A 56,635-nucleotide genomic window follows, 5' to 3' on the forward strand; every position below is an offset into this window, starting at 1 on the left:
CGAGGCGGAACGCGCCGTGCGCGCCGACCGGGCGGAGTTCACCGCACAGGCTCTCACGGTGCTCGACCACGCCGCCGAGCTGCGCGTCGCGGGCCGGCTCGACACTGCCCTCGCCGCGGCCCGAGCAGCCTCCCGCCGGGCGGTCGCGGCCGAGGACCGAGCCGCCGCGCACAGCGCGTGGTCGGCCGCCGCCACACCGCTGTCGATCGGAGCCGCCGTGCTCGGCGCCCTGCTGATCGGCATCACCCTCTACGGCCCCGACGGCGGCACGGCGGGCGCGATGACACCCATGGCCCTGGTGATCCTGGTTCTGCTGCCCCTGTCGGCCTTCGAAGCGGTCGGCCCACTGGCGGCAGCGGCGCAAGCACTGACGACCGCCCGTGCGGCGCTGCATCGCCTGGACGGGTTCGAATCCGGCTGCACGTCGGCGGACCCCTGGGCGCGAGTGACTACTCGGCCCCCGCACAGCAGGGACGCGGAGGAGGTCGCTCGGACCGGGGAAGACCGAGCGGCCGACCCGGTCTCTTCCGCCGGCCGGGCCGGTCACGCCGCGCCCGGTGGAACTACCTCGCACTCCGGCAGCGGTGTGGCGCCGCGGCAGGCTTCGGACCAATGCGTGGACGGTGAAGGCGTCCCGCGTCGGTCCGATGACATCCCCGGCCCGGCCGACCCGGCCCGGCCATTCGACGCGCGTGTGCCGGAAATACCTCGGGGTCGGCGGATCGCGGTGGTCGGTCCCAGCGGCGCGGGCAAGACGACTCTGCTGATGAAGTGGGCCGGGTTGTTCGACGCGCCTCGCCCCGGCGTCACCTTCTTCGCCGAGGACGCGCACTTGTTCGGCACTTCCGTGCTGGAGAATCTGCGGGTCGCGCGCGGCGATCTGACCGCGGAGGAGGCGGAGAAGGCGCTGCGGACAGTCGGTCTCGGCGACTGGCTGGACGGGCTGCCGGAGGGAGTGCACACCGGCCTGGCCGGGGGAGCGGCCGCCGTGTCGGGCGGCCAGCGTCGCCGGATCCTGCTCGCACGCGCTCTCGTATCACCGGCGCGGGTGTTGCTGCTCGACGAGCCGACCGAGCACCTGGAGGCCGAGGCCGGGGCGCGGCTGCTGCGCGAGCTGCTGGACGTCGGCAGCGGCCTCGTCGCACCCGATCGTGTCGTGCTCGTCGTCACGCATCAACTGCCAGAAAACCATCAGGCCGACGCGGTGCTCCGGATCGCCGCATCAGGGGAGGTCACAACGGATTTCGCGGTTGACCGACCACCGCGCCGCCCCGCCGATTCCGCCCACCGAGAAATTCCGTTGCCGAGTTACTGATGCATCGCTAGATTCGTTCGTACACGAGGAAGGAGGTGGTTCGAAGAATGGTTATTCATAGGACACGTGAGGTGGCTGTCCGCTAGCGCCACCGCTGCAGGTGGATTTCGCCCGCGCGAGCGCTGAGCGAATTCCAGGCAGTCACCCGGCCCCCGAGTCCCGGTCTGTCCGACCGGACCCGTGCGACGCAAGAAGCACCGGTACGGCTCGGGGGCTGTTCCGTTCCGCCCCTCCGAAGATTCAGGCCGTACTAGTGGGGTGGTGCTCGGGGTGGTCACAGGTCTTGCGTTGGGGGTGAGGGTGAGTTTTGGGCGTACCCGGTGAGTTACCCATGTGCTCGCGAGATCAGGTGTTGCGTCAGCAGCCGATGAGGGCGGTGCGGCTTTTTTTCGCCGTACCCGGTGAGTTACCCATGTGCTTGCGAGCGGACGGGGCAGGTCTCGCCGGGTTAGGCGATGAAGGGCACTCGGCTCAGCCGATGTAGCGCTGCAGGCGGGCGGAGAGGCGGGGTTCGAGGGGTCCGTCGGCTACCACGCGCTCCTCGACGTAGGCCAGGTCGCCGCCTTCGACGATGCCGTAGAGGCGCTTGGCGCCGCCGACGACGACGCCGGACTGGCTGCGGATCACCACGTCGGTGGCCAGTTCCCAGGACGACTGGGTCAGCGCCTGCCCGTAGAACAGCTCCACGATGCCGCCGCTGTGCGCCAGCAGCAATTCGATGACCTCGTCGTTGCCGTCGATGCCGACCCGCCAGAAGCCGCTCTCCCGCAGGTCGGGGCCGCCGTAGCCGCCCTCGGCATCGATAATCCAGGACCGGGACTCCCAGGCCAGATAGTCGCCGCCGTCGTGCGAGACGACGATCTGCTGGCCGAACCGGTAGTCGCCGCGCTCGGGATCGTTGCCCTCGCCTTCGCCGCGCCACACGCCCACCAGGGGGAGCAGCGCGAGCATCGAGGCGCTCAGATCCGGGCCGAGCCGCAGGTTGGCGGTGTCCTCGGGCAGCGGAAGATCCGGCAGGACCGGGATGTTGCGGGCACCGGTCGATTTCGCCCGTTCGGCAGCGTCGGCTACGGCCTGGTCACCGCTACGGCGACCGGCGGCGTCGGCCGGAGCGTTACCGTTCAGTTGTTCACTCGCTCGCTCGGCCGGGTTGAAACCTTCGCTCGCGAGTTCGCTCATGACTCGGTGAACAGCCGGTAGAAGACGTAGAGGCCGAACCAGCCGATCAGCACGGCCACGGCCACCAGCAGAATCTCGAAGAAGAGGACCACGTTTGGAGTCTAACGACCCGCTTGCGACGGCACGCAAACGGCCCCGGTGCTTCCGCGGAGCGGAGAGCGACCGGGGCCGTTGGCCTGAGTGCGGTGGCTTACTTGGCGACCGCGACGTCCACCGAGTGGATGCCCGCCCCTTCGGGGCGCACCTCGGCGGAGCCGTTGCCCGCCGAGGACAGCGCCCGGACGGTCCACGAGCCGGGAGCCGCGAAGAACCGGAAGTCACCGGTGCCCGACGCGACGACCTCGGCGGTGAAATCACCATTGCCGTCGAGCAGGCGCACGAAAGCCCCGCCCACCGGCTGGCCGTCGGTGCTCAGGACACGGCCGGTGATGACCGTCTCCTTCTCCACGTCGACTCCGGCCGGGATGGCCTGACCCTGAGTAGGTGCTGCACACATGTCGATTACTCTCCCAACTCGATCGGAGCGCCGACGAGGGAGCCGTACTCGGTCCAGCTCCCGTCGTAGTTCTTGACGTTCTGGTGGCCGAGCAGCTCCTGCAGCACAAACCAGGTGTGCGAGGAGCGCTCGCCGATCCGGCAGTACGCGATGGTCTCCTTCTCGCCGTCCAGGCCGGCTTCCTTGTAGATCTCGGTCAGCTCGGCGTCGGACCTGAAGGTGCCGTCCTCGTTCGCGGCCTTGCTCCACGGCACGTTGATGGCGCCGGGGATGTGGCCCGGACGCTGGCTCTGCTCCTGCGGCAGGTGGGCAGGCGCCAGGATCTTGCCGGTGAACTCGTCGGGCGAACGCACGTCGACCAGGTTCTTCGTGCCGATGGCCGCGATGACCTCGTCGCGGAAGGCGCGGATGGACAGGTCCGGCGCCGAGGCCTTGTACTGGGTGGCGGGGCGGTTCACCGGCTCGGTGGACAGCGGACGGCCGTCCAGCTCCCACTTCTTACGGCCACCGTCGAGCAGCTTGACGTTGTTGTGACCGTACAGCTTGAAGTACCAGTAGGCGTACGCGGCGAACCAGTTGTTGTTGCCGCCGTACAGGATGACCTCGTCGTCGTTCGAGATGCCGCGAGCCGAGAGCAGATCGGAGAACTGCTCCTGGTTCACGAAGTCGCGACGAACCTGATCCTGCAGGTCCTTCTTCCAGTCGAGCCGGACGGCACCTTCGATGTGGCCACCGTCGTAGGCGGAGGTGTCCTCGTCGACCTCGACGAAGACGACGCCGGGGGCGTTGAGGTTCTCTTCGGCCCAGTCAACGGAGACCAGGACATCGGAGCGAGCCATTGTTTTCCTTTCAGAGATGACGTGCAGGGTCAGTTCGATGCCGGTGACGGGCTCCGGCGGAGGCGGGCTGCAAGCGGATAGATCCGGCAACCCAGGCAGATCCCGAACGCCGCGTTCAGGAACGCCGCGAACAGGGCGAAGCCGGCGAATACCGCGCCGACGACTGTGGAGCCGAGCGCGAAGCCCAGCAGACCGACGGCCGCGAAGACGAAACCGAGCAGCTGCGCGAATCGCAGCGGAGCCGTCGGCTCGGTCTCACTGGCCGGCGCGAGGCGCGGCGCGACGAAGGCCGCGTAGATCCGCCCGTACGGGTGGCGGCGCGGACCGAGGGCGGCACCGAGCGCGAAGACTACCGCCTGCAAGGCGATCAGAACCGCCGCGGCGACCGTCGAGAGCGCGGCGGCGACCAAGACCAGGACGAGCACGCCGGTGGTCACCCAGGCGACGAAGCGCGGTCCGCGCACATCGACCTGGTCGGTGGACGAGGGGAGGGTTCCGGAAATATTGCGGATTTCGGTGGACATTGTGCGTACTCCTGCGCTGAATAAGTCTGATGACTGAAAATTTGCCAGTTCGCCGGGGGATCGTGAGATCACTCGCGCGGCGGACAGAGGTCGGCGTCAGGAAATCCGGGGAAGCCGACCGATCAGCGGCACAGGCAGCAACAACCACCGAGCCGACACAGATCCACTGTGCGGCGTCGGGTGAGCATCAGCTCGTGGTTGGAAAGCACGCCAAGCAGTTTACCCAATTCGGCGGGGGAATTGGACCCGGGGTGGATCACATCCGTCCAGGGGACTTGTCGTCGCAGCTCAGGCCGCCGCGGTGAGCGGCTCGAGCGCGGAGTGTAGATCCGAGTCCTTCGGCACGCCGGAGATCCGGAACCGTTCCCTGCCCGCGGTGTCGAAGACGAACGTGGTGGGCAGGGAGAGCACGTTCAACTCCCGTGCGAGCGCCGGCTCGGCATCGATGTCCACCTCGATGTCCTGCGGCGGCTGCGGTGATTCCGCGAGCTGCCCTGTGACATTGGCAACCACTCGGCGAACCGCGGCGCACGGCCCACACCACTCGGCGGAGAAATGCAGCACCGCGGGACCGGCGCCGGTCACGCCGACGGCCGCCAGCAGTTCGGCGCGGGCCGACTCGGACACGTCGATGCCAGCGCCCGCGCGGACTTTGCCGTCGTGCCTGCGCAGCAGGACGCCCACCGCCAAAGCGGCGAGCAGTACGACTGCGAGGATGGTGATCTGGATCATGGTCGCTGCAATCGGTCGAGGTCGATCGTGACGTTCACGCCCTTGCCCTCCACGACGATCTGACCGCCCTGGGCGGAGACCTTGGTGGGCCGGACACCGAACGGCAACTCCTTGGTGTCGATGGTACGGGTGAACCGGGCGAGCACCGCGGGGCGATCGGCCTCGGTGATCACCGCCACAGGCATGGTCTCGGTGCCCGGGCCCCCGCGATAGAAGCCGGTCGCCACGATCTTCACCTGATCGCCGTCGAGCAGCAGATCGGCTTGCACACTGACCTTCTCACCGCCGTACTGCGCGCCCGGGGTCTCCGGCAGGGTGCCGGTGAGCACCAGCGCGCCCGTGGTGGTCATACCGGAACCGCCCGATCCGCCGGTGCCGTCGGACTTGTCCGCGGGCCGCGAATGCACCTGCAGATCGGGAATGGTGAACAACCGGCCCAGTTCGGTGGGCTCTACGCGCAACCTGCTGTCCACCCGCTCCACGGGGACGGCGCGCAGGCTGCCGTCGACCAGCTCGCCGACCGGCAACCGGACCCCGGTCAGCGTCGCCTCCAGCGCGGTCTCGCCGGGAATGTCCGCGCGCTTGGCACGCCCCCTGATCTCCACGTGGTCGTAGCGGCTGTCCCACGCCTGGCCGAAGAACGGGAAACCGTGAATCGTCACCTCGGGATCGGCGGTGAGATCGGCGCCTTCGCGCAGCGCACGGGACACCCGGTACTCCGAATAGGCAGCGGTGCTGAAGTCGGCGACGACGGCGAACCCCGCCAGACACAGCAGGCCGATGATCAGCTTGCGCATGTTCCCCCGTCTCTCCGGGTCTCGGGCCGCGGCGGTCGGGAGCCGCGCGGCGCACGTCCGGGTGCCGCGCCGGGCGCCCGGCTGGTGGCGGGCCTGCCCGATACATAACCCATGTAGGCACCATATCGGTTGGCTCGAGCCGGGCTCCCGGGTGTCCGCGGGTGCGGCCGCGGACCCGGAATGCGTGGTCATGCCTTGTTACGCGCTAATCTTGCATCCGATTACCTGTGATTAGCGACGCGGCCGCGGCGGTGCTGCCGTATCCGCGTGGCTACGAGATGGGAGGAGGGCCTGTGGAGCTGCTCCTGCTTACCTCCGACCCCAACCCCGAGTCGGTGTTGCCCTCGCTGGCGTTGCTGGCGCACAACGTGCGTCCCGCGCCCACCGAGGTGGCTTCACTGCTCGAGGCAGGCACCGCGGATGTCGCCCTGGTGGACGCCCGGACCGATCTGGCCGCCGCCCGCGGCCTGTGCCGCCTGCTGGGCAGCACAGGGTCCTCCGTGCCGGTCGTCGCGGTGCTCACCGAGGGGGGCCTGGTCGCGGTGAACGCCGACTGGGGACTCGACGACATCCTGCTGCCCGGCACCGGCCCCGCCGAGCTCGACGCCAGGTTGCGGCTGCTGGTCGGGCGCAACGGCGGCGTGGCCAGCCCGGAGAACACCGGCAAGATCACCCTCGGTGAGCTGGTGATCGACGAGGGCACCTACACGGCGCGGCTGCGCGGCCGTCCGCTCGACCTCACCTACAAGGAGTTCGAGCTGCTGAAGTACCTCGCGCAGCACGCGGGCCGGGTGTTCACCCGCGCGCAGCTGCTGCAGGAGGTGTGGGGCTACGACTTCTTCGGTGGCACCCGCACCGTCGACGTGCACGTACGGCGGTTGCGCGCCAAGCTCGGCAGCGAGTACGAGTCGCTGATCGGCACCGTGCGCAATGTCGGTTACAAGGCCGTGCGCCCGTCACGCACGGCCGCCAAGGGTGAGCCGGTGAACTTTCCGGAAGACGACAACGAGGGCACCGACGACTCCCCGCTCACGCCGGTCAACGGCTCCGCACAGTGATTTCCCGCCAGTGACGGCCGGAATTCCGATAATGCGGGCATCGTTCTCGGCCGCGGCCGAAATGCCGCACGCCCCCGCGGTGTTGCCAGGAGTGGGCCCTGTGGGGTCCGCCGGCTCGATGAACGGAGGCCGATGAGCGGCGCGACGACACAGTGGACCGACCGACCCGACGCGGACACGGCGCAGGCGATCACCGATCTGCTGGCGCGGGCCACCGCGGCCGACGGGGTCGCCCCGGTCTCCGAACAAGCGGTGCTCTCGCTGACCGCGGCCGACGGCGCCGGAGCACGCCATCTGCTCGCGCGGCGCGACGGCGCGATCGCCGGTTACGCGAATCTGGTTCCGGCCCATGGCGAACACCCCGCGATGGCCGAGGTGGCGGTCGACCCGTCCCACCGCGGCCACGGCGTCGGGACCGATCTGGTCACCGCCGCCCTGGCCGCGGGCGGGCCTGGCGCGCGGGTCTGGGCGCACGGTGACCGGCCTGCGGCCAAAGCCGTCGCTGCGCGGCTCGGGCTGCGGACCGCGCGCGAACTGTGGCAGATGCGCAGGTCGCTGGAAACGCCTGAGCTACCGGAATTGGCGGTACCGGAGGACATCACGGTGCGCACCTATGCCGGTCCCGCCGACGACGCGGAATTGTTACGGGTGAACGGCGCGGCCTTCGCCTGGCATCCAGAACAGGGTGGCTGGACCGAACGTGACATCGAGGTCCGCCGCGCCGAGTCGTGGTTCGACCCGGCGGGCCTGTTCCTGGCGTTCGACACCGCCCACCCCGACCGGCTGCTCGGATTTCACTGGACCAAAGTGCATTACGCGGAGGATCCGCCGCTGGGTGAGGTCTACGTGGTCGGCATCGACCCTGTCGCGCAGGGGCGTGGCCTCGGTCGTCTGCTCACCCTGGCCGGTCTGCGCCACCTCCGGGATCGCGGATCGACCGAGGTGTTGCTCTACACCGAGGCCGACAACGCAGCGGCGGTGCGCACTTATACCCGTCTCGGCTTCGCCCCCGCACACGTCGACGTCGCCTACGCCACGGCCGAGGTTGAATAGCAAGCGGCAGACCGGGTGTCACCGAGTAAAACTAGGGCAAACGTCACATTTACCAGGTGCAATCGCGCCGGGCTGTTCACTCTCCGTTCACTCAGGTCGGTCCAACTGTCAACCACGTGACCTTAGGTTGTGTGAGGGCAGCACACTGCTGCCTGGTGCGCAAGTTCCCCGCGAACAGCACCACAACACCCGTCCGGGCCGGTGAGGGACCGGACGAGTAGGACGCGATTCCGGAGGAATAAGTGAATTTCAAGCGCAGTAGCGCCCTGGTCGGTGTGCTGGCCGTCGGCGCGATGACGCTCGCCGCCTGTGGCAGCGACGACAACACCTCTTCCGACACGGGCAACGTCGCCAAGGTCGACGTGGCGTGCGGCGGCAAGGAGGCCCTCAAGGCCAGTGGCTCCTCGGCGCAGAAGAACGCGATGGAGCGCTTCATCGCCGCGTACGAGAAGAACTGCGACGGCGCCACCCTGAACTACACCTCCAGCGGCTCGGGCGCCGGTGTGAGCGAATTCATCGGCGCCCAGACCGATTTCGGCGGCTCCGACTCGCCGCTGAGCTCGAAGAAGGACGAGCCGAAGAAGGCCGCCGACCGCTGCGCCTCGCCGGCGTGGAACCTGCCCACCGTGTTCGGTCCGGTCGCGATCACCTACAACATCGACGGCGTGACCGACCTCGCGCTGGACGGCCCGACCGCCGCCAAGATCTTCAACGGCGCCGTGACCACGTGGGACGCTCCCGAGATCAAGGCGCTGAACCCGAACGCCAAGCTGCCGTCCGAGCCGATCGCGGTGATCTTCCGCAGCGACGAGTCGGGCACCACGGACAACTTCCAGCTCTACCTGGACGCCGCCTCCGACGGCGCCTGGGGCAAGGGCGCGGGCAAGGCATTCAACGGTGGCGTCGGCGCGGGCTCGAAGGGCAACGAGGGCACCTCGGCCGCGGTGAAGAGCACCAAGAACGCGATCACCTACAACGAGTGGTCCTTCGCGAAGGCGCAGAACCTGTCGATCGCGCGCATCATCACCTCGGCGAGCAAGGACCCGGTGACGCTGAGCGTCGAGTCGGCGGGTAAGGCGATCGAGTCGGCGAAGATCTCCGGCCAGGGCAACGACCTGGTGATCGACACCTCCTCCTTCTACAAGCCTGCGGCGGCGGGGGCATACCCGATCGTCATGCCGACCTACGAGATCGTGTGCTCGAAGTACGCCGACGCCGCCACGGCCACAGCGGTGAAGGCCTTCCTCACCTCGGCGGTCACCAACGGCCAGCAGGGCTTGGACGAGGCCGGGTACGTCCCGATCCCGGAGCAGTTCAAGACCAAGCTGACCACCGCCATCAACGCCATCTCCTGATAGCAGCCCCCACATGACCGTGCACGACGAAGTTGCCGCCGCTGATCAGTCGGATTCGACCGACCAGCGAGCAGGCGGAGATACTGCGCTCATGCCGAGCAAGCCGAGCAACGAACCGGCCGCCAAGAGCGGCCGCCCGCACAGCCCGCGAGCGGAGATCATCTTCCGTTCGCTGGCGACGGCGGCGGGAGCGATCATCGTCGCGGCCATCGCGCTGATCGCACTGTTCCTGCTGATCCGAGCGGTGCCGTCGGTGCTGGCGAACGAGGCGAACTTCTTCACCAGTACCGACTTCAACACCTCGGACGCCAACAACCTCATGTTCGGCATCCGGGATCTGTTCATGGTGACGGTGCTGAGTTCGATCTTCGCTCTGGTGCTCGCCGTTCCGATCGGCATCGGCATCGCGCTGTTTCTGACGCACTACGCGCCGAAGACGCTGGCGCGGCCGTTCTCGGTGATCGTCGATCTACTCGCCGCGGTGCCCTCGATCGTGTTCGGTCTGTGGGGAATCCTGGTGCTGGCTCCGCAATTGGAGCCGATCCAGAACTTCCTGAACGACAACCTCGGATGGCTGTTCCTGTTCTCGGACGGCAACATCCCGCTGGCCAGCGGCGGCACGATCTTCACCGCGGGCGTCGTGCTCGCGGTGATGATCCTGCCGATCATCACGTCGGTCAGCCGTGAGGTGTTCAACCTCACTCCTCGCGCGCACATCGAGGCGGCGCAGGCGCTCGGCGCGACGAAATGGGAAGTCGTGCGGATGACGGTGCTGCCGTACGGCCGCAGCGGCATGATCGCCGGCGCCATGCTCGGTCTCGGACGCGCGCTCGGCGAGACGATCGCCGTGCTCATCGTGCTGAAGACGGCCGCCCAGCCGGGACAGTGGTCGGTGTTCGACGGCGGCTACACCTTCGCCTCCAAAATCGCCTCGGCCGCGGCGGAGTTCAGTGACCCGCTGCCGACCGGCGCGTACATCGCGGCAGGCTTCGTGCTGTTCGCGCTGACCTTCGTCGTGAATGCGCTGGCTCGACTCGCCGCAGGCGGAAGGGTGAACGGGTGATGACCTCCTCGACTCTGGACCGGCCGATCAAGCCGCCCACCTTCCGAGATGTGAGCCTGTCGCGCAAGGTGCGCAACAACGTCGCGACCGGCTTGGTCTGGCTGGCGTTCGGCATCGCGCTCGTGCCGCTGGCCTGGGTGCTGCTCATGGTGATCACCAAGGGCTTCAGCGCCGTGGTCCGGGCGGCCTGGTGGCAGAACTCGCTCAAGGGCGTGCTGCCCAATCAGGTCGCGGGCGGCGTCTACCACGCCATCTACGGCACCATCGTGCAGTCGCTGGTCGCGACGGTGATCGCCGTGCCGCTGGGCATCATGGCCGCGGTGTATCTGGTCGAGTACGGCCGCGGCGTGCTGGCCAAGACCACGACCTTCATGGTCGACATCCTGGCGGGCGTGCCGTCGATCGTCGCGGCGCTGTTCATCTTCGCGCTGTGGATCGCGACGCTCGGCTTCCCGCAGAGTTCGTTCGCGGTGTCGCTGGCCTTGGTGTTGCTCATGTTGCCGGTGGTCGTCCGCAGCACCGAGGAAATGCTCAAACTGGTGCCCGACGAACTGCGTGAGGCGTCCTACGCGCTCGGCATCCCGAAGTGGAAGACCATCCTGCGGATCGTCGTGCCGACCGCGCTGCCCGGCATGATCAGCGGCATCCTGCTGGCCATCGCCAGGGTGATGGGTGAGACCGCTCCCGTGCTGGTGCTGGTCGGCTACAGCAAGTCGATCAACATGGACATCTTCGACGGCAATATGGCGTCGCTGCCGCTGCTGATCTACCAGGAGCTGGCCAACCCCGAAGCTGCCGGACGCGAGCGGGTCTGGGGCGCGGCTTTGACCCTCATCATCATCATCGCCTTCCTGTACCTGGCGGCTGCGGTCCTCAACCGCCTGCTCACCCGGAACCGATAGAAGCGGAACGGATTACCGAAAATGGCCAAGCGGATCGACGTCAAAGATCTGAACATCTACTACGGCAAGTTCCATGCCGTGTCCGATGTCTCGCTGACCGTGCTGCCGCGCAGCGTGACCGCCTTCATCGGTCCCTCGGGCTGTGGCAAGTCCACCGTGCTGCGTTCGCTCAACCGCATGCACGAGGTAACCCCGAACGCCAGGGTCGAGGGCGCGGTGCTGCTGGACGGCGAGGACATCTACGGCACCCAGGTCGACCCGGTGGGCGTGCGCCGCACCATCGGCATGGTGTTCCAGCGGCCGAACCCGTTCCCCACCATGTCCATCAAGGACAACGTGGTCGCGGGTCTGAAGCTGCAGGGCGTGCGCAACAGAAAGGAACTCGACGAGGTCGCCGAGCGCTCGCTGCGCGGCGCCAACCTGTGGAACGAGGTGAAGGACCGCCTGGACAAGCCGGGCGGCGGCCTTTCCGGCGGTCAGCAGCAGCGTCTGTGCATCGCGCGTGCCATCGCCGTGTCGCCCGACGTGCTGCTGATGGACGAGCCTTGTTCGGCGCTGGACCCGATCTCCACCCTGGCGATCGAGGACCTGATCACCGAACTGAAGAAGGAATTCACCATCGTCATCGTCACCCACAACATGCAGCAGGCCGCGCGGGTGAGTGATCAGACCGGTTTCTTCAACCTGGAGGCCCAGGGCAAGCCGGGCAAGCTGATCGAGATCGACGACACCGAGAAGATCTTCTCCAACCCGTCGCAGAAGGCGACGGAGGACTACATCTCCGGCCGCTTCGGCTGACCCCGGCGCCAACCGCTTTTCCACAAGCGGCTGAGCGAAACGAAGGCCCTGGGTAGCGATTCGCTGCCCAGGGCCTTCGCCGCGCTTCGGGATATGGCTCCGCTAATCGTTGACGTGCGGAGTTTCGAAAAGCGGAGTCGGCGTTGCTTGCACCCGACGCGTGTGCTCCGAGTCCGACTGCCTGCTCGCCCCCGGTGCGCCGAGCAGACCGGTGCTCGCCGGAGCGGTCGACGGGGAACTGGATGCGGGCGCGGGAGAACTGCTCGGATTTCCGGAGTCGGTACCGGTGTAGCTCGCCTGCCGGACGGACGCCGGTTGGTCCGCCTTGGATTCCGCGGACTGCGGCGAGTTCGGTTTGTCGGCTTTGCTGTTATCGGTGCTCGCCGGATTGTCCGTCTTCGATTTGTCGGTTTTGCTGTCGTCGGTGCTCGCTGGATTGCCCGCCGCCGAATTATCCGCCTTCGGATCGGTGGCTTTCGCGTTCGGATCGGTGGCAGCGGGCTGCCCCGTCGTGGGATCGGTACCCGCCGGGTCGGACTTCGGCGTTTTCGACTCGGTCGGGTCGCCGGTAGCCGGTGCGTCCGTGGATGTGCCGTCGGCCGCCCGGTCGACGCTGGTGATCACCGTGTCAGCCGCGTTGGCGAACTTCTCGGCCGCCGAACCGGCGGAGTCGATCAGACCCTTGCTCGCCTCGCCACCCGCCTTGATGATGTCGTCGAGATCGTCGTCGAGCTTGCTGACGGATTCGATCAGCGTGGGCACATTTCCGGTGATCCCGCCCACCGCGGTGATCAAACTCGTCACATCCGACGGCTTCCACGAATTCGGGTCGCTGGCCGCGCCGGTGGAAGCGGGTGACTGCGTCTTGTTCTTGTCCGCACCGTCACCGCTGTCGTCGGTCTTATCGTCTTTCTGCTTTCCGGATTGATCGGTGCCGTCCTGCTTCCCCGACTGATCGGCTCCGTCCTGTTTTCCGGACTGATCGGCTCCGTCTTGACTCGCGGGTTGCTGGTTTGCGATCGGGCTGGCTTGCGGCGTGCCCGCAGGTGTGGTGGACGGGGAACCCTGATCGTTCTGCTCGGATTGATCCGCGGGCTGGTCGGTGGTGTCGGACGGTTGGCTGTACACCGCCAGGATCGGATCGCCCTCCGGCGTCTGGCCGCTGTCGAGCGGGTCGCCGTCGCCGAGTTGCTCACTGCGGGCACGGACGTCTCCGCCGGCCTGTTCGATCTTGGCGGCGATGTCCGATTGGGTGCCGATCAGTTCGTTCAGGGCGGTGGTGATGGCGGTCTGATGCGTGTACTGCGCTTCGCCGTCCTCGTCCGAGCCACCCGGCCCCGGAGTGACCTGCCAGTCCTCCGAGACGGTGAATCCGGCCGCTACGGCCTGGTCGACCTTGTCCAGCAACGCCTGGCGGAAACCTACCAGGCTGGTCCCGCTGTCGATCAACGTCTGCGCGAGTTCCTCGGTATCGAGCGCGACCTTGTTCGCCGCGTCGCGATCGCCGGCTATCCGGTCGTAAGCCGCGTAATAGGCGTCGCCGCTCCAATGTGCACCGGCGGCTCGGATCTGCGACACCGTCTCATCGATCAGCGTGACGAATTCACCATTGCGGGTGCGTATTTCCGTCCCGGCTTCGCTCAATTTCCACGGCTGCCATTCCGACCGCACCTGGCTCAGGGTCGGCGTCGCGTTCGTGGTCCTCACAGGTGTGCGCCCATCGCGTCGAGTCCGTCGCGAAACTCTTGATCGGACACCTCGTAATTCGTGGCGCCGCCCTTCGCGATGTTCGAGACTCGTTTGCAGCGCATGGCCATTCGCTGCCAAGCGTCTTCGACGTTCGTACCTGCCGTCGAGCACACTTCGCTCAGCGCCGAACCCGGCAGGACGCCACCGAGCGCGTCTGTGGTGGCGCGCACCGTCAAAGCGCCGATATCGCCGCCGATTTTGTCCATCGACGCCGCTAATGCGCGCAGTTCTGCTGGATCGACGTTCATAACGCCCCCCTTCATACCGGATCCCCTCCGGCGTAACGCTATACCAGAGCAATCCCGCCCCGTGCGGCCCAATCTATCATTTGCCGCCCGCGAAACGTCAAGCCCAGCAACCCTTTCGGCTACGCCTCGGCATCCGGGTCAGGAGGGAGCACGCCGGTCACCAGGAAGATGACCCGGCGGCCGATCTCGACGGCGTGGTCGGCGAAGCGCTCGTAGTAGCGGCCGAGCAGCGTGACGTCGACCGCGGCGGCCACGCCGTACTTCCAATCCCGGTCCATGAGCAGCGTGAAGAGGTGGCGGTGCAGATCGTCCATCGCCTCGTCGTCCTCGTTCAGCTGTGCGGCACGGTCGGGGTCGCGGGTCTCGAGCACCTCCCGTGCGCCGGCGCCCATGTTCACCGCGATGCGACCCATTTCGGCGAAGTAACCGTTGACGGCCTCGGGTAGCGCGTGGTTCGGATGGCGCCTGCGGGCGACCTTGGCCACGTGCAGTGCGAGCGCTCCCATCCGGTTCACGTCGCCGACGATCTGGATGGTGCTCACCACCTGCCGCAAATCGCCGGCCACCGGCGCCTGCAGCGCGAGCAAAGCGAAGGCCTTCTCCTCGGCGTCCTGGATCAGCTCGGCGATCCGGTCGGACTCACTGATCACCTGCTCCGCCAGGGCGAGGTCCGCTTGGAGCAGCGACTGGGTAGCCCGCTCCATGGCCGAGCCGGCGAGGCCGGCCATCTCACCCAGCAGGTGGGCGAGTTCGGCCATTTGCTCGTTGTAGATGACACGCATGAAAGCTGACACTAGTTCGCCGCGCTGACCAAGTCACGAACGCCGAGTGAATGACCGGTGTGCATCATTAGCGCGGCGGTTGCCGCTGGCCGTGTCCGCAGCCGGTCCTCCGCCCGGGTCGCTCCACACGACGGCAACAGCACAGCGAAATGTGATTTGAATCGCACCGTCCGCCGCGGCGCTTCCGGAGGCGCGGCCCCGCGTTACTTGCAGATCTCGTCGGCCGCGTTGACGTGTTCCAGGTCCGAGGGCAGTACGGTCGGCGTGGTGTCCGTCGAGGTGCTCGTCGCGATGTTGGTGATCTGGTCACCGACCGGCGTCGGCGCCTTCACGGTGACGCCGCTCGTCGAGTCGGCTCCGATGACCACCTCGACGATGCCACCGAGATCGTCGGCGGCCTCGATGGTCGCGCCGGGGATCGCCGTGGCCACGGTCGCGGCCTCGGCTTCCAGGCCCGCGGCGTAGCGGACCTTCGTCGTCGTGGAGGTGCCGTTGGCGTAATTGGCGGTGTTGTAGATCGTGAAGCCCTGGTAGTCGAGCTTGGCGGCGGCCGTGCGCGCCAGCCCCTCGATTCCGGAGCCGTTGGACACCAGCAGCGAGACGGTGGAGGGATCCACCGCCGTGTACTTCGTCGGTGTCGGGGCGGCCTGGGTGGGAGCGGGTGCGTCGTGATGGACGGTCGGCTTCTCGCCCGGCAGCGGCTGATCGTCGCGGATCGCCTTGAAGATCGCCTTGATGTCGGATTCCCGGGGGATCTCGTTGCCGTAGGAGGTGGTGCCCGCGGTCGGGACGGTGATGAAGGTAACCGCGCCGGCATCGATCTTCTGCAGTGAACGTCCCAGCATCAGTAGGTCGTTCGGTTCGACCTTGTTGACCCAGGTGTGCTCGCGGAACGCGCGGATGAAGTCGTTCAGCTTGCCCGGATTGAACAGCACCTTGCTGGACAGCGCGCCGCGCAGCAGCGAAGCGAGGAAGCGTTGCTGTCGGTTGATGCGGTCGTAGTCGCTGCGCTCCTCACCGTAGACATGCCTGGCGCGCACGTACTTCAGCGCGGTTTCGCCGTCGACGCGCTGCTTGCCCGGGTGCTCGAGGATGGTGCCGAGCACATCGTCGACGAGCGGCTTGGCCGCGCAGACCTCGACGCCATCGATGGTGTCGACCATGGACTCGAAACCGGCGAAGTCGATGCCGATGAAGTGATTGATCGACGCGCCGGTGAGCCGCTGGATTGTGGAGACGAGGCACATCGGGCCGCCGAGGTTGTAGACGGCGTTGAGCTTGTCGCCGATGGCAGACGGGAACTTCTCGTCGGTGTAGCCGTTCTTCTCGTTGTCCCACCCGTAGCACTGCGGCCTGGTCACGTCCAGGTCGCGCGGGAAGGAGACTACGACGACCCGACTCCGGTCCTTCGGGATGTGGACGAGCATGGTGGTGTCGGCGCGGGCGCCCTCGGCGTCGTCCAGCGTGCCCGCGCCGAGCTTGCCGTTCGCGCCTGCGCGGGTGTCGGTGCCGACGAGCAGGTAATTCTCGTCGCCGAGCTGGGCATTGGAATCGACGATGTCCTCGGAGTTCTCGTCGAGGGCCGAGACCTGGGTGAAACTGTCGCTGGTCGAGCGCAGGTAGCTCCAGCCGCCGCCGGTGGTCAGCAGAACAAGGACGGCGCACACGGTCATCCCGGCCCGTCCGGTGGCTCGCAGCCGCTTGTTGCGGCGCTCCCGGGAGGCTTGCAGTCGGGTCTGCGCGGGCGTGCCGACGGTCTTCGGCTTGGCGTCTTTGCCTTCTTTGGTCGGCCAGCCCACCCCCTTGCGCTTGGCGCGCGTCTGCTCTTCGAGCGGAGGAAGGACGTCGGTGACCTCTTCGGCCTGCTCCGGCTCGGGACGCGCGACAGGCGCGGCGGCTACCGGGCGCTCGGCGGTGCGGCGGCTCGCGGGGCGGGCGGCCGGTGTGGCGCCTGTGATGTCCTGGACCACCGGCGAGCTGCCCGTCTGGCGGGTCGGCGGGGCCTCGGGTGCGCGCCGGGGACCTGCCGCGGCGCCACGGCCGTTCGCGGGCTCCGGGGCGCGGTTCGCGGCCGGGTCGGCGGGGCGCCGGGGAGCTTCCTGCCGCGGCTCGGCGCGGTTGCCCCGTTGTGGTGGTGGGCCTGCCTGCGGAGGTAGCGGCTCGGGGCGGCGCGTCCGGTTCGGCGGGGTGCCCGCACCTGGTGGCGCGGGCTCGGCACGGCGTCCTCGGTTCGGCGCGGCGGCCGGGTCAGGCGGGGCGGGTTCGGCGCGGCGTCCTCGGTTCGGCGCGGCGGCCGGGTCCGGTGGCGGGGGTTCGGCGCGGCGGCTTCGCCGACCGCTGCGTTCGTTGTCGACCCGCTGGACGAGATCCTGGACCGTCAGGGGGGCGGAACCCTGGTCGGGAGTGGCGTCGGTATGGCGAGAACGGCGAGACGTGCGTGTGGCGTCTTCTTCCGGGTAATCCTCCGCGGGATACCGCTCCCACGGGGCGCGACCTCCGGGCCGTGGCGAACGCCCGTGCCGATCGTCACCCACCAACGAACCTCGCTTTTCGTCTTGCTTTCCGCCTCGGTCGAACCGGACCGGCGGCACCGATCCCGCAATGATAACGATTCCGCCACAGCGGGCCACCCCACGGCGAAATCGAACAGGTCACAGCAGTGTTTGGCGCTCTCGTTCGCTATGCGGTTGCCCGATCACCCGCCGCTGTGCATCACATCGGCGGCCTGCGGTACCGCGGGATCGTCCGGGTCGTCGAGCCACCCGTGCGGCAGCGCCACCTTGCCCGGTGAGCCCTGACGGCCGCGCGGGCCCTCCGCGTCCTTCGGGAAGGGCGCGGTCGGATCGAGCTGTTCGACAAGGTCTTCCAGCTGAGCGAGGCTACCCACCGTGGCGAACGAGCGTCGCAGGTCCGCGCCCACCGGGAAGCCCATCAGATACCAGGCCATGTGCTTGCGCAGATCACGCATGGCCTTGTCCTCGCCGAGATGCTCCGCCAGCAGCGCGCCGTGCCGGTACAGCACCGCGCCGACCCGGCCCAGATCGGGAGCGGCGGGCAGCGGCTCGCCGCGCAGCGCCGCCTGCAGCTCGGCGAACAGCCACGGCCTGCCCAGGCAGCCGCGACCGACGACGACGCCGTCGCAGCCGGTCTCGTCCATCATGCGGACCGCGTCGTCGGCGGAGAAGATGTCGCCGTTGCCCAGGACCGGGATCGAGGTGACGGTCTCCTTCAGCCGGGCGATCGCGGTCCAGTCGGCCTGGCCGGAGTAACGCTGCGCGGCCGTGCGCGCGTGCAACGCGACGGCACGCGCGCCTTCGGCTTCCGCGATGCGTCCCGCGTCCAGATAGGTGAGATGGTCGTCATCGATGCCGATGCGGAACTTCACGGTGACCGGGACTCCCGCCGGCTCCGCCGCGCTGACCATGGCGCGCACGATGCGCCGGAACAGGGTCCGCTTGTACGGCAGGGCGGCGCCGCCGCCGAGGCGGGTGACCTTGGGTACGGGGCAGCCGAGGTTCAGATCGATGTGGTCGGCCCAGCCCTCGCCGACGATGATGCGCACCGCTTCGCCGAGGGTGGCCGGGTCCACGCCGTAGAGCTGCATCGAGCGCGGATGCTCGTCGGCGTCGAAGGCCATCATGTGCAGCGTCTTCTCGTTGCGTTCGACCACCGCGCGCGCGGTGATCATCTCGCAGACGTAGATCGAGGTCGGGCTGCCGAATTCCCGGCACAACTTGCGGAACGCCAGGTTCGTGATGCCCGCCATCGGCGCGAGCACGACCGGCGGATCGACCGGATACGGCCCGATCCGCAGCTCGGCCGTCGCCTCGGTAGTCATCGTCACGCCGACCAGTGTCTCATTTCCGCACGTGAGTCGGCCGGAGCGGGTCGTTTGCCCAGCAGGCATGTCGCCATGGGGTCGCTACACCGGTCCGTTCATACCGCGCCGCCGCCCAGTGACCCGGACGGCGGCGGTGTGCTCTCGCCGCAGCGGTCAGCCTACGGAGCTGCCCGCCATCTGGCGGTCGCGCTTGGCGGCTTCGCGAGCGAGCATCCGGTCGCGCTGATCCTCGAACTTGATGACGTCCTTGGCCAGCTTGTCCAGGAACAGGCCGAGTCGCTCACGGACCGCTTCGCCACGGGCGGTGAAGTCGGTGCGCTCGAAGACGTTCCACTTCTTCAGCACCGGCTGGACGACCTCTTCCAGGTGCTGGCGCAGGTCGTAGATGCCGTGCTTGGCCATCAGCACGCCGTTGCGGCGGAAGTTGGGCATGCCCGCGCCGGGCATCTGGAAGTTCTCCAGGATCAGGGTGATCGCCTCGATGGCCTGATCGGGAGCCAGGTCGAGGGCGGCGCCGCACATGTTGCGGTAGAAGATCATGTGCAGGTTCTCGTCGGCGGCGACGCGCTGCAGCATGCGGTCGGCGATCGGGTCGTCACAGACCTTGCCGGTGTTGCGGTGGCTGACCCGGGTGGCGAGTTCCTGGAAGGTGACGTACGCGACGGAATGCAGGAACCCGGCATCGGCTTCGGCAGGGGAGGCGAAGCCGTTGGTCATGTGGACCATGCGGGCCTCTTCGAGGGCGACCGGGTCGACGCCGCGGGTGACGACCAGGTAGTCGCGCATGACGATGCCGTGGCGGTTCTCCTCGGCGGTCCAGCGGCCCACCCAGGTGCCCCATGCGCCGTCCTGGGAGAAGTTCTCGGCGATTTCCCGGTGGTAGGAGGGCAGATTGTCCTCGGTGAGCAGGTTCGTGATCATGGCCGCCTTCGCGACCTCATTGAGCCGAGACTGCTCCGGGTCCCAATCCACCCCGCCGAGTGCCGCGAAATTGCGGCCGTCGTCCCACGGGACGTAGTCGTGCGGATGCCATTCCTTTGCCATGGAGAGGTGCCGGTTGACGTTTTCTTCGGCAACCGGCTCCAACTCCGTCAGAAGCTCGAGTTGAGTCAGATCCCTTGCCATGTATGAACCCTTCAGTGTGTGCTTCCGGTCGTGCAGGTCATCCCAAGGTAGACCGATACCGATGCGGCCATACCTTACGGCACCGTAGGTGTGATGCGAAACGCATCCGTTAGACGATCGATGCCCTGGTGATCCACCTCATACGACACCTTCGCCGTTCGGTGATCTACCCGAGTGTATGGGTTCTACCCGTGGCGAGGGGACTATCGACGCGGGGCGCGAAGCGTTAGCAGACGTGCTCGGCTACACAATCCCCGGTCGCGGGCTGTCATGCGGCGATCGACCTGCGCTCGAGCGTGTCGGACCGCCGAGCTCGAGCCACGCTGATGAGTTTCGTCCGGCGACTCGCCGATGTGACCGGGCGACGGTGGTTCGGGCGGCCGCTCGGACCGGGCCACGGGGGAGATCGCGACGGCGATATGGGGTCCGTTTGCGGGGGCGCACCGCCGAGCACGCCGACGACAACCTCCGATCCGACGACGCCCGGCGCGACCTCTCGTGCCACTCGGCCCAGTTTCTCGATACCAGTCATAACGCCGGCACCGTCCCGGACGGTCGTGCAGATGCGGCGTGAGCAATTGGTGTTCCAGCGGCGGCCGCCACCCGATTAGTTGTCCCACGACGCGAATCATTCGTGTGCATCAACTGCGCGCGACGAACCTCCGAAGCCCGCCGTGCAAGCGTCGACTTCCCGCCCCGCCTGATTCGACCGACCGCGTAGACCCGAGCCGCGCGTGCTCGCGAAGAGCCGCGATGTCCTCGATCGGCACCTGCTGACCTCGCGAGCGTTTTGTTCCCTTCCTCACAATCCGACCGGTGTCCATGTGGTGCTCCGCCCCATTCGGGCCTATGTCTCTGTTGTAGCCAGTCGGCCCGGAATCTGTCGGTCCCAGCACGCCCACATCGCGGCAGGCTTCTATATCCACCTTCGCTCAGCCTGATCGCAATGAAACGGAGCGCCGACAGCTTGTCCGGCGGCGTTCACGCCGGTATGGCCACGCTCGGGAACTCGGGAGAAACAGATCGGGCGCCCGGAGTGACCCGGGCGCCCGACGCGTGTGCCCCCAGTAGGGCTCGAACCTACGACCTGCGGATTAAAAGTCCGTAGCTCTACCAACTGAGCTATAGGGGCGCGCGGAGGAACAGTGTAGTGCGCGTGGGGGCCGATGCCCCAATCGGGGGAGTTCGTGTCGGGGGGCGGGATGGATGGGTGCTGTCGGCGTGGCGGCCCGGGTGCGTCGCGTGGCGGCGTGGGGGAAGGTAACACGGTGCGCGCAGGGGGCGATGCAGGCGGTAAACATTTGGTACCCAGCTTTGTTCATCTAAGCCCGATCTGGATATCATTCAATCATGTTGGCTGGCAATGAGTTTGGATTTGCAGGGGGTGAACGGCCCGAGCTGGGGGAGGCCCGTGGGATGGGTTGGCGGGCGAGGTGTGGGCGGCGGCCGGCTGTCCGGCCTGCCGATCGGCTCGGGTGAACGATGCTGGGCCGCTGGTGAATTCATACCCCCGCCGGACGAGCCGGATGGGTTGCCGAAGATTTGCCGTAACAGAAAGCGGAATCGGATGGCTACTCGACTCGTCAGTTTGCCGCGTGTCGGATCGGGATTCCGGGTACGGTGACGCCTTGGTGAATTCCGAAAGAATCGCCGACTCGGTCGGCGCCGCGGAATTCGGATTGTCGTTGCTGTGTCCGGAGGGGTCGCGGTCGGTCCGGCCGGCCACGGCTCGGCGGAACTCGATGCCGCAGGAGGAGGCACGTTCGAGACGAAGAAATGCCCGGATGCGCACCCCCTGCGGCGCACCCGGGCAGGCAAACTATACCAGCTGGTGTGTTTCAGGTATTTCCCGAGTTTTCGTACCGAAAGTTTGAATTCGCTCGAAAACCGGGTTTGAAGTATCGATAAAACTAATGAATTCGCGCCGAGGGTCCGTTCCTTTGGGGGTGGCTGATTGGCGGCGAGTAGGCTTCGGAGGCGTTTCGAGCATGGCACGGCAGCAAGAGCGGGCCCGCCGGACACGGGCGGCGATTATCAGGTCCGCCGCCGTTGAGTTCGGGAAGAGCGGCTATGCCGCTGCATCGCTCAACCGCATACTGGAAGGGTCGCGCGCCACCAAGGGCGCCATGTACTTCCATTTCGACTCGAAGGAAGATCTGGCACGCGCGGTGCTGGAGACCGCGGTGGAACGCTACCGCGCCTCCGCCGAGCGCTGGCTGGCCCGAACGGATCTCAGCCCGCTGGACATCCTGCACGGAGTGGTCGACGAGATCGCGCTACGGCTGGAGCACGACATCATCGTGCAGGCCGAGTACCGCCTGATCATCGAACCGGACTTCTACCGTGACGTGCAGGCGGGCGGCGGTCGCATCCTGGGCCGCACGACCAGGGTGCTCACCGTCCGGGCCATCGACCACGGGCAGCTGCGCGCGAACGCCGATCCCGACCGGTTCACGCGCACACTCGCCGCCGCGCTGGCCGGTCAGCGGTACATGGTGGACCTGCTCGGCGGCCAGGTCGATCTGCGGGCGCGGTTCGAGGAGGCGCTCGAGGTCGTGGTCGAGGCGATGGCGACCGGGGAATGGCTGGAGAAGTTCCGCAGCGACGGCTGGCGTGCGCAGGCTCGCTTGGAGGAGCTCGGTTTGAGCCTCTGACCAGCCGGTTTGGGATTCGAGTCGGGTCTGTCATAAGCTATCCCAGCTCCCAACGGACAGCCGTTGAAAGCCGGTCCGGAGAAATCCGGGACGAGCCCCCTTCGTCTAGCGGCCTAGGACGCCGCCCTTTCAAGGCGGTAGCGCGGGTTCGAATCCCGTAGGGGGTACGATCTTCGGATCGTTGGTAGCACAGCATGGCCCTGTGGCGCAGTTGGTTAGCGCGCCGCCCTGTCACGGCGGAGGTCGCGGGTTCGAGTCCCGTCAGGGTCGCAAGTAAGCGCCGGAGATATCCGGCGTTTCGCGTATGGCATTCACTTCGGGTGCCTGCGGCCAGGTAGCTCAGTTGGTACGAGCGTCCGCCTGAAAAGCGGAAGGTCGCCGGTTCGATCCCGGCCCTGGCCACTTCACTCGTACCGGCTCATGCTCATGGAGAGCATGAGCCGGTCTCGTTTCGTCATGTTTTCTGGGGGTGCAACCCCCACGCCCCGCCCGGCGGGCTGCGCCCCCGGACCCCCAGGATTGTGGTTGCGTTCGGTGGGTGTCGGTTCGGGTTGATTCCATGTTTGCCGGTGTTTGCCGGTCAGTCCCTGCCCTCCGGATACCGTGGTCAACCCAGTTCGCCGGTGTCGTGTGGTCGACCCATGTCGACCCGTGTCCGGTGGTTGAACCGTTTCGGGGCTCTTCCCCTATCAAGGGGATTGGTCGTCGTCTCGCGCGACGCGGTTTCCGTGCGCGGCGTTCGACTTGGTGTGTCGAATCCCACAGTCGTGCAGGGTGGTTCGCAACTGGGTGTGTGGCCGGTTCGCGGGCCGCGGGTAGGCTGGCGCGGCCATGTCGACCCTTCTCCTCGCGCTCGCGGGGTTCGCCTTCCTCGACTCGCTCGACCTGCTGCTGATCGGCGTCACCACGGCGGTGGTCTACGACAGCAGGTTGAGCCGCCGCTCGCCGCTGGTGGGCGGTCTGAGCCTGCTGGCGGGCGTCTTCGCCGTCACCACCGCCTTCGGGATCTGCACGATCCTGGGGATCGGTTTCGTGACCGAGCTGATCGACTTCCGGATCACTCCGGCGGTGCGGTACTGGGGCGAGCTGGCCGCCGGAGTGGTGCTGATCGTTCTCGCGAGCATTCGGATGACCGGAACGGCGGCGCCGCGGCGCGCGAACACATTGCGACGCCGACCATGGATGCTCGCCGGCATCGGCGTGGCTATCGGTATCGCACAGGCGCCGACGGCGGTCCCGTATCTCGCCGGACTCGCGATGATCTCCGCGCGAAATCCGCTACCGACGTTGTGGCCGCTGATCGTGGTCGCCTATTGCGCGCTCGCATTGCTGCCGCCGTTGGTGATACTCGCCCTCGCGATGCGGCGCACGACCGGCGCGCGACGGATGTATCGAAACATTGTTCGCATTATCACCACACACGGCCCGACTTCGGTCCGCATACTCTTCGCGATCTTCGGCGCGGCTCTCCTATGTGACGCGTTCGTTCATTACCGCAGCCTTTGGTAGTCCGTGGTGAATTGCGTTCGCCGGAGCACCGCATCGGCGCTCGGGAAAGGGGGTTGAACGGTGGTGTTCGGTGGGATGCTGGAGGTATGGCTGAGCGCTGGTATTACTGCTTGAAGCACAATCGGGCCGAGCAAGGGCGGCAGTGCTGGTTCCGCGACCGGATGGGACCGTACCCGGACAAGGCGACGGCGGAGCGGGCGCTCGAGATCGCACATGCGCGCAATGAGCGCGAAGACGCCCGGGACCGATCCTGGCGGGACGGGGACTGAGACGGTAGGGGGCGAGCCTTCCCCCGAGCGGTGAAGTTGATCTTGAGCCGCAGGTCGCGGGCCCGGACGGCGTCGCCCCGGGTGCGGCCGCTCGGCTCCCGGTCAGGTGTATCGAGTACGGTTCTCCAGAACTCGACGAATGCTCGGTGGTCCTGGCGTGGGCTGCGAGCGGAAAACCAGGATCAGCAGGGAGGGCGACCCTTGAGGGTTACCGTTGTTGTGCCGACCTACAACGAGCGGGAGAATCTGCCGGTTGCGGTGGAGCGGCTGACCGCGCTGCCGGTGCCCGACCTGCACGTCCTCGTGGTGGACGACAGCTCGCCGGACGGCACCGGCGAGGTGGCCGACAAGCTCGCCGCCGAGCTGCCGAACGTGGTGGGTGTGCTGCACCGGACGGAGAAGGACGGGCTCGGGCGCGCGTATATCGCGGGCATCACGCGGGCGCTGGACGAGGGCGCGGACGTGGTGATCCAGATGGACGCCGACCTGTCGCACCCGGCCGAAGTCATCCCCGCCATGCTGGAGAAGCTGACGACCACCGACGCGGGTGTCGTGCTCGGTTCCCGTTACGTCCCGGGCGGCTCGACCGCCGCCGAATGGAAGTGGTACCGCAAGGCGCTGTCGGCCTGGGCCAACTTCTATGTGAACCTGATTCTGCGGTTGGGCGTCAAGGACGCCACCGCGGGCTTCAAGGCATGGAAGGGCGACACCCTGCGCGCCATCGAGGTGGCCTCGATCCGCAGCAACGGGTACTCCTTCCAGGTCGAGATGAACTACCGCACCATCAAGAAGGGGATCTCGATCGCCGAGGTGCCGATCCGGTTCGAGGAGCGGACGCTCGGCGCCTCCAAGATGAGCCTCAAGGTACAGCTCGAGTCGGCGTTGATGCCGTGGAAGTTGCTGTTCGGGCGCGCGGTCTGAGCCACGGCGGGGGTGCCCGTGACGCGGCGCACACCCGGTGATCAGCGGGGCCAATCCAAGAGCGTGTCGATGAACAACTGACGCACCTGCGCCACGTTTTCGTCCAGATCGGCGGGATTCCATGCGCTGACGTCGATCGGGTCGAGGATCGCCACATCGACCGTGCCGGGCCGGGCGACCATCGCGTTGCGCCAGCAGATCTCGCCCGCGTTCCGGATGACCACCGGGATCACCGGCACCCCGGCCTGCATCGCGATGTGGAACGCGCCTTTCTTGAACAGTCCGACCTCGGGGGTGTAGGAGCGGGTTCCCTCCGGCGACACCGCGACCGACAAGCCGCCGCGCAGCGTCTCGACCACCGGTCGCAAGGCCGCCCTGGCCCGCGCGCTGTTCGACCGATCGATGAACGTCACGCCGACGAAGCGCATGAGCGGCCCGAAGATCGGATTCTTGGTGAGCTCTTTCTTGCCGATGGCCGTGACGCCGCCGCCGAGCACCTCGGGCACGATGATGATGTCGAACTGGCTCTGGTGGTTGAACAGGAAGACCGCGGGCCGGGGTGATCTCGCGTTCTCGGCTCCCGTGACCCGCACGTGCACTCCCGCGATGCGCAGCGTGTTGCGCGCCGCGTGCGCCATCAGAGCGTCGGCCATCTGCCTGCGGTCCTTGGTGGGCGCCTTCGACGCGACACCGAACAGCGCGCCGCCCAGCAGTCCGGCGAACCCTGCGGCGGTGCGTGCGTAATCGCCCGCGCGCGGAGGGCGGCGCGGCCTGAACGTCAACCTGCCCCAGTGCTGCCGGTCGGCGACCTCGGCCAGCGCGTCGTCGGAGTTCACCACCACCGGATGCCCGGCCTGCGACAGCAGCGGCAGGTCGGCGCTCGTGCCGGCGTAGGCGTAACTGTGTTCGAGATCCACCTCGTGCGCGGCAGCGAACTCGGCGATCGCCTCGGCCTTGCCGTTGCGCCACAGCGGCTTCCCGTCGGGATAGCCGGTGAGCACGCCGTCTCGCGCGGCCATGGGCGTGCACAGCACGTGCTCGATGCCCAGGTGCGCCGCCGCGGGCGTCACCTGGAACTCGGTCAGCGAACTGACCAGCACGACGGTGTGCCCGGCAGCCTGGTGGGTCCGGATCAGCTGCCACGCCTCGGGGTGCAGGTGCCCGTAGACTATGCGCTTGAACAGTCGCCTGCCCAGCTCCGTCAGCTCCTGTTCGGACCGTCCGGCCAGCGCCTCGGACAGTTCGCGCAGCAGCCGGCTGTATTCGCCGTCGGTCATGTGCTTGCGGTGGCCGCGCAGCAGCACGTCGGCGGGCTTGCGGCGCCGGCGCGGTAACGGGCCGTCGACGACCGCGCCGAAATCGAAGACAGCCGCGACCGTGCGGCCTTGTGGCCCGGAGCGGATGGCGGCGATCGCGGCGTCGAGGTCAGCGCGTGTGCCGGTCATCGGACCTCCTGTGCGCCGAGACGGTTGCGCGTCGATCGCTCACCACGCCTCCCGGTTGGACGGGTCGAGCGCGGCGGCCTGCGCGATGCGGGCGCCGATAGTGCGCAGGCGCTCGGCGAATTCGGTTCTGCGCTGCCGCAGTTCCGCGCGCCGCGGGGCCGCTTCGGTGGCGGGCTCGGCCGGTTCGTCATCGGGCGCCGTTTCCAGCAGGCCGTAGTTGTCGGCGAGTTTCAGCGCGCTGGTGAACAACTCGGTGGAGACCGACTCGGGGCTGTGCAACCGCTGCTGCAGCATCATCTGCTTGCCGACCGCCACGCATTCGGTGATGAACTCCTTGCGGTCGATCTCGTCGCCTGCGTCGCGGTCGGCCAGCCGTTCGGCCACCACCAACTGCGCGTCGATGAACGAGCGCAGCACGCGGTGGGCCATCGTGAAGCCGGATGCGGTGAGCTTCGCCAGGATGTCCGAGCCCAGGGTGTCGTGGCGGGTGTGGGTGTACCAGTCCGGATCCACCAAGAGCATTTCCGCGACCATCTGGTCGGCGAACTCGCCGCGGTCGGGAAAGAAGAAGTCGAACTTCAGCAGGTCGCGCAGCCGGAATGCCTCGTCCCAGCCGGTTTTGAGGGCGTCGGCGTCGCCGTTGTCGACCGCGGCGAGGATGGACAGCTCGAGGATGGCGCGGTTGACGAACCAGTGCACGGCGCTGTTGCGATAGAAGGCGGCCTCCAAATGGGCGCCGGGCTCGATCGAGTACACCGGCTCGATCCCGCCGCGATACACCGTGACCACCTTGGCCAGCGAGAGCTGTTCCAGCACGACGGCCAAGCCCTGCTCGTCCCGCAGCGCGTCGAGTTCCCCGCGCGGCAGTTCGCGCTTGTCGATGTAGCCGAGCACCGGGGCCAGCACCGTGCGCACCTCGCCCAGGGTGAGCGCGCGCCCGTCGACACCCAGCAGCGCCAGGGTGACCAGCGCGTTGACGGTGATCGGCGTGACCGTGTTGATCCCGACCGCGACCTCGAACGCCAGCCGCTGCACGGCCTTCCGTTCCAGCTCGGCGATTTCCGGCGGGTCGCTGTCGACGACTCCGGCTTCGGTGCGCGGCGGCGGGATCGGCTCAGTGTGATGCAACGGGATGGTCAGCGGCGGCGCCGTCAGCGGATCGCCGTGCGCGGCGAGTCGGTCGCGCGCCGACAGCGGCTCACCGAAGCGGACGTACACGTGCCCGGCGGAGTGCTGTTGACTGCGGATGTAGCGCGCCAGCCAGGTCAGCCCCTCGGGTTTCTTCTTGCCGCCCTCCTGCTCGGTGGTGATGGCGCCGAGTTCGTTGAGCCGTTCGTAGGTGATCGAGACCGGAACCAGCATGACGTCGTCGATGCGATTCGAACGGACCGCGGCGGCGAGGTAGTTCAGCAGTCCGTAGCGCGGCGGCCGCAGCTTCCCGGTGCGGGTGCGGCCACCTTCGAAGTACCACTCCAGGTTGAAGCGCTTGGCCAGCAGGTAGGCGAAGTATTCCTCGACGACGGCCTTGTAGACCTCGTCGTCGCCGAAGCTGCGCCGGATGAAGACGGTTCCGGTGCGCCGCGCGATCGGGCCCATCGGCCAGAAGCTGAGGTTCGCGCCGCCGATCACGTGGTTCGGCGGGAAGTCGTTGCGGGCCAGCACGTCTCCCAGGACGAACGCGTCGACGTAGGAACGGTGCGAGGGCAGGAACACCAGCGGATAGCGGCGGTTGAGATCGCGCAGCCCGGTCAGGCCGGACTCGTCGGGGTCCACCTTCCAGGTCGAGGCGTGCACCGGTCGCATGGCCTGGGTGAACAGGTCGGAGACCAGCCTGCTCTGGGCGGCGACCAGTTCGTTGAGCCCCTTCTCCGCACGGCGATACACCTCGTGCGGGCTCGCCCCGATCTGGTCGGCGATCAACTCCAGCCTGCGCAGGAAGTCGGGGGCGTCGAGGATCTCCTCGGCGACGAGCTTGGGCACCTTGTACCGGTCGCCGATGATGGTGCGTTCGGCGCGTTCCAGCGCCACCACCGCGGCGCGCACGATGGCGCGGGCGAACGGCTCGACGGTGCCCTTGTCGAACAGCGCCGAGGCCTCCGGGTTGTTCGCACGCAGCTCGCTGAGCCGGGCCGGCGCGCCGGTCAGCACCACGTGCCGGTCCGGTGACTTGGACAGCAGCCTGCGCTGCGCCAGCCGGTTGGGCTTGCGCGGGTTGGTCATCAGGGCCAGGTCGGCGAAGGTGACGCGGCGCACGCCGTCGCGTTCCGGCGGCAGCCACAGCACACGGATCGGCACGACCAGCGGATCGTCGCGCCTGCCGACCAGCCGGGTCGCGACGGCGCCCGCGTCCAGGTCCAGCTGGGTGACCGGTGCGTCGGTGCCGAACTCGGTGCTGATCCCGCCGTCGGCCAGCCACTGGCCGACGAGTTCGCGCTCCACCCCCGATGCGGCGTCGATCAGGGCCACCACCGATTGCGGTGCGGTCCCGGGCCGGGCTGTCGCGGGTGAATCGCCGCGGTGATCGATCATCGATGTTCTTCCCTCCGCAGGTGACGCTCTCCACTATTCAATCCCGGCGGGTCTCCTCCGCGCAGGCAGTCGGCGTGGCGAGTTCGGTTCGGGCGGCACGGATGGCGCGATCGCCGCACCGGATGGCGGACGTGGGTGCGGGCGAAAGTGCTTGCCGGGTGGTGACCATGCCGCTCGGAGTGATCGCTCGGCGACGGCATTGTGGCCGCGAGCACACCCCGCACAGTGAAGGAGGTAATGCTAACCTTACCTCCACAAGTTAGGCCAGGGTTACCTTTGGAGGATCGTTGTCGACCACGGAACGCCTGCGGGTTGAGTATGTGACCGATCCGGCGGCAGCGATGTCCCGGCTGGCAGGGGCGGATCGGTTCGGCGAGTACGTGATGTACGAGCGTCCGGGGGAATGGGTCTTCGCCGCCGATCCGATCGGCAGTGTCGAACTGGACGCGCGGGAACTGCGCGTCACCTGGGAGGGACAGACCACGACCAGCGGATGGGAAGGCAACCCGGCAGGCGTGATCGACCGTGCGCTCGGCAGGCTTCCCCTCGACGGGCGAAACGCCTACGGCTGGATCGCATTCGAATTCTGCGCGTGGGCCCTCGACGCCACCGAGCACGTGGACCCGCGCACCGCGCTCGCGCACCTGATGATCCCCCGGATCGAGGTCAGGGTGAGCGAATTCGGCGTTCAGGTGGCGGGTGCGACGCCCGCGGAGACCGGTGACATCCACGATCTGATCGCGCAGTCGCAGAACACCGAACTGCCGCAGGCGCATCCGGCCGACATCCGAGTCGATCCCACCGGGTACCAGGACCGGGTCGCCGAGGCGGTCGGTGAGATCCAGGCCGGCCGCTACCAGAAGGTCATCCTGTCCAGGAAGGTCGAACTGCCGTTCGCGGTGGACGTTCCGGCCACCTATCGGCTCGGGCGCGCGCACAACACTCCGGCGCGGTCGTTCCTGCTGCGGCTGGGCGGCCTGGAGGCGGCCGGCTTCAGCCCCGAACTGGTCGCGTCCGTGGACGACGAGCGGGTGGTGACCACCGAGCCGCTGGCGGGCACCCGTGCCTTCGGTCGCGGCTCGGTGGCCGACCTCGCCGCCAAAGCCGACCTGATCAGCGACCCGAAAGAAATCGTGGAACACGCGATTTCGGTGCAGACCTCGTTCGCGGAGATCGCGGCCGTCGCCGATCCCGGAACGCCCGCGGTGTCGGACTTCATGGCCGTGCGCGAGCGTGGCAGTGTGCAGCATCTGGCGTCCACGGTGCGGGGGCGGCTGGCCGCGGACCGATCCAGCTGGGACGCATTGGAGGTGCTGTTCCCGTCGGTGACCGCCTCGGGGATTCCCAAGCGCGCGGGCGTCGACTCGGTGTTCCGGCTCGACCACGACCCGCGCGGGTTGTATTCCGGCGCGGTGGTGACCGTTTCCCCGACCGGTGCCCTGGAGGCGACCCTCGTGTTGCGCGCGGTGTACCAGAACACCGAGGGGGCCTGGCTGCGCGCGGGCGCGGGCATCGTCGGCCAGTCACGGCCGGAGCGCGAGTTCGAAGAGACCTGCGAGAAATTGGGCAGCATCGCGCCGTATGTGGTGAAGGCCTAGCGAAAAGCCGACGGGCAGCGCACCGATGATGCGCTGCCCGTCGGCTTTCCGCGGTCCTACTGCTCGGCGCGCAGCGCTTTCTTGTCGATCTTGCCGACCGCGGTGATCGGCAGCTCGTCACTGCGGCGCAGCACGTCCGGCAGCTTGTAGGTGGCCAGGCCGCGTGCGGCGAGGAAGGTCTTGATCTCGGCCAACGTCGGCATCTCGCCGTCGACGACCAAGACGGCGCAGACCTTTTCGCCCAGCGCCGCATCCGGTAGACCCACGGCGGCGGCGTGCCGGACGGCGGGGTGGGCGAGCAGGTGTTCCTCGAGTTCGTCGCAGGAGACGTTCTCGCCGCCGCGGTTGATCACGTCCTTGATCCGGCCGGACACCACCAGGTGGCCGCTGGGCAGACGGCGCACCAGGTCACCGCTGCGATAGAAGCCGTCCGGGGTGAACGCGCGCGCGTTGTGCTCGGGTGCGCGGTAGTAGCCGCGGATCGTGTACGGCCCTCTGGTCAGCAGCTCGCCCTCCGCGCCTGGCGCCACCTCGTTGCCGTCGGCGTCGGCCACGCGGACCTCGTCGGCGGGTGACAGCGGCCTGCCCTGGGTGGTGTGCAGCAGGTCGGCCGGATCGTCGAGCCGGGTGTAGTTGAGCAGGCCCTCGGCCATGCCGAACACCTGTTGCAGGGTGGCGCCCAGCGCCGGGGTCACTTCCTTGGCGTTGACCTCGGCCAGTCGCGCGCCGCCGACCTGGAGCAGACGCAGCGAACTCAGGTCGGCCTCTTCCCATTCGGTGGCCGCGCACCAGAGTTGGGCCAGCGGCGGGACGACGGCGGTGACCGTCACCCGGTGCCGCTCGATCGCGGCGAACGCGCTCTCCGGGCTCGGGTCGCCGACGAAGGCGACCGACCCGCCCACCGCGACGGTGCCGAGGACTCCCGGGCAGGCCAGCGGAAAGTTGTGTGCGGCGGGCAGTGTCGCGAGGTAGACGTCCTGCTCGGTCAGTTCGCACACCTGCGCGCTGGCGGTGGCGTTGTAGACGTAGTCGTCGTGCGTGCGCGCGATCAGCTTCGGCAGGCCGGTGGTGCCGCCGGAGACCAGCATGAGGGCGATGTCGCCCGGATCTATCTCGGGGAGTTCACCACCCGCACGCGGGATCGAGGTGAGGTCGGTGAACGGCCCGGGATCGCCGAGCACCAGGACGTGGCGCAGCGAAGGCACCGCGTCGCGCACGGTCGCCGCCAGTTCGCGATAGTCGAAGTCGCCCGCCCGGTCCGCGATGATGTAGCCGACCGACTCCGAAAGCCGGGCCAAGTGCTCGATTTCGGCCCGTCGATGCGCAGGCAGGCTCAACACGGGAATGATTCCGGCGCGCAACAGGCCGAACAGCACGGTCAGGAACTCGGGCACGTTCGGGAGCTGGACCACCACGCGGTCGCCGGGAGCGATGCCCAGCGCGAGCAGCCCGTGCGCCATCCCGTCCGCGGCGGCGTCGATGTCGGCGTAACTGCGTGTGCCCCGCGCGTCGAGCAGTGCGGGGCGCTGGGGATGCCGGTGCGCGGTCGCGCGCAGCAGGTCCCCGAGCGGGCGCCCAGCCCAGTATCCGGCGGCTCGATATTCCGCGGCCGTGTGCGCGGGGAAAGGTACGTAGCCGTCGCGATGCGCGGACTCGGTCGGTGTGGAAGTCACGGTCTGCCTCACAGATGTCAAGCCAAGGTTTTGCTCTATATAGGTTAGGCAACCCTACTGTTCGGCGTGTCCGAACCTGCCGCCCGGCGTCGGCGCGCACTAGACTTTTCCTCATGACCAGGTGGGACACCTCCGACATCCCCGACCAGAGCGGTCGGAAGTTCATCGTGACAGGGGCCAACAGTGGCCTGGGGGCCGAAACGGTGCGCGCGCTGATCGCTGCGGGAGGCGAGGTGGTGCTGGCCTGCCGGAACCTGGCCAAAGGGGAGCGGGTGGCCGCCGGACTCGGCGACCGGGCCCAGGTGCGTGAGCTGGATCTGGCCGATCTCGCCTCGGTCCGCGCGTTCGCCGAGGGCGTCGACGGTGCCGACGTGCTGATCAACAACGCGGGCGTGATGGCCGTGCCGGAGGGGCGCACCGCCGACGGCTTCGAAAAACAGATCGGCACCAACCATCTCGGCCACTTCGCGCTCACCGGGCTGCTGCTGAACAAGATCTCCGACCGGATCGTCACCGTCTCCAGCGGTGCGCACCAGGTCGGCAAGATCGACCTGGACGATCTGAACTGGGAGCGGCGCAAGTACCAGCGGTGGGCCGCTTACGGGCAGGCCAAGCTGGCCAACCTGATGTTCGCTCGTGAGCTGCAGCGCCGGTTGAGCGCCGTTGGCTCGGCGAAGGTCTCGGTCGCCGCGCATCCCGGCTACGCTTCCACCGAATTGCAGTCGCACACCGAGTCGTTCCTGGACCAGGTGATGTGGCTGGGCAACCGGGTGTTCGCGCAGAACGCCGCCATGGGCGCGTTGCCGACGCTGTACGCAGCGACCACCGACGTGCAGCCCGGCGGCTACTACGGGCCGACCGGACTCGGCGGCATGCGCGGTTACCCAGGGCCGTCCGGATCGTCGAAAGCCTCCAGGGACGAGAAGGTCGCGGCGGATCTGTGGGAGCTGTCGGAGAAGCTGACCGGCGTCACCTACGACTTCACGAAATAAGCGCCACTTCGCCTTTCGGGCACTGTGATCCACGTCTCACGGTCCGCTGTCACACTCCGGCGCACCGCGTCGTCCTCCTGATGAACCCGCAGGGAACGACAAAGGACGGACATCATGGAACAGCGCTTCGAACTCTTCAGCAACCCGGTCGGCGGCAGCTTCGTCAAGCGGCTGACGATGGCCTCGAAGGTGATCAACGATTCCACCCTGCCCGCCGCGACGTATGAATTGGTGAAGATCCGCGCCAGCCAGATCAACGGCTGCGGCTACTGCACCGACATGCACACCAAGGACGCCGCGCACGCGGGCGAGACCTCCGTGCGGCTCAACCTGATCGCCGCGTGGCACGAGGCCACCGTCTTCACCGAGGCCGAGCGCGCCGCGCTGGCGCTCACCGAGGAGGCCACCCGGATCGGCGACGGCCGCGCGGTCAGCGACGCGGTGTGGCAGGAAGTGCGCAAGCACTACGACGACGACCAGATCGCCGCCCTCATCGCCGCCATCGCGATGATCAACGCCTGGAACCGGATGAACGTCATCGCCCGCACCCCGGCGGGCAGTTACGTGCCCGGTCAGTGGGGATGAGACCGGATCCTTCGTCAGCGCTCGCTGCGTCGCGGCCCCCTTCTCGGCGGGGGCCGCGAAAGTCGCGGCAACCTACACTGTGGTGTGCGGCACTGGTCGTTCACCGATCGGTTGCAGGCTGGTACTGTCCCTGACGTGCAGCGCGTGTATTTCTGGTTTAGCAAGCCGGCCCTGGGTGGGCTGGTCTGCGGCAACCGCGTGCGCTGACTGACTTCCACCCCGAGCCGGACGATGGACCGGCTCGACGGGATTTCTGCTCCGTGGGTCGGCCTCGAGAAAAGGAAACCCACGACATGACAACCGCAGCCGACGTCGACGCGCGGCATTCCGATCTGGACGATCAACGCACCCTCAACATCAGCCCGCTGCGTTCGCCGGCTGAGGTGCGTCGCGTGCACCCGATCACCGATGCGCTCGCCGATACCGTCCGTGCGGGGCGCAAAGCCACCGTCGACGTGCTGAACGGCGCGGACGATCGCCTGATGGTGATCGTCGGCCCGTGCTCGGTGCACGACCCCGCCGCCGCGCTGGACTACGCGCGCCGCCTCGCGGCGAAGGCCGCCGAACTCGACGACCGGCTGCACGTGGTGATGCGGGTCTACTTCGAGAAGCCGCGTACCAGCCTGGGCTGGAAGGGCCTGATCAACGACCCGCACCTGGACGGCTCGTTCGACGTCAACACCGGACTGGGCTTCGGACGCAAGCTGCTGGTCGACATCACCGCGCTCGGTCTCCCGGTGGCCTGTGAGTTCCTGGACCCGATCACTCCGCAGTACATCGCGGACCTGGTGTCCTACGGCGCGATCGGTGCGCGCACCGCGGCCAGCCAGGTGCACCGCCAGCTCAGCAGCGCGCTGTCGATGCCGGTCGGAATCAAGAACGGCACCGACGGCGACGTCCAGGTGGCGGTGGACGGTGTGCGCGCCGCGGCGGCCAGTCACGTGTTCCCCGGCACCGACCTCGACGGCCGCTCCGCGCTCATCCGCACCACCGGCAATCCGGACTGCCACGTGATCCTGCGCGGCGGCAGCAACGGCCCGAACTACGACGCGGCATCGGTCGCCGAGGCGTGCCTGCGGCTGGAGAAAGCGTCCCTGCCGCAGCGGATCGTGGTGGACGCCAGCCACGGCAACAGCAACAAGGACCACAACAAGCAGGTCGACGTGGTCGCCGATATCGCGCGGCGGCTGGCGGCGGGCGAGGCGGCAGTCGTCGGCGTCATGCTGGAGAGCTTCCTGGTCGCGGGACGTCAGGACCTCACCCTCGGCCGCGCCGACGAGCTCACCTACGGACAGTCCATCACCGACGCCTGCCTGGACTGGGAGACCACCGCGAGCCAGCTGGACCGCCTGGCCGAGGCGGTGGGGCAGCGCCGCGAGCGCTGATCCGTCCGACGGGACGCTCGAGCCGACGGTGCTGCGCAGCATGAGTCGTACAGGTCGCGGGCGAAGTCGCCCGCGCTCACGTCGACGTGCGGACGCCGTTGGTCGAGCACCGTAGCCGTTGGTCGAGCACCGTCAGCAACAGAGCACGCCCAGTAGGTCGCCGGACGAGATGGTGCGGACAGCGAAACCCGCTTCGGTCAGGTGTCCGGTCAGCCGGGCGAGCGGTGGCTTCGGGCTGGTCGGATCCGCGGCGTCGGGCGGGCCGTAGCCGTAGTACAGGCCCAGCGTTCCCCCGGGCGCCAGCAGCCGCCGGATCAGGGCGAGTTCGGCGGTGGGGCGCTTGGTCCAGAACAGGTTGACGTTCACCGCAAGGACTTTGTCGAAACCCGCCGCGCCGAGCCCGGTCTCGCGCAGCAGCCGGTCCGGGTCCAGATCCGCGAGGTCGGCGTGCACCAAGCGGACCCGGCCCGATGCGAGGTGCGCGGCATGCCGTCTACTCGCGCGGGCGATGGCCGTGACCGAACGTTCCACGCCGACGACCGTGCCGTCGATCGCCTGCTCGGCGAGGCAGGCGATCGAATCGCTGGAACCGGGACCGATTTCCAGCACTCGATCGGCGGGCCGCACCGCCATGGTTCTTACGATCCAGGGGAATCGCGGGTCGGCTGTCATCGGCGAGCTACGCCGGGCCGGGCGTCTGCGCGATCGGCGTCCGGACACGAGCGAACTCGGCGGGCCAGTCGTCCGCCGGGCCGGGCGGGTCGGTGCGCAGTCGGGCGGCGAACCAGTGGTCGCGGCGTCGTCCGCGCTGGATGCTGCCCAGCCGGGCCAGGCCCTCGTACCGGAATCCGGCGCGGCGCGCGACCGCGGCCGAGGCGTAGTTGCCGACGTACGCGCGCCAGGCGATCCGCTCCAGTGCCAGGCCGTCGGCGCGGAACCCGAACTCGCACACCAGCTCGACCGCCTGGGTCATCAGGCCCCGCGACCGCTGCGACGAGACGAGCCAGAAACCGATCTCGGCCGCGCTCTCGTCGCGTTCGCCGAGACCGATCATGCCGACGACCGGCCCGTCGGAGCGCAACCGGATCGCCCAGGTGGGGCTGCGCGCCGCCCAACCCGGGCCCACCATCTCCTCGATGAAGGTCACGGCGCTGTCCCGTACGTAGGGCACCGGGATGGTCACCCATTCCGCGATGTCCGGATCCTGGCAGCACTCGGTGATGGTGTCGATATCATCCGTCGTCGGGGGCGACAGCCAGATCGTTCCGTTCGACAGCACTTGCTGGTCCATCGCGTCATGTTGCCACGGAACGGTTCGGCGGATCATCCGGTTATCTCGCACAAACCTGTAGATGCCGCGCGGGAACCTTCCAGACCCGGACCGTAGACTTCCCCTCGATGGTTGCCGCGCTGCTTTCCGACCTGTTCGAGTCACATCGGGCGCATCTGCTCTCGGTCGCCTACCGGCTGACGGGCAGCGTCGGCGATGCCGAGGACGCGGTCCAGGAGAGCTGGTTGCGCTTGGCGGGCGCCCACCAGTCCGAGATCGAGGATCTGCGGGCTTGGCTGACCACCGTGGTGACCCGCATCTGCCTGGACCGTCTGCGAAGCGCGGCGGCGCGGCGGGAAAGCTACGTAGGTCAGTGGCTGCCGGAGCCCGTGGTCACCGCACGCACGCCGTCGAGCGCTCCCGACCCGCTGGAAGCGGTGGTGCGCAAGCAGGAGTGCCGGTTCGCGGCGCTGGTCGTGCTGGACACCCTGACGCCGCCGCAACGCGTGGCCTTCGTACTGCACGACGGGCTGTCGGTGCCGTTCGACGAGATCGCCGACATCCTGGGCGTTTCGGCCGACGCGGCGCGGCAGCTGGCGGTGCGTGCCCGCAAGGCGGTGACGCAGACGCCGCAGCCGGTGCCGAATGCCGAGCACGAGGCCGCCGTCGTACGTTTTCTCACCGCGCTGAGCTCCGGTGACGTGGCCGCCGTCGCGGCGGCGCTGCATCCGGACGCGGTGATGATCGGCGATGCCAACGGCACCACCGCCACCGCGATCAACGTGCTGCACGGCGCGGATCGCATCGCCCGCTTCTACCTGGGCTTGGTGCGCAAGTACGGCTTCGAGGACGCGTCGCCGGACTTCGAAATCGTCTCGGTCAACGGGCAATTGGGGCTCGCGGTCCAGGCGCGGCCGGCGCGGGAAGGCCGGAGCGGTTATCCCGCGCGTGTAGTCGGCTTCACGGTCCGTGACGGATTGGTCTGGGGTACTTACGATCTCGCGAATCCAGCCAAACTGGGCGGGATTCGTCTGAGTTGAGCCGCACCAGGCCGCCGCCCGGTGGGGATCGGCCAGGACGCTGACGGACCCGGCCAGTTCCCGTGAACGCCCCGGCTCCCGGCCAGGGGACGAGCGAACGCCCCCTGCCGAGGCACCCGCTACCAGCGGGTTTGTGGGGTAGAACACGGGGAGCTGGGCTGAGCTAGTCTCCGGTTATGCCCTCGCGACATCAGACCGTTGCCCGCCTGCGTCCCTTCGCCTCCACGATCTTCGCCGAGATGACCGAACTCGCCGTCCGGCACGACGCGGTCAACCTGGGGCAGGGGTTCCCCGACACCGACGGGCCCGCGAGCATGCTCGAAGTCGCGCGGCGCGCCATCGCGGACGGTCTCAACCAGTATCCGCCCGGGCGTGGCATGCCGGTGCTGCGCCGGGCCGTCGCCGCCGACCGCGCCCGGCGCTACGGGACCGAGTACGACCCGGACACGCAGGTGCTGGTGACGGTGGGTGCCACCGAGGCGATCAGCGCGGCGGTGCTGGGCCTGGTCGAGCCCGGTGAGGAGGTCGTGCTGATCGAGCCGTACTACGACTCGTATGCCGCGGCGGTGGCGCTGGCGGGCGCCCGGCGGCGTACGGCTCGGCTGGTGGCCGACGGAGACCGCTTCGTGCTGGACCTGGACAGCCTGCGCGCCGCGATCACTCCGGCGACCCGGATGCTCGTCGTCAACTCGCCGCACAATCCGACCGGCACGGTGCTGGGGCGCCCGGACCTATTGGCGATCGCCGAGATCGCCTGCGAGCACGATCTTCTGGTGCTCACCGACGAGGTCTACGAGCACCTGGTGTACGACGGTGCCGAACACGTCAGCCTGGCCACCCTGCCCGGTATGGCCGAGCGCACGATAGTGGTGTCCAGTGCGGCGAAGACTTTCAGCGTCACCGGGTGGAAGACCGGGTGGGCTTGCGGGCCAGCGGATTTGATCGATGGAGTGCTCGCGGCCAAACAGTTCATGACGTTCGTGGCGGGCGGGCCGTTCCAGCCCGCCGTGGCGCACGCGATCGACCACGAGCTGGGCTGGGTCGGTGAGCTGCGGAACGCGTTGTCCGAGAAACGGCTTCGTCTTTCCGCAGCGCTCAGCGACACCGGTCTGCGGGTGTATCCGAGCGCGGGCGGCTACTTCGTCGTCGCCGACATCACCCCGCTCGGCGCCGCCGACGGTCTGGCGTTCTGCCGCGAACTGCCGAAGCGTCTCGGGGTGGCGGCGGTGCCGCTCAGCGTGTTCGCCGACGACACCGCCGCGTGGAACCACCTGGTGCGTTTCACCTTCTGCAAGCGGGACGAGACGCTGGACGAGGGCGTGCGCCGGTTGCGTCACGGCTGATTCGCAAACCTTGCCGTGAACTGTCAGGTTTCGCTGGCAACCTTGCGTGCATGGCTACCCAGTACTACACCGCAACCAGTCTGGACGGATACCTCGCCGATCCGGACAACTCACTGACCTGGCTGTTCGAGGTGGACGGCGCGGACGAGGCGCAGGCGGGCATGGCGGGCTTCCTCGCCCGGGTCGGCGCCCTGTGCATGGGCGCGACCACCTACGAGTGGATGGTGGCCAACGATTCGCCGGAGAACTGGCACACCTACTACGGCGACCTTCCGTGCTGGGTGTTCACCCACCGGGAGCTGCCCGCGATACCCGGTACGAATCTTCGGTTCGTGTCGGGGACGGTCGAGTCGGTGCACCAGGAGATGGTGCGCGCGGCAGGCGACCGCAATATCTGGGTCGTCGGCGGCGGCGACCTGGCCGGGCAATTCGCCGACGCCGGGTTGCTCGACGACGTCATGGTGAGCATCGTGCCGGTGACCCTGGGCGCGGGCGCGCCGCTGCTGCCGCGACGCATCCTGTCCACCCGGATGCGCCTGGTCGCCGTCGAGCAGGCCGGTCAATTCGCCGAACTGCGCTATCGCCTCGCGGGCCCGCTCGAATCGCGTTGAGCCGAGCGACCGCCGCACCGCCGTCACATCGGCTCAGGCCGGTGTGGGGCGGGTGCGGTCGGTGGCGAGCAGGACGGCGATCGCGCCGAGCATCGTGCCGGTGAGATAGCGCTGGACGCGCAGCCACAGCGGGCGGCCGGTGACCAACGTCGCCAGCCCGCCCGCGCCGAGCACGATCAGGGCGTTCACGGTGAGCGCCACCGCGATCTGCACCGCGCCCAGGCACAGACTCTGCAACCAGACCTTGCCGTGCTCCGGCGTGACGAACTGCGGGATCAGCGCCATGTACATGATCGCGATCTTCGGATTCAGCAGGTTGGTGACCAGCCCCATCGCGAACAGCCGCCGCGTGGGATCCGCGGACAGCTCAGTGGGCGCGAACACCGAGACACCGCCCGGCCGCACCGCCTGCCAGGCCAGCCACCCGAGGTACGCCGCGCCCGCCAGCTTCACCGCCAGATACAGCCCGGGGACCACCGCGAACACGGCCGTGATCCCCGCCGTCGCCGCCGCCAGATATACCCCGAACCCAGCCGCCACCCCCGCCAACGACAACAACCCGGCCCGCCGCCCCTGCGACACCGTCCGCGACACCAGATACATCATGTTCGGCCCCGGCGTGAGAACCATCCCCAACGCCGCCACCGCAACCCCCGCCACCGCCGCCATCTCGATCATCCCCCGATCCTCACCCGCCCCGCCGCCCCCTGTCGCGGTCCACTTAACACCCGCTGGACGGAAGCGGGTGCTATCCACAGGCGTGTAGTTCCCGCGCGTTGGGACGCTCAACAGGCCGGTGCCGCGCAGGATCTCGAGATGATGCGAGGTCGCCGATTAGGACAAGCCCATCGCGTGGGCTATTTCGGCCAGCCTCTGGCAGCATTCGCATTCAGCACAGCGGACATCAGACATCTTTTGATGCATCTGGGAAACATCCGTGGCTGTTCGGTGACTGCGAAATTTTTATGCGTGGCGATCATTGTCGGTGCACCGAATGGGTGACTCTACTGGGATGAGTCCACGAGTAGGAACTGTTCGATCGCCCACTTCGTCGGCGTGTCGGCGGCCGCTGGGCCCGGGGGTCCGCGCCCGGTAGATTCAGAAAAGCCCAGGCCAGGGTAGGTAGGTGGTGGGCGGCGCGTCGGCGGGACAAGGGCGACAGCACGGATGACAATGCTGGTCATGACGGCCACGGTCAGCGGGTTGCGAAATCGGCGGGCGGATGATGGGGTGGGCGGCGCGTCGGATCGGGAGGGATTTCGGCCGGATATCGAGGGAATGCGGGCGGTCGCGGTAGCCGCTGTCGTGCTTTTTCATGCGGGTGTGCCGGGGATCGGGGGTGGATTCGTCGGTGTGGACGTGTTTTTCGTTATTTCCGGATTTCTCATCACCGGAATACTCTGCCGTGCGGCGGTGGCCACCGGCACTGTCGGGCTGGTGCGGTTCTACGGGGCGCGTGCGCGTCGACTGCTGCCCGCCGCGGGCGTAGTGCTGGTCGCCACGGCGATCGCCGCGGCCGCGTTGTTGCCGCCGTTGCAGGCTCGCGAAGTGCTCGGCGATGCAATCGCCTGCGCGCTGTATGCCGGGAACTACCGCTTCGCGCTGCACGGCACCGATTACCTGGCCGCCGACGCGCCGCCCTCGCCGTTTCAGCACTTTTGGTCGCTCGGCGTGGAGGAGCAGTTCTACCTGGTATGGCCCGCGCTGGTGATCGCGACGACCTGGCTGGTGCGGCGGCGTCGCAGCGGTTCGACCGGGCCGTTGCCGTACCTGGTCGTCCTCGGGGTGGTGGCCGCACTCTCCTTCGCGGTCTCGCTGATCTGGACGGAAGCGCTGCCACCGTGGGCGTTCTTCTCGCTCCCTGCCCGGGCTTGGGAACTGGCGGCGGGTGGCATGGTCGCGTTGACGGCCGTTGTGTGGTCCCGGCTGCCGGACGGCGTATCCGCCGTCGCGGGATGGGCCGGGTTCGGTGCGATTCTCGCGGCCTGCGTTCACCTCGACGAAAACGTGCCTTACCCGGGCACCGCGGCGCTGCTGCCCGTGCTGGGCACGGTCCTGGTGATCGGAGCCGGCTGCGCCCGCGCGCGATTCGGTGTCGGTCGCGTTCTTGCGGTGCCCGAGTTGCGCGCGATCGGCAGAGTGTCCTACCCCTGGTACCTCTGGCACTGGCCGGTGCTGGTGCTGGCGCCACAGGTGCTCGGCCGCCCGCTCGGATCGGTCGGCGCACTGGGCGCGGTCGCCACGGCCTGCGGACTCGCCATGCTCACCCAGCGGCTGGTCGAGGATCCGGTCCGCTTCGCCGTTCGGTTGCGAAGTTCGGCCCGGCTCAGCCTCGCGTGCGGCGGCGCGAGCACCGCGATCGCGATCTGCGTGGCGCTGGCGCTGCTCACGGTGGTGTCCGCCCCGGTCGGCCGCGGCGCGGCGGCGCAGCGGCTCACACTCACACCGGTGGCACCGGCTACCCCCGCCGCCGACCCCCATGACGACGTGATCCGGCAGTTGACGGCACAAACTCAGTCGGCGATCGCCGCCTCCGCCGACATCCGCGACGTTCCGGCCAACCTCACTCCCTCGCTCGCCGATGCGCGTGGCGACCGGGCGGAGGTGTTCGACAACGGTTGCGTCCGGTCCTGGCACGAGGTGGGCCAGGCCGAGTGCGCCTCCGGCGATCCGGACGCGGCCACCACGGTGGCCTTGGTCGGCGATTCCCACGCGGCGATGTGGCAGCCGGCGTTCGAGCAGATCGCCGTATCACGCCACTGGCGGCTGGAGACCATGGCCAAAGTCACCTGTCCGCTGTTCGACCTGCCGATCACCAGCCCCTATCTGGGCCGCGCGTACACCGAATGCGAGCAGTGGCGCGGGCAGATCCTGACGCGGCTGGCGCACAAGCGCCCCCGGCTGATCGTGGTGAGCATGTCGCGGCGCTACGGCGGCGACTTCGGCTTCGTGTCCTACGACCAGGCGTGGATCGACAGCCTGCACCGGCTGGTCGCCCAGCTGAGCACGACCGGCTCGGCTGTCCTCGTGCTCGGCGCGATCCCCGATCCCCATGCCACCGTGCCCGCGTGCGTGGCCGCACATATCGGCGATGCCTCGGCCTGCGCTCCCGCGCGGCCGGTCGCGGTCGACGACGCGGGCATTGCGGCCGAGCACGCGGCGGTGACGGCAGGCGGCGGACAGTACGCCGACCTGACCGCGCTGTTCTGCACCGCGGCTCGCTGCCCCGTCATCGTCGGGAACAACCTCGTCTACCGTGACGACAACCACCTCACGATCGGTTACGCCGAGACCCTCGGGCCGGTAATCGGTGCGCTCGCCGAACGCGCGCTCAGCCACGGCTGAGCCGGCCCGTATCGGGGACCGCGGGAAGACATCGCGCCCTTCCGGCGTTGCACCCGGTCACCGCCGCACCCGCGCCCTGCGGGAAGGCCCGGTAACCTGCGGGTTGTCGGAGGGGTCGGGGAGAATGGCGGGGAATCTATCGGAGGAGGGACTGTGAACGACGGTCCGCTGATCGTGCAGAGTGACAAGACGCTGCTGCTGGAGGTCGACCACGAGTCGGCCGACACGGCGCGGCAGGCGATCGCGCCGTTCGCCGAGCTGGAGCGGGCGCCCGAACATGTGCACACCTATCGGGTGACCCCGCTGGCGCTGTGGAACGCGCGGGCGGCCGGGCACGATGCCGAGCAGGTGGTGGACGCGCTGGTCAGCTTCTCCCGGTACGCCGTGCCGCAGCCGTTGCTGGTCGACGTGGTGGACACCATGGCCCGCTACGGCAGGTTGCAGCTGGTCAAGCATCCCGCGCACGGGTTGACGCTGGTCAGCCTGGATCGCGCGGTGCTGGAGGAGGTGCTCCGGCACAAGAAGATCGCCCCCATGCTCGGCGCGCGCATCGATGACGACACGGTAGTGGTGCACCCGTCCGAGCGCGGCCGGATCAAGCAGATGCTGCTGAAGATCGGCTGGCCCGCCGAGGACCTCGCGGGCTACGTCGACGGCGAGGCGCACTCGATCGAGCTCGACTACGCGACCGACGGCTGGCACCTGCGCGACTACCAGCAGATGGCCGCCGACTCGTTCTGGGCGGGCGGCTCCGGTGTGGTGGTGCTGCCCTGCGGCGCGGGCAAGACGATGGTCGGCGCCGCGGCGATGGCCAAGGCGAAGGCGACCACGCTGATCTTGGTCACCAACACGGTGGCAGGCAGGCAGTGGCGGCGCGAACTGCTCGCGCGCACCTCGCTCACCGAAGAAGAGATCGGCGAGTACTCAGGAGAACGCAAGGAGATCCGCCCGGTCACCATCGCCACCTACCAGGTGATCACCCGCCGCACCAAAGGCGAGTACAAGCACCTGGAACTGTTCGACAGCCGCGATTGGGGCTTGGTCATCTACGACGAGGTGCACCTGCTGCCCGCCCCGGTCTTCCGGATGACCGCCGATCTGCAGTCCCGGCGCAGGCTCGGCCTGACCGCCACGCTGGTGCGCGAGGACGGCCGCGAGGGCGACGTGTTCTCGCTGATCGGCCCCAAGCGCTACGACGCGCCGTGGAAGGACATCGAGGCCCAGGGGTGGATCGCCCCTGCCGAATGCATCGAGGTGCGGGTCACGCTGACCGATGCGGAGCGGATGACCTACGCCACCGCCGAGCCGGAGGAGCGCTACAAGCTGTGCTCCACCGCGCACACCAAAATCGCTGTGGTCGAGTCGATTCTGGCCCAGCACCGGGACGCGCCCACCCTTGTCATCGGCGCCTATCTGGACCAGCTGGACGAACTCGGCGCCGCGCTCGACGCCCCGGTGATCCAGGGTTCGACGAAGACCAAGGACCGCGAGGAGCTCTTCGACGCGTTCCGGCGCGGCGAGATCCCGGTGCTCGTGGTGAGCAAGGTGGCGAACTTCTCCATCGATTTGCCGGAAGCGTCCGTGGCCGTGCAGGTTTCGGGTACCTTCGGCTCTCGACAGGAGGAGGCGCAGCGCCTGGGCCGGCTGCTGCGCCCGAAACAGGACGGGGGCCAGGCCCATTTCTACTCCGTGGTCGCGCGCGACACCCTCGACGCCGAATATGCTGCTCATCGCCAGCGTTTTCTCGCCGAACAAGGGTATGCCTACCGCATCACGGATGCCGACGACTTGCTCGGCCCCGCCATCGGATAAGCGGAGGCATTTCCTCCGCAAACTGTGCTAGGAATGAGGGCGTGCGACGCTTCGAATTCGCGGTGGACCGCAGGCACGCCCACGCGGTCAACGAAGTCTTCGCCGACCTTCGCCGCCTGCGCGTCATGGCGATCGCCGCCGCGGTCGTCGCGGCGAGCGGGACGGCGTTTTTGATCTGGCTGAACCACACCTGGGCGTATCTGGTCGCGGTCGCCTTCGCGCTCGGCGCGGTGACCGCACTGTGGGTGGCCCTGTGGACGCCGTGGCATTCCAGCATCGACAAGCTCTACGCGGACGGAGAGCTGGTCCCCGCTGTGGTCTCGGAAGTGCGTCCGTCCGGTGTGGTGCTGCTCGCCTTGGTGGATGTCTCCACACCGGAGACGGGTGACCGGCGCTATGCCTTGGTGACCCGCAAGGTCGGTGCCCTCCCGGGCCACGAGGCCAAGGTGGGGGAGCGAGTGCCGTCGGTCGCGGTGCGTACCGACCGGGCGCCACGGCCGGTGGGCGAGCGCTGGCAATCGGTGAGCGCCATGCCGATCGCGTGGGGCACGACCGACGGCAAGGTCATCGCAGGCGCCCGCGCGGCGATCAGCGAGACCGAATGGCGGTTGCTCACCGACAATCTCGGGCTCGCGGAGAAGGTGCGGCGCACCACCACGAAACGGTTACTGCTCGATCCGGATCAGTTGCCCGGCGAACTCGGCACCTGAAACCGGCTGCGAACGCCCGATTCCCGGTCGCGCGCACGCCTACACTCGAAGGATGGTTCCAGCGTCCAACCTGCTGGCATTCGTCGCCGCCGCGGTCGTCATCATCGTCGTGCCCGGTCCCGGCGTGCTGTTCACCGTCGGTCGTGCGCTCACCCTCGGCCGCCGCGCGGCATTGCTCTCGGTGCTCGGGCACGCAGCGGGCGTCTACGCGGCGTTGGTCCTGGTCGCGATCGGGCTGGGCGCCTTGCTCACGGCGTCGGCGCTGGCGCTCACCGTGGTGAAGTTCGCGGGCGCGCTGTATCTGATGTATCTGGGAATCCAAGCGATTCGCCAGCGTTCGGCGTTGCGCGAGGCGCTGGGCGCCCCGGTCGAGCCGACGCCCCATGCGCGGGTGCTGCGCCAGAGCGCGATCGTTGGGCTCACCAACCCCAAGGCGATCGTGTTCTTCTCCGCGGTGCTGCCGCATTTCGCCGACCCGGCGGCGGGTTCCCTGTCCTGGCAGTTCCTACTGCTCGGCACCGTCTTCCTCGCCATCGCGCTGGTCTCCGACAGTGCGTGGGCACTGCTGGCCGCCTCGGCGAGATCCTGGTTCGCGAAGTCGCCGCGGAGGCTGGAGGCGGTCGGTGGTGCGGGCGGGGTGATGATCCTCGGTGTCGGCGCGTCGGTGGCGCTGACCGGCAGCGGCGACTGAAGCCGCTACCATCCAGCGAGGTCGGTGCGCCGGTACCGACACGAGGCGGGGTGGAAAGGGGTGGTCGTTCGTATGAGGTTGTCCGGCCGGATGTGCGCCGCGGTCGCGTGTGTGTTCGTCGCGGTGCCGTGCTTACCCGCGAACGCCGAACCGCCCGCTGACCCGTTCGTCGGCGCGCCGGGCCTGGGCGATCCGTACTACCCGCTGGACGGCAACGGCGGCTACGACGTCCGGCACTACGACATCGCCATCGATTACGACCCGCCGAGCCGTCGGCTCGCGGGCACTGCCACGATCGCCGCCGCCGCCACCCAGGCCCTGCGCGTGTTCAACCTGGACTTCGCGGGACCGGAGGTGCGGATGGTGTCGGTGAACCACCTCCCCGCCGCATTCGACCGCAACGGCGAGCACGAGTTGACGGTGACGCCGATGCTCCCCCTGCTGCCCGGGGTGCCGTTCACGGTCACCGTCGACTACGCGGGCCCCGCCGTGAACACCGAAGGCGAGGGATGGACGTTCGCGCCCAGTGGCGGCGCTTTCGTCGCGGGCGAGCCGCACTCGGCGACCAGCTGGTATCCGCTCAACGACACCCCGCTGGACAAGGCCACGTTCACGCTGAACGCCACCGTTCCCGCGGAGTGGGAGGTGGTTTCCAACGGTGTGCGAACCGAGAACGTGGTGCGCGGCGACCAGCGGACGGTCCGTTGGGCCAGCGCCGCGCCGGTGCTGGGCTACCTGACCACCGTCGCGATCGACAAGTTCGACTACCTCGAGCAGCGCAGGGCCGACGGCACTCCGCTGATCAGCGCGTTCGCGCCGAATGCGGACAGTCGCCATCGCGAACTCGAACAGCGCCTGCCGGAGATCCTGGACTTCTCCGAACAGCTCTACGGCCCGTACCCGTTCGAGGCCGCGGGCGGCATCTACTTGGACGCCGACATCACCTTCTCACTGGAGACCCAGACCCGCCCGCTCTACGCACCGCGCATCGATCTGCAGACGGTGGTCCACGAGATCGCGCACCAGTGGTGGGGCAACTGGGTGTCGGTGCGTAACTGGTCGGACATCTGCCTGAACGAGTGCTTCGCCAGCTACACCGCCGATTACCTGTGGCCGGAGCGCACGGAGGGCAAGAACGTCGACGACGACTACCGCAGGACCATCCGGAAATACCGCGACAGCCAGAAGTTCTGGGACATCCCGCTGGAGAACCCCGGCGCCGGGAAGGAGTTCACCTCCGTCTACTACCGCGGGCCGCTGTTCCTGCACGCGCTGCGCAAGCAGATCGGCGAGGAGGTGTTCTTCGCAGCCGTCCGGGACTTCCTGGCCGCGCATGCCTACGGCAACGCCTCGATGCCGGAGTTCCGCGCCTTCGTGCAGGCCAGGACGCCCATGGACCTGACCGGCTTCTTCCACGCGTGGCTGAACACCACCGCGCCGCCGCCGGAGGAGTATCTGTTCCCCGGCGCCCTGCGCAGCTGAATCGTCAGTCGTCCTCGACGTGCTCCCGAGCCTTCGCCATTCTGCGTTCGGCCCGGTCCAGCTGGCGTTGCGCGGCGTGTAGGTCGTCCTTGGCCGACCGCTCGGCCGACTTGCGGAATTGCCGCTGCTGTTCGGCCTGTGCGAGCTCGTCGCGCAGCGCGGCGACGCGTTCTTCGGCACCGGACAGTTCGTCGGTCGCTGCCTCGAGCGCGGATTGTGCCGAGTCCTTCGCCGCGCGGGCGGATTCGAGCGCGTCCTCGGCGTCGGCCAGCTCGCGGCGCGCGGTGTCGTCCGGCTGCCGCCGCGATGCCGCGCGCCGGGGTGACGCGGCCGGTTCGGGCACCGCCAGCAGGTTCGGTCCGCTCGGCCCGAAGCCTTCGTAGCTCGCCGCGGTGGCGAGGGTCCCCGTGCGCAGCCGCTCGGCCACCTCCGGGTCGGCGAGTGCCGCCGTCAGCGTCTGGCTGATCTCACGCACGACACCCTCGCCGACCGGATGCCCGTGCTCGGCGGCGAGCGCGCCCGCCTTCTTGGCGAGCGCGTTGACCAGCTGCTGCCGCTGGGCGGTGAGGCTGCGCAGCTGCTCGGCCGAGAGTTTCCGCTGAGCGGCGGCCAGGGCCGCGCCCAGCCGGAGCAGATCCGCCACCTCGCCGGGTGCCGCGCGGGCCAGCAGGTTCGCCGCCCACGCGGTCAGGGTCGGTTTGCGCAGCTTGCCGATGGCAGTCGCGAGCTGTTTGTCGCCCGCCACCTTGGCCTCAGTCGCCCGGTCCGCGCGTGCCGCGACGAACTCCGCGGGCGCCAGCCCGTACAGGTCGTGCGCGACGTCCTCGACCGTCATACTGACCAAGCGTAACGGCCCGGTCTCGGACGACGACACACTCCGCATACCGGACAAGAGTCCAGTTGGATGAAAATCGCGAAAGGCGTTGCTAGTGAATTACTCTGCGTTCTCGTTGCTCGGCCGTCTGCTCCCCAGCATCCTCGGTTACGCGCTCATGGGGCTCTACGGCACGCATATGTAGCGCGCCGCCCGCTCCGGGTCGGCCGGTTGGCTGATGCGGCCGCTTGGTCCTGCGGGTATCCTCACCGCGTTCACGAGCCCGTGAACGTGTTCGGTGAGAGAGGTTTTCAGGTGAAGTTTCCAGGAGCGAGGCTGCTGGCACGGGTCGTGCTCGCCCTCGTCGCGGTGGCCGCGGTGGTGGTCACGGTGGCCGGCTGTTCGATGATCGGGGACGCGGGCAAGTCGGACACCGCCAAGGCCGAGGTCGGCGACTGCATCAACGTCATCGAGGGCTCGGCGGTCGATTCCAAGACCGAGCCGGTCGACTGCTCGTCGGACAAGGCCGTGTACAAGATCGCGCAGTCCTACGACAAGAAGACCGACTGCGCCGCCGACTACACCTCCTATGAGGAGACCCTGGGCGGCGGAACCACCGCGTTCCTGTGCCTGGCGCCCAACTTCAAGGAGGGCAGCTGCTACAACGAGAGCAGCACGACCGGCTACAAGCACGTCGACTGCGCGTCCACGGACGCCACCTTCAAGGTGCTGAAGCGGATCGACGGCCAAGCCGACGAATTGCTGTGCGACGCGAACGCCGACGGCTTCCGGCTCATCGAAACCGATCCCAAGGTCACCTTCTGCACGGGCAAGCCGAAGGGCTGATCATTCCAGCAGGGCAACCGACGCGATCCGGTGCAGCGTGAAGTGCCGGACCGCGCCGGTGACCGGGTCCAGCGCGTCGAGCTGCCCGTTGCCCACCTTCAACGGTTCCACCACGCGCTGCGTGGCGACCCCTTGGGCGTCGACGTAGCCGATATTCACCGACCGCCGCACCCGCGCCGCGAGCTGGAGCAGGGCGAGGGTCGCGGCGGTGTTGGTCCTGGTGCCGTCCAGGCGCACCGACTGACCCGAGCGGGCGCTGGCGGCACGTTCGCTCGCGCGTAGCTCGGTGACGAGCAACTCGAGTTGTTCGGTGCTGGGCGGTGTCGGGCGATACGGCTGCCGCGCGGCGGGCCGTACCGAGATCCGTGCGCCACGCGGACGCAGATCCACGATCGCGCCAGCCGAATCCTCACCCGCGGGCGCGAAACCGGCCGCGCGCAATTGCTCCAGCAGTTCGCCCAGCGGCGCCTGGGCGATGGCGACGGTCGGTGCGATGGACCGCAGTGCCAGCGTGCCGGCCACCGGTGCGGCGAGCACCTGCGCCAGCAGCGCCGGATCGTCGCTGCGGATGAACGACTGCGCCATGCCCGCGCGCAACTGGCCGTGCCGCCGGGCCACGTCGTCTATCAGATAGGTCAGCGCCTGAGGGATCGGCGTCCTGGAATGCTTGGCGAACAAGGCGTGCAGTTCGGCCGCCGTCAACCCCGCGTCGAGGGCGCGCCGCACCGACGACTCGCCGATCCGATACACCGTCGCCGCGCCGGCGGATTCGACGTCGGCGGCCAGGGCGACGCGGTGCTGCAAGTCGGTGGTCAGCGGACCGGGCGCGATGACCGTCAGGTCGGCTTGCACCAGCACGTGATCCACCGGCTCCGGCAGCGCCGACTCCATCTCCGCTTCGGCGTCGGCCACGCTGGTCGGCGCCGCGTGCAGCAGCGCCCGCGCCGCCGAGCCGAGCGCGCCACGGCCGACGAAACCCAGCGCCGCCGCTTCGGCGAGGGTCTGCTCGACCACCTCCGGACGGAAGTTCCTGCGCCTGCGCGGCTGCCGCCATGCCAGCACCCGGCCGATGTCCGCCGGGGCCGGCGCCGTACCGGACGGATACTCCGCGAGCAGGCTCAGGACGGCGTGGCGGTCGCGCGGCGCGTTCGGGGTGCGCAGTTCCAGCGACAGTGCGGCCAGCGGCTTGTCGTTGGCATCGCGCATGCCGATCATCCACGGCGTCCGATCCATTTCCAGCCAGGTCTGCCCGAGCGCGGCCCAGCGCCGCGCGGGCGGAGACTCCAGCCAGGCGTCCACCAGCGGCGTGGGCGCCCAGAAATCGTCGGTCGAGTCGAACTCCGGCGGCGGGTCGGGCAAACCCTTCTCGATCAATTTCGCGGCCGCCAGCAGTTCGACCAGCAAACCGGCCCGCGGCTCGTCGACCCCGGCCAGCTTGGCGATGCGGCGCAGCTCCCGCACGCCGAGGCCACCCGCGCGCAGGGCGGGAGCGGGCGCCTGGCCGAGCACCTCGAGTACGGCGGCACAGTGCCGCATCAACTCCCCGACCTCGCCCGCCGCGACCGCGTTCACCTCGGCGGGCGGGTATTTGGCGGCCTCCGGTTGCGGCGGCGTCAGTGCATGCGGATGGGTGACCGGTTCCCGGCGCAGCACCTGGCCGACGGTGACCGGAAGCTCGACGGTCTCGTCATCGATCCAGTGCAGCAGCCTGCGCGCCAGCAGCCGCTGAATCGGTCGATCGGGCGCGGTGCCCGGTGCGGCATCCCTGGTGCGACCGCGCGGGCCCGTCGCGGCCAGTTTGTCCAGCAGGGCCCGTTCGGCGGGCTCGAGTTCGGTGAGCGCCGCGACCACCTCGGATTCGGTGAGGGCGTCGGGGAGCTCGGTCGCCGTGCCGATCGGCCACGGCAAGGCCTCGGCGGCCGCCGGAATCAGATGCAATCCCTGCTCGGCGTCGAGCCAGACCAGCGCCCGAGCCGTCAGCCGCTCCAGCGCGTCGTCGATCGCGGCGGCCTGCGCGCGTTCGCTCAGTTGCACATGCAGTTCGGCACGGTTGAGCGGAGCACTGTCGGTGCGCGTCACGCCGTGCACCGCAAGGGTTTCCAGGAGGGCGAATTCCAGAGTGTTCAAGTCCTCCGTGGCGCGCAGCACCGACGCACGCTGTTCGGTGCGGGCGGCGAGCACGGCCATCGAGGAGGGCAGCGGCACGGCCAGGTCGGGCCGAAGCTGCAGCAGCGTCACGAGCTGGGCATCACTGCGGGCACCGAGCCATCCGGCGAGGGAGTCGGTCACGGTCATCCCGTCCACCCTACGACGCCGGGCCCGGTCGATCGGATCCTGTCACGCAACACCCGAACGCAAATCCTGTGTCACCTGACTGGTACGGCCTGAATACTCGGAAGGGCGGCACAGCTAGCATGGGGCCGTGGTGAACAAATCGAAGAAATCCTATGTCGACAACGGCTGGCCGAAGGTGGAAGACGGTGACCACGCGGTCACCGAGCTTTCCTCGGCCCGCTCCGGTGGTCTCTCGCCCTACGGCGAGGACACCGAGTTTCCGGTGCCCGCAGAGCAGTTGCCCTACATGCACCCGAACACGGTGATCAACCGCTGAGCGCGCGACCGGAACGTTCTCGGCTACGAAGAAGGGCCCCGCATCCACGTTGATGCGGGGCCCTTCTTGAAACTGGGTGGCGATCAGGAGGGCAGCAGGCCCTTGTTCGCCTCGTAGAAGTTCACGACCGCGGGGTCGAGGGTGATTCCGCTGGTCTTGGCGGCGTTGAAGAAGTCGAGAGCTTCCTTCGGCACCTGCACGCCCTGGCTCTGCACGACCTCGAGGGCGCGATCCACGGCGGAGAAGATCTGCTGCGTGTCCGCCGGCGCGGCCTGGGCGGCCTGCGGCGCGGGGTTCCAGCGCGGCGTCTCGTCGGTGGCGGGCGCGGAGCGCGGGGTGGGCGCGCTGCTCAGGCCCAGTTTGGACGAGCAGGAGGGCCAAGCGCCCCAGCCCTGCGAGGCGAGCACCTTCTCGGCGACCGCGATCTGCTGTTCGCGGCTGGCCTGGTTGGCGGAGGAGGCGTACTCCTGACCGCCGTGGGCGCGCCAGGTGCTGGGCGAGAACTGCAGCCCGCCCTGGAAACCGTTGCCGGTGTTGATGCCCCAGTTGCCGCCGGCCTCGCACTGAGCGAGTCGATCCCAGTCGGAGTCGGGTGCCGCGCTGGCGTTGCCTGCGAATGCCACACCGGCGGTGCCGATGATGGCGCCGGTGACGGCAACCTTGGCTACCGTGCGGCCGGTCGAGCTTGGCTTGCGATGGCGTCCACTCATTTCGGGTTCGTCTTCCTCTCGACGCACCTGCGACATCTTCGGTTCTGGTTCGGACTGAGAGGTCGTCCGTTCCGCCCTCGCCCCTACGTTTCCGTTGGGGTTCCGGTACCCGCGGGGCGAGGCTCGGTGCGGCGGGCCGGTGGTCGCCGGGGTGTCCCGGCTGGATAAGACGGTACGACGAACCGCGGGAAAAATCACTATTTGGTAACCGGCGTGTACCACTGGGTCTCGACGCGATATCAGCTGGGCCAAAAGTCTTCGTGCAGCTAGAGCGGCCACGGCTAGTCATCTCGACCGCCGTCACCACTCTGTGACCTCCCCGTAATGTGATGAGGATCACACATCCGAGTGGGTAACGAACGCGTCGGGTAACCAGTTCGCGGCGATCGCAGACCAGCGCTCCGGTTCAGCGGGATCTGCGGCCCGAGCGCAGCGCGAACACCAGGGCGAGCACGAACCCCAGCGGCGCGAGCATCGCCCCGAAGTAGAGCCACAGTCCGGGCTCGCCGTCGGTGAGTATGGGGATGGCGAAGATCACGACGATGGCCAGCAATCCCAGCGCGAACGAGCAGAGCGCGAGTTGCAGCAACCAATCGCCGCGCCGCCGCGGGGCGCCGCCGGAAGGGTTCGGAGCGGAAGGGTTCGTCACGGTTCGACGGTAAAACTGATGTGCTTGCGTTATTGGCACCGGGGTAGACTCGATGGCAATCGCGTCCTGCAATCCTGCTGGGCGCGTTCTTTTCGCACAGAAAAAGGGCCGGTCCCGTGACCGGCCCGGTGGACAGATGTGCTCGGGCCGTAGGGGTCCGAGTTTTTCGATGACGAACGGGTGAGCGCAGTGCCGACCGGCAGGGTGAAGTGGTACGACGTCGAAAAGGGCTTCGGCTTCCTTTCCCAGGACGAGGGTGAGGACGTCTATGTCCGCTCGTCCGCGCTGCCCGAAGGTGTCGAAGGCCTCAAGCCCGGCCAGCGCGTCGAATTCGGCATGGCCGCCGGCCGTCGCGGCCCCCAGGCGCTGAGCCTCAAGCTGCTGGAGGCGCCGCCGTCGGTCCGGCAGGGCCAGGAACGCAACGCGCGCAAGGAACCTGTCGCGCGCAAGCACACGCCTGACGAGCTGCACGGAATGGTCGAGGACATGATCACCCTGCTCGAGGCGAAGGTGCAGCCGGATCTGCGCAAGGGCAAGTACCCCGATCGCAAGACCGCGCAACGCATCTCGGAGGTCGTCCGCGCGGTTGCGCGCGAACTGGACCGATAGTCGTCGCGCCTGCGGCGACCTCCGCGGGTGCTCACGGTCGGATACCGCTCAGTTCTCTGGCGACGAGGCCGTCGACGAGATCGTTCATCTCCTCGACCAGTTCGGGCGCGCCGCCGTTGTGGGCGAGGTTGTGCATCTCGTGCGGGTCTTCCTGCCGGTCGTAGAGCTCGTAGTCGAATTCGTCACGGGGCCCGGCGATTTCGTGCGGCGTCGAGTAGCGGGCGAAGCTGTAGCGGGGTGTCACCGCGCCCCGCAGGCAGTATTTGACGCCGGCTGCTTGACCGCCGCTGGATTTGGCGTCCGAGGTGAGCAGCAGTGCGTCGCGGAGGGCGCCTGCCGGGTCCGCCAGCAAAGGCGTGAGGTCTTTGCCGACGAGTGGGCCTGTCGTGGCATCGATTCCGGCGAGGGCGGCCAGGGTCGGCACCAGGTCGATGTGTGAAGTCAGTGCGGCAGTGCTGGTTCCGTGCGTGGCGGGGTTGCGGGGGTCGGCGATGACCAACGGCACCCGGTTGTTCTCGCGGTAGATCATCGCGCCCTTCTGCCGCAGTCCGTGCGCGCCGCCGAGTTCTCCGTGGTCGGCGACCCGGACCACGACGGTGTTGCCCGCGGCGCCACTGTGGTCCAACGCGTCGAGGACCTCGGTCATCAATTCGTCGGTGCGGCGCAGCAACTCGAGATACCAGTTGCCCCACTGCCGCCATTGGGTGCGCCCGAGAGGCGAGTCGACGTCGTTCGGCATCAGGCCGCCGACGGCCTCGTTCATGGTGCGCCACACCGTTTGTACCCGCGGTTTGGTCGACAGGTCGGACTCGAAGTTCGGCGGTACGTCGGCGCCGTGATCGGGCACGTCCGTCAGCCGGTAGAAGCGCGGGCAGTACATTATGTCGTGCGGGTTCACCATGCTGACCACGCACAGCCATGGCTCACGGTCGCTGCCGTGCCGTCGCAGCCAGCCGACGGCGTTCTCGACGACGCCGGGGTCTTCGTGGGCGCCCTCGTCGGGCCCGCCGCCGGACAGGATGTCGTAGGCCTCGTCGAATCCGTATGCCGACAGCGCCGCGCTCTCGGTGCCGACCGGCTCGGAAAGGTGCCATTTTCCGATGTAGGCCGTCCGATAGCCGGCGTTCTTCAGCACCGTCCCGATGGTGGGGATCGTGGTGTCGAGATTCGGGCTCCAGGCGTGCAGCGGTCCGAGGACCGCGCCCATGAGGTCGTTGCCGCGGACGTTGTCGGTCATGCCGGTGACCGGTGCGTGTGATCCGGTGAAGAACGCCGATCGCGCGGGCGAGCACGGCGCCGTCGGCGAATGATGCATGGCGAACCGCACACCGGCGGCCGCCACCCGGTCGCGAGCGGGCAGTGCGAAGCCCGCGGGCAGGACGACATCCGCGCGCTCCTGGTCGGTCATGATCACCAAGATGTTCGGCCGCGCCGCCGGTGCCGCGGCGGACTTGGCGGCGAGCGCGCCGCTCAGGGCGGGCACGGAGGCGGCGGCCATCATGGCGAGAACCTGACGTCGGCTCGGTGCCGGTGGGTGTGCGCACGCGAGGAACTTGTCGGAGTCGGACACGGGACGGACCTTCCTGTGGGGCGGAACGGGCACCTCACTGTAACTGATGAATTGATGAAATCATTCAGTAAGACTTTTTCGCTGGTGGAGTCGTCGCGATACTGTGCACTGGTGTCAGGAACCGAGACGACGTCCGCTACGGCACGCGGTGAGCAGACGCGGCAGGCCATCCTCGACGTCGCCACACGCCGGTTCGCCGACCAAGGTTTCCGCAACACCTCGGTGGCGGCGGTGGCTCGCGAGGTCGGGGTGGCGCCATCCGCGGTGTACTTCCACTTCGCCGACAAAGAGGCGCTGTTCGTCGCCGCGTTCGACCGCGACGCCGCACGCCTGTCCGACGCGGCGCTGCCCCAGTCGGGTCCGATGGACGCCGTGTACTGGCAGCAGGTCGTCAGCCGGTTCGTGACCAGGCTCGACGCCTATCCGCTGGTGCATCGAGTGCTCGCCGGGCAGGAGCCGGGGCTGCTCGTTCGCCTGGTCGACGGTGTCGTGCCGCATCGCATCCGGCAGGTGCTCGAAGCGGCGCTGCGCGCCGGTCAGCAGTCCGGGGACATCGCCGAAGACCTCGATCCGCGGGACACCGCGATCGCGCTCGAGGCCATCTTCACCGCGGTGATCATCACCGTGGTGCAGGTCGGCGGGAGCGGTAGCTCGGAGCGTATCGACGCCGTCGGCCGCTTGGTGCGGGCCGCGCTCACCCCGGCTTGATCGTCCAGGCGCTGCGGAAGGCCGCCCGACCGGAAGCGGCGGCCCGTTGCCGAGACCGCCGCTGGATGCCGCCTACGCCGTGCTGATCGACCAGGTGGCGTGCGGCACGTAGAACTCCCGGCCCGTTTCGTCGCGGGCGAGGATCGGCAACTGGAATTCGACGCCGATGAGACGCAGATCGGGTTCGGGCTTCGAATCGATGGTGAGCGCCAAAGCGCGGTCGGGGTAGTCGTTGCGGCTGATCACCTGGTCCACCTTCTCGCCGTTGGGCAGCAGGTAGACGAGCTGGGCGAGCCAGGGCGCGTCGGCGACCTTCTTCGGCAGCGACAGTTGCAGGGGGTAACCGGCGGGCACTTCCAATTCGACGGTGCGCCCGCGGTGGCAGTCCGGCGCGTCCG

General features: G+C 68.4%; 51 protein-coding genes and 4 tRNA genes (1 of these 55 cut by a window edge). 30 read left to right on the forward strand and 25 right to left on the reverse strand.

Annotation, left to right across the window (positions count from 1 at the left end):
• The coding region (locus ON19_RS43555) for an ATP-binding cassette domain-containing protein (RefSeq protein WP_043686595.1) at positions 1-1,315 on the forward strand (1,315 nt) is incomplete at its 5' end.
• Between the two features lie 471 nt (positions 1,316-1,786).
• On the opposite strand, the gene ON19_RS03425 is transcribed toward ON19_RS43555, so the two are convergent.
• The 6 genes from ON19_RS03425 to ON19_RS03455 all read right to left on the reverse strand — a co-directional run bounded on the left by ON19_RS03425 (position 1,787) and on the right by ON19_RS03455 (position 5,882).
• Positions 1,787-2,494, reverse strand: a complete 708-nt coding sequence (locus ON19_RS03425; protein WP_043686598.1) for a heme-binding beta-barrel domain-containing protein — start codon at positions 2,492-2,494, stop codon at positions 1,787-1,789.
• A 190-nt stretch (positions 2,495-2,684) separates the two neighbouring features.
• The gene (locus tag ON19_RS03435) at positions 2,685-2,990 is read right to left on the reverse strand and encodes a DUF1416 domain-containing protein (protein ID WP_043686601.1); all 306 of its coding nucleotides are present in this window, start codon (positions 2,988-2,990) and stop codon (positions 2,685-2,687) included.
• 5 nt (positions 2,991-2,995) lie between these two features.
• Positions 2,996-3,829: a sulfurtransferase gene (locus tag ON19_RS03440; RefSeq protein ID WP_043686604.1), complete on the reverse strand. Its 834-nt coding sequence runs from the start codon at positions 3,827-3,829 to the stop codon at positions 2,996-2,998.
• A gap of 29 nt (positions 3,830-3,858) precedes the next feature.
• Entirely contained in the window at positions 3,859-4,353 is a 495-nt protein-coding gene (locus ON19_RS03445) for a DUF4395 domain-containing protein (protein WP_043686607.1), read from the reverse strand.
• Positions 4,354-4,641: 288 nt separating this feature from the next.
• A complete protein-coding gene (locus ON19_RS03450) occupies positions 4,642-5,085 on the reverse strand; it encodes a thioredoxin family protein (RefSeq protein ID WP_043686611.1) in 444 nt (147 codons plus the stop codon).
• Positions 5,082-5,882, reverse strand: a complete 801-nt coding sequence (locus ON19_RS03455; RefSeq protein WP_043686615.1) for an LmeA family phospholipid-binding protein — start codon at positions 5,880-5,882, stop codon at positions 5,082-5,084. The genes ON19_RS03450 and ON19_RS03455 overlap by 4 nt, the downstream gene beginning before the upstream one ends.
• A gap of 293 nt (positions 5,883-6,175) precedes the next feature.
• On the opposite strand from ON19_RS03455, the gene ON19_RS03460 reads away from it, so the two are divergent.
• The 6 genes from ON19_RS03460 (at position 6,176) to pstB (ending at position 12,111) form a co-directional block, all read left to right on the forward strand.
• Positions 6,176-6,940, forward strand: coding sequence for a winged helix-turn-helix transcriptional regulator (locus ON19_RS03460; protein ID WP_043686740.1), 765 nt, complete (start codon positions 6,176-6,178; stop codon positions 6,938-6,940).
• A 132-nt stretch (positions 6,941-7,072) separates the two neighbouring features.
• The gene (gene mshD / locus ON19_RS03465) at positions 7,073-7,993 is read left to right on the forward strand and encodes a mycothiol synthase (protein WP_043686618.1); all 921 of its coding nucleotides are present in this window, start codon (positions 7,073-7,075) and stop codon (positions 7,991-7,993) included.
• Positions 7,994-8,235: 242 nt separating this feature from the next.
• Complete coding sequence (gene pstS, locus ON19_RS03470) at positions 8,236-9,348, forward strand: phosphate ABC transporter substrate-binding protein PstS (protein ID WP_043686621.1); 1,113 nt, start codon at positions 8,236-8,238, stop codon at positions 9,346-9,348.
• Positions 9,349-9,439: 91 nt separating this feature from the next.
• Positions 9,440-10,411 (forward strand): phosphate ABC transporter permease subunit PstC, encoded by a 972-nt coding sequence (pstC, locus tag ON19_RS03475; protein WP_043686624.1) that lies wholly within the window; start codon positions 9,440-9,442, stop codon positions 10,409-10,411.
• Positions 10,411-11,313 (forward strand): phosphate ABC transporter permease PstA, encoded by a 903-nt coding sequence (gene pstA / locus ON19_RS03480; protein ID WP_043686628.1) that lies wholly within the window; start codon positions 10,411-10,413, stop codon positions 11,311-11,313. The genes pstC and pstA overlap by 1 nt, the downstream gene beginning before the upstream one ends.
• 21 nt (positions 11,314-11,334) lie before the next feature.
• A complete protein-coding gene (pstB, locus tag ON19_RS03485; RefSeq protein WP_043686633.1) occupies positions 11,335-12,111 on the forward strand; it encodes a phosphate ABC transporter ATP-binding protein PstB in 777 nt (258 codons plus the stop codon).
• Positions 12,112-12,213: 102 nt separating this feature from the next.
• On the opposite strand, the gene ON19_RS03490 is transcribed toward pstB, so the two are convergent.
• The 7 genes from ON19_RS03490 to ON19_RS03520 all read right to left on the reverse strand — a co-directional run bounded on the left by ON19_RS03490 (position 12,214) and on the right by ON19_RS03520 (position 20,988).
• Positions 12,214-13,818, reverse strand: coding sequence for a hypothetical protein (locus ON19_RS03490; RefSeq protein WP_043686636.1), 1,605 nt, complete (start codon positions 13,816-13,818; stop codon positions 12,214-12,216).
• Positions 13,815-14,108: a hypothetical protein gene (locus ON19_RS03495; protein ID WP_043686638.1), complete on the reverse strand. Its 294-nt coding sequence runs from the start codon at positions 14,106-14,108 to the stop codon at positions 13,815-13,817. Before ON19_RS03495 ends, ON19_RS03490 begins: the two co-directional genes overlap by 4 nt.
• Before the next feature lie 119 nt (positions 14,109-14,227).
• A complete protein-coding gene (gene phoU, locus ON19_RS03500; RefSeq protein WP_043686743.1) occupies positions 14,228-14,890 on the reverse strand; it encodes a phosphate signaling complex protein PhoU in 663 nt (220 codons plus the stop codon).
• Positions 14,891-15,093: 203 nt separating this feature from the next.
• Positions 15,094-17,424, reverse strand: coding sequence for an LCP family protein (locus ON19_RS03505; RefSeq protein ID WP_043686746.1), 2,331 nt, complete (start codon positions 17,422-17,424; stop codon positions 15,094-15,096).
• Positions 17,425-17,585: 161 nt separating this feature from the next.
• On the reverse strand, positions 17,586-18,728 hold the full coding sequence (gene dusB / locus ON19_RS03510) for a tRNA dihydrouridine synthase DusB (RefSeq protein WP_043686644.1): 1,143 nt from the start codon (positions 18,726-18,728) through the stop codon (positions 17,586-17,588).
• Between the two features lie 156 nt (positions 18,729-18,884).
• Positions 18,885-19,856 carry an acyl-ACP desaturase gene (locus ON19_RS03515; RefSeq protein ID WP_043686648.1) on the reverse strand — a complete coding sequence of 324 codons (972 nt, stop codon included), beginning with the start codon at positions 19,854-19,856 and terminating at the stop codon, positions 18,885-18,887.
• 1,059 nt (positions 19,857-20,915) lie between these two features.
• Positions 20,916-20,988: transfer RNA gene (locus ON19_RS03520), tRNA-Lys, on the reverse strand.
• Between the two features lie 856 nt (positions 20,989-21,844).
• Between ON19_RS03520 and ON19_RS03525 the strand changes: the two genes are divergently transcribed.
• The 7 genes from ON19_RS03525 (at position 21,845) to ON19_RS03555 (ending at position 25,209) form a co-directional block, all read left to right on the forward strand.
• On the forward strand, positions 21,845-22,510 hold the full coding sequence (locus tag ON19_RS03525; RefSeq protein ID WP_043686652.1) for a TetR family transcriptional regulator: 666 nt from the start codon (positions 21,845-21,847) through the stop codon (positions 22,508-22,510).
• A 94-nt stretch (positions 22,511-22,604) separates the two neighbouring features.
• A tRNA-Glu gene (locus ON19_RS03530) sits at positions 22,605-22,677 on the forward strand.
• Positions 22,678-22,706: 29 nt separating this feature from the next.
• Positions 22,707-22,780: transfer RNA gene (locus ON19_RS03535), tRNA-Asp, on the forward strand.
• Between the two features lie 58 nt (positions 22,781-22,838).
• Positions 22,839-22,912 (forward strand) — tRNA-Phe (locus ON19_RS03540).
• A gap of 429 nt (positions 22,913-23,341) precedes the next feature.
• Complete coding sequence (locus ON19_RS03545; RefSeq protein ID WP_043686654.1) at positions 23,342-24,019, forward strand: GAP family protein; 678 nt, start codon at positions 23,342-23,344, stop codon at positions 24,017-24,019.
• 86 nt (positions 24,020-24,105) lie between these two features.
• Positions 24,106-24,288 (forward strand): hypothetical protein, encoded by a 183-nt coding sequence (locus ON19_RS03550; RefSeq protein WP_043686655.1) that lies wholly within the window; start codon positions 24,106-24,108, stop codon positions 24,286-24,288.
• Between the two features lie 201 nt (positions 24,289-24,489).
• Positions 24,490-25,209: a polyprenol monophosphomannose synthase gene (locus tag ON19_RS03555; RefSeq protein ID WP_220136128.1), complete on the forward strand. Its 720-nt coding sequence runs from the start codon at positions 24,490-24,492 to the stop codon at positions 25,207-25,209.
• A 41-nt stretch (positions 25,210-25,250) separates the two neighbouring features.
• On the opposite strand, the gene ON19_RS03560 is transcribed toward ON19_RS03555, so the two are convergent.
• On the reverse strand, positions 25,251-26,654 hold the full coding sequence (locus tag ON19_RS03560) for an HAD-IB family hydrolase (protein ID WP_043686664.1): 1,404 nt from the start codon (positions 26,652-26,654) through the stop codon (positions 25,251-25,253).
• A 39-nt stretch (positions 26,655-26,693) separates the two neighbouring features.
• Positions 26,694-29,183 (reverse strand): glycerol-3-phosphate 1-O-acyltransferase, encoded by a 2,490-nt coding sequence (locus ON19_RS03565; RefSeq protein WP_043686667.1) that lies wholly within the window; start codon positions 29,181-29,183, stop codon positions 26,694-26,696.
• 287 nt (positions 29,184-29,470) lie between these two features.
• On the opposite strand from ON19_RS03565, the gene nbtS reads away from it, so the two are divergent.
• Entirely contained in the window at positions 29,471-30,781 is a 1,311-nt protein-coding gene (gene nbtS, locus ON19_RS03570; protein WP_043686668.1) for a nocobactin biosynthesis salicylate synthase NbtS, read from the forward strand.
• 56 nt (positions 30,782-30,837) lie between these two features.
• Here the strand turns inward: nbtS and ON19_RS03575 are convergent, their stop codons facing one another.
• Positions 30,838-32,454, reverse strand: coding sequence for a (2,3-dihydroxybenzoyl)adenylate synthase (locus ON19_RS03575; RefSeq protein WP_043686673.1), 1,617 nt, complete (start codon positions 32,452-32,454; stop codon positions 30,838-30,840).
• Positions 32,455-32,567: 113 nt separating this feature from the next.
• On the opposite strand from ON19_RS03575, the gene ON19_RS03580 reads away from it, so the two are divergent.
• The 3 genes from ON19_RS03580 (at position 32,568) to ON19_RS03590 (ending at position 35,416) form a co-directional block, all read left to right on the forward strand.
• Complete coding sequence (locus tag ON19_RS03580; RefSeq protein ID WP_043686677.1) at positions 32,568-33,446, forward strand: oxidoreductase; 879 nt, start codon at positions 32,568-32,570, stop codon at positions 33,444-33,446.
• 114 nt (positions 33,447-33,560) lie between these two features.
• Positions 33,561-34,031, forward strand: a complete 471-nt coding sequence (locus tag ON19_RS03585) for a carboxymuconolactone decarboxylase family protein (RefSeq protein WP_043686680.1) — start codon at positions 33,561-33,563, stop codon at positions 34,029-34,031.
• A gap of 293 nt (positions 34,032-34,324) precedes the next feature.
• Entirely contained in the window at positions 34,325-35,416 is a 1,092-nt protein-coding gene (locus ON19_RS03590) for a 3-deoxy-7-phosphoheptulonate synthase (protein ID WP_043686681.1), read from the forward strand.
• A 132-nt stretch (positions 35,417-35,548) separates the two neighbouring features.
• Here the strand turns inward: ON19_RS03590 and ON19_RS03595 are convergent, their stop codons facing one another.
• Both ON19_RS03595 and ON19_RS03600 read right to left on the reverse strand, forming a co-directional pair.
• On the reverse strand, positions 35,549-36,049 hold the full coding sequence (locus ON19_RS03595) for a class I SAM-dependent methyltransferase (protein WP_227954593.1): 501 nt from the start codon (positions 36,047-36,049) through the stop codon (positions 35,549-35,551).
• 46 nt (positions 36,050-36,095) lie between these two features.
• Entirely contained in the window at positions 36,096-36,707 is a 612-nt protein-coding gene (locus tag ON19_RS03600) for a GNAT family N-acetyltransferase (RefSeq protein WP_043686750.1), read from the reverse strand.
• A 107-nt stretch (positions 36,708-36,814) separates the two neighbouring features.
• Between ON19_RS03600 and ON19_RS03605 the strand changes: the two genes are divergently transcribed.
• From ON19_RS03605 to ON19_RS03615, 3 genes are all read left to right on the forward strand, one after another.
• Positions 36,815-37,726: a sigma-70 family RNA polymerase sigma factor gene (locus tag ON19_RS03605; protein ID WP_043686686.1), complete on the forward strand. Its 912-nt coding sequence runs from the start codon at positions 36,815-36,817 to the stop codon at positions 37,724-37,726.
• 176 nt (positions 37,727-37,902) lie between these two features.
• On the forward strand, positions 37,903-39,069 hold the full coding sequence (locus ON19_RS03610) for a pyridoxal phosphate-dependent aminotransferase (protein WP_043686688.1): 1,167 nt from the start codon (positions 37,903-37,905) through the stop codon (positions 39,067-39,069).
• A gap of 50 nt (positions 39,070-39,119) precedes the next feature.
• Positions 39,120-39,680 carry a dihydrofolate reductase family protein gene (locus ON19_RS03615; RefSeq protein WP_043686691.1) on the forward strand — a complete coding sequence of 187 codons (561 nt, stop codon included), beginning with the start codon at positions 39,120-39,122 and terminating at the stop codon, positions 39,678-39,680.
• Between the two features lie 33 nt (positions 39,681-39,713).
• Here ON19_RS03615 and ON19_RS03620 read toward each other — a convergent pair whose 3' ends face one another.
• Positions 39,714-40,358 (reverse strand): LysE family translocator, encoded by a 645-nt coding sequence (locus ON19_RS03620; RefSeq protein ID WP_043686695.1) that lies wholly within the window; start codon positions 40,356-40,358, stop codon positions 39,714-39,716.
• Positions 40,359-40,862: 504 nt separating this feature from the next.
• Here ON19_RS03620 and ON19_RS03625 point away from each other — a divergent pair.
• The 5 genes from ON19_RS03625 to ON19_RS03645 all read left to right on the forward strand — a co-directional run bounded on the left by ON19_RS03625 (position 40,863) and on the right by ON19_RS03645 (position 47,720).
• Positions 40,863-43,025, forward strand: coding sequence for an acyltransferase family protein (locus ON19_RS03625; protein ID WP_043686754.1), 2,163 nt, complete (start codon positions 40,863-40,865; stop codon positions 43,023-43,025).
• 153 nt (positions 43,026-43,178) lie between these two features.
• Positions 43,179-44,837 carry a DNA repair helicase XPB gene (locus tag ON19_RS03630; RefSeq protein WP_043686699.1) on the forward strand — a complete coding sequence of 553 codons (1,659 nt, stop codon included), beginning with the start codon at positions 43,179-43,181 and terminating at the stop codon, positions 44,835-44,837.
• 41 nt (positions 44,838-44,878) lie between these two features.
• Positions 44,879-45,547, forward strand: coding sequence for a DUF3239 domain-containing protein (locus tag ON19_RS03635; RefSeq protein ID WP_051168491.1), 669 nt, complete (start codon positions 44,879-44,881; stop codon positions 45,545-45,547).
• Between the two features lie 52 nt (positions 45,548-45,599).
• Positions 45,600-46,238 (forward strand): LysE family translocator, encoded by a 639-nt coding sequence (locus ON19_RS03640; protein WP_043686702.1) that lies wholly within the window; start codon positions 45,600-45,602, stop codon positions 46,236-46,238.
• Between the two features lie 72 nt (positions 46,239-46,310).
• Entirely contained in the window at positions 46,311-47,720 is a 1,410-nt protein-coding gene (locus ON19_RS03645) for a M1 family metallopeptidase (protein ID WP_043686706.1), read from the forward strand.
• A gap of 4 nt (positions 47,721-47,724) precedes the next feature.
• Here ON19_RS03645 and ON19_RS03650 read toward each other — a convergent pair whose 3' ends face one another.
• Positions 47,725-48,555 carry a hypothetical protein gene (locus tag ON19_RS03650; RefSeq protein ID WP_043686710.1) on the reverse strand — a complete coding sequence of 277 codons (831 nt, stop codon included), beginning with the start codon at positions 48,553-48,555 and terminating at the stop codon, positions 47,725-47,727.
• Between the two features lie 294 nt (positions 48,556-48,849).
• Here ON19_RS03650 and ON19_RS03655 point away from each other — a divergent pair, with 294 nt between their 5' ends.
• A complete protein-coding gene (locus tag ON19_RS03655) occupies positions 48,850-49,380 on the forward strand; it encodes an LppU/SCO3897 family protein (protein ID WP_043686714.1) in 531 nt (176 codons plus the stop codon).
• On the opposite strand, the gene ON19_RS03660 is transcribed toward ON19_RS03655, so the two are convergent.
• Positions 49,381-51,675 carry a helicase-associated domain-containing protein gene (locus ON19_RS03660; protein ID WP_043686717.1) on the reverse strand — a complete coding sequence of 765 codons (2,295 nt, stop codon included), beginning with the start codon at positions 51,673-51,675 and terminating at the stop codon, positions 49,381-49,383.
• A 127-nt stretch (positions 51,676-51,802) separates the two neighbouring features.
• Here ON19_RS03660 and ON19_RS03665 point away from each other — a divergent pair, with 127 nt between their 5' ends.
• Entirely contained in the window at positions 51,803-51,991 is a 189-nt protein-coding gene (locus tag ON19_RS03665) for a hypothetical protein (protein ID WP_043686720.1), read from the forward strand.
• 83 nt (positions 51,992-52,074) lie between these two features.
• Here the strand turns inward: ON19_RS03665 and ON19_RS03670 are convergent, their stop codons facing one another.
• Together ON19_RS03670 and ON19_RS03675 are read right to left on the reverse strand one after the other, a co-directional pair.
• Positions 52,075-52,701 (reverse strand): resuscitation-promoting factor Rpf1 domain-containing protein, encoded by a 627-nt coding sequence (locus ON19_RS03670; protein ID WP_043686763.1) that lies wholly within the window; start codon positions 52,699-52,701, stop codon positions 52,075-52,077.
• A 406-nt stretch (positions 52,702-53,107) separates the two neighbouring features.
• Complete coding sequence (locus tag ON19_RS03675; protein ID WP_043686723.1) at positions 53,108-53,350, reverse strand: hypothetical protein; 243 nt, start codon at positions 53,348-53,350, stop codon at positions 53,108-53,110.
• Positions 53,351-53,539: 189 nt separating this feature from the next.
• Between ON19_RS03675 and ON19_RS03680 the strand changes: the two genes are divergently transcribed.
• On the forward strand, positions 53,540-53,959 hold the full coding sequence (locus ON19_RS03680) for a cold-shock protein (protein ID WP_174377662.1): 420 nt from the start codon (positions 53,540-53,542) through the stop codon (positions 53,957-53,959).
• Positions 53,960-53,990: 31 nt separating this feature from the next.
• Here the strand turns inward: ON19_RS03680 and ON19_RS03685 are convergent, their stop codons facing one another.
• Positions 53,991-55,529: a sulfatase family protein gene (locus ON19_RS03685; RefSeq protein ID WP_157229579.1), complete on the reverse strand. Its 1,539-nt coding sequence runs from the start codon at positions 55,527-55,529 to the stop codon at positions 53,991-53,993.
• A 111-nt stretch (positions 55,530-55,640) separates the two neighbouring features.
• Here ON19_RS03685 and ON19_RS38665 point away from each other — a divergent pair, with 111 nt between their 5' ends.
• The gene (locus ON19_RS38665) at positions 55,641-56,237 is read left to right on the forward strand and encodes a TetR family transcriptional regulator (protein WP_157229580.1); all 597 of its coding nucleotides are present in this window, start codon (positions 55,641-55,643) and stop codon (positions 56,235-56,237) included.
• 72 nt (positions 56,238-56,309) lie between these two features.
• Here the strand turns inward: ON19_RS38665 and ON19_RS03695 are convergent, their stop codons facing one another.
• Positions 56,310-56,635 carry the 3' portion of a DUF2771 domain-containing protein gene (locus ON19_RS03695; RefSeq protein WP_043686733.1) on the reverse strand. It continues 256 nt past the right edge of the window, so the window shows 326 of its 582 coding nt (coding positions 257-582); its start codon lies beyond the right edge, outside the window; the stop codon is at positions 56,310-56,312.

Origin of the sequence: Nocardia abscessus NBRC 100374 (assembly GCF_000308455.1) — a bacterium.
Classification (GTDB): domain Bacteria; phylum Actinomycetota; class Actinomycetes; order Mycobacteriales; family Mycobacteriaceae; genus Nocardia; species Nocardia abscessus.

Excerpts from the sequence above, each read along its gene's own strand:
- ON19_RS03425 (WP_043686598.1), bottom strand. The coding sequence starts at position 2,494 with ATGAGCGAACTCGCGAGCGAAGGTTTCAACCCGGCCGAGCGAGCGAGT.
- ON19_RS03435 (WP_043686601.1), bottom strand. The coding sequence starts at position 2,990 with ATGTGTGCAGCACCTACTCAGGGTCAGGCCATCCCGGCCGGAGTCGAC.
- ON19_RS03440 (WP_043686604.1), bottom strand. The coding sequence starts at position 3,829 with ATGGCTCGCTCCGATGTCCTGGTCTCCGTTGACTGGGCCGAAGAGAAC.
- ON19_RS03445 (WP_043686607.1), bottom strand. The coding sequence starts at position 4,353 with ATGTCCACCGAAATCCGCAATATTTCCGGAACCCTCCCCTCGTCCACC.
- ON19_RS03450 (WP_043686611.1), bottom strand. The coding sequence starts at position 5,085 with ATGATCCAGATCACCATCCTCGCAGTCGTACTGCTCGCCGCTTTGGCG.
- ON19_RS03455 (WP_043686615.1), bottom strand. The coding sequence starts at position 5,882 with ATGCGCAAGCTGATCATCGGCCTGCTGTGTCTGGCGGGGTTCGCCGTC.
- mshD (WP_043686618.1), top strand. The coding sequence starts at position 7,073 with ATGAGCGGCGCGACGACACAGTGGACCGACCGACCCGACGCGGACACG.
- pstC (WP_043686624.1), top strand. The coding sequence starts at position 9,440 with ATGCCGAGCAAGCCGAGCAACGAACCGGCCGCCAAGAGCGGCCGCCCG.
- pstA (WP_043686628.1), top strand. The coding sequence starts at position 10,411 with ATGACCTCCTCGACTCTGGACCGGCCGATCAAGCCGCCCACCTTCCGA.
- pstB (WP_043686633.1), top strand. The coding sequence starts at position 11,335 with ATGGCCAAGCGGATCGACGTCAAAGATCTGAACATCTACTACGGCAAG.
- ON19_RS03495 (WP_043686638.1), bottom strand. The coding sequence starts at position 14,108 with ATGAACGTCGATCCAGCAGAACTGCGCGCATTAGCGGCGTCGATGGAC.
- phoU (WP_043686743.1), bottom strand. The coding sequence starts at position 14,890 with ATGCGTGTCATCTACAACGAGCAAATGGCCGAACTCGCCCACCTGCTG.
- dusB (WP_043686644.1), bottom strand. The coding sequence starts at position 18,728 with ATGACTACCGAGGCGACGGCCGAGCTGCGGATCGGGCCGTATCCGGTC.
- ON19_RS03515 (WP_043686648.1), bottom strand. The coding sequence starts at position 19,856 with ATGGCAAGGGATCTGACTCAACTCGAGCTTCTGACGGAGTTGGAGCCG.
- ON19_RS03525 (WP_043686652.1), top strand. The coding sequence starts at position 21,845 with ATGGCACGGCAGCAAGAGCGGGCCCGCCGGACACGGGCGGCGATTATC.
- ON19_RS03545 (WP_043686654.1), top strand. The coding sequence starts at position 23,342 with ATGTCGACCCTTCTCCTCGCGCTCGCGGGGTTCGCCTTCCTCGACTCG.
- ON19_RS03550 (WP_043686655.1), top strand. The coding sequence starts at position 24,106 with ATGGCTGAGCGCTGGTATTACTGCTTGAAGCACAATCGGGCCGAGCAA.
- ON19_RS03560 (WP_043686664.1), bottom strand. The coding sequence starts at position 26,654 with ATGACCGGCACACGCGCTGACCTCGACGCCGCGATCGCCGCCATCCGC.
- ON19_RS03565 (WP_043686667.1), bottom strand. The coding sequence starts at position 29,183 with ATGATCGATCACCGCGGCGATTCACCCGCGACAGCCCGGCCCGGGACC.
- ON19_RS03580 (WP_043686677.1), top strand. The coding sequence starts at position 32,568 with ATGACCAGGTGGGACACCTCCGACATCCCCGACCAGAGCGGTCGGAAG.
- ON19_RS03585 (WP_043686680.1), top strand. The coding sequence starts at position 33,561 with ATGGAACAGCGCTTCGAACTCTTCAGCAACCCGGTCGGCGGCAGCTTC.
- ON19_RS03590 (WP_043686681.1), top strand. The coding sequence starts at position 34,325 with ATGACAACCGCAGCCGACGTCGACGCGCGGCATTCCGATCTGGACGAT.
- ON19_RS03595 (WP_227954593.1), bottom strand. The coding sequence starts at position 36,049 with ATGGCGGTGCGGCCCGCCGATCGAGTGCTGGAAATCGGTCCCGGTTCC.
- ON19_RS03600 (WP_043686750.1), bottom strand. The coding sequence starts at position 36,707 with ATGGACCAGCAAGTGCTGTCGAACGGAACGATCTGGCTGTCGCCCCCG.
- ON19_RS03605 (WP_043686686.1), top strand. The coding sequence starts at position 36,815 with ATGGTTGCCGCGCTGCTTTCCGACCTGTTCGAGTCACATCGGGCGCAT.
- ON19_RS03610 (WP_043686688.1), top strand. The coding sequence starts at position 37,903 with ATGCCCTCGCGACATCAGACCGTTGCCCGCCTGCGTCCCTTCGCCTCC.
- ON19_RS03615 (WP_043686691.1), top strand. The coding sequence starts at position 39,120 with ATGGCTACCCAGTACTACACCGCAACCAGTCTGGACGGATACCTCGCC.
- ON19_RS03620 (WP_043686695.1), bottom strand. The coding sequence starts at position 40,358 with ATGATCGAGATGGCGGCGGTGGCGGGGGTTGCGGTGGCGGCGTTGGGG.
- ON19_RS03625 (WP_043686754.1), top strand. The coding sequence starts at position 40,863 with ATGACGGCCACGGTCAGCGGGTTGCGAAATCGGCGGGCGGATGATGGG.
- ON19_RS03640 (WP_043686702.1), top strand. The coding sequence starts at position 45,600 with ATGGTTCCAGCGTCCAACCTGCTGGCATTCGTCGCCGCCGCGGTCGTC.
- ON19_RS03645 (WP_043686706.1), top strand. The coding sequence starts at position 46,311 with ATGAGGTTGTCCGGCCGGATGTGCGCCGCGGTCGCGTGTGTGTTCGTC.
- ON19_RS03650 (WP_043686710.1), bottom strand. The coding sequence starts at position 48,555 with ATGACGGTCGAGGACGTCGCGCACGACCTGTACGGGCTGGCGCCCGCG.
- ON19_RS03660 (WP_043686717.1), bottom strand. The coding sequence starts at position 51,675 with ATGACCGTGACCGACTCCCTCGCCGGATGGCTCGGTGCCCGCAGTGAT.
- ON19_RS03670 (WP_043686763.1), bottom strand. The coding sequence starts at position 52,701 with ATGAGTGGACGCCATCGCAAGCCAAGCTCGACCGGCCGCACGGTAGCC.